At 72.3% G+C, this 57,105-nt stretch carries 53 protein-coding genes and 1 riboswitch (1 of these 54 only partly in view); of the genes, 20 read left to right on the top strand and 33 right to left on the bottom strand.

Translation table 11 applies throughout. The annotated features are described in order from the left end of the window. The 4 genes from EV371_RS17450 to EV371_RS17435 form a co-directional block, all read left to right on the top strand. A protein-coding gene (locus EV371_RS17450; RefSeq protein WP_130462976.1) for an excinuclease ABC subunit UvrA crosses the window boundary here: on the top strand, positions 1-2,118 show its 3' portion. The gene continues 258 nt to the left of window position 1, outside the view; only the last 2,118 of its 2,376 coding nucleotides appear in the window; the start codon falls outside the window, past its left edge; it ends in the stop codon at positions 2,116-2,118. Between the two features lie 624 nt (positions 2,119-2,742). Further along, positions 2,743-3,744 (top strand): tyrosine-type recombinase/integrase, encoded by a 1,002-nt coding sequence (locus tag EV371_RS17445; protein ID WP_130462975.1) that lies wholly within the window; start codon positions 2,743-2,745, stop codon positions 3,742-3,744. An 82-nt stretch (positions 3,745-3,826) separates the two neighbouring features. Continuing rightward, complete coding sequence (locus tag EV371_RS17440; RefSeq protein WP_486484663.1) at positions 3,827-5,029, top strand: sensor histidine kinase; 1,203 nt, start codon at positions 3,827-3,829, stop codon at positions 5,027-5,029. Beyond that, entirely contained in the window at positions 5,026-5,688 is a 663-nt protein-coding gene (locus EV371_RS17435; protein ID WP_130462974.1) for a response regulator, read from the top strand. The genes EV371_RS17440 and EV371_RS17435 overlap by 4 nt, the downstream gene beginning before the upstream one ends. Before the next feature lie 60 nt (positions 5,689-5,748). Here the strand turns inward: EV371_RS17435 and EV371_RS17430 are convergent, their stop codons facing one another. The 3 genes from EV371_RS17430 to def form a co-directional block, all read right to left on the bottom strand. After that, complete coding sequence (locus EV371_RS17430) at positions 5,749-6,168, bottom strand: DUF6223 family protein (protein ID WP_130462973.1); 420 nt, start codon at positions 6,166-6,168, stop codon at positions 5,749-5,751. A 261-nt stretch (positions 6,169-6,429) separates the two neighbouring features. Further along, positions 6,430-7,209, bottom strand: a complete 780-nt coding sequence (locus EV371_RS17425) for an endonuclease/exonuclease/phosphatase family protein (protein ID WP_130462972.1) — start codon at positions 7,207-7,209, stop codon at positions 6,430-6,432. A 145-nt stretch (positions 7,210-7,354) separates the two neighbouring features. Continuing rightward, entirely contained in the window at positions 7,355-7,858 is a 504-nt protein-coding gene (gene def / locus EV371_RS17420; protein ID WP_130462971.1) for a peptide deformylase, read from the bottom strand. Positions 7,859-8,089: 231 nt separating this feature from the next. On the opposite strand from def, the gene EV371_RS17415 reads away from it, so the two are divergent. The 3 genes from EV371_RS17415 (at position 8,090) to EV371_RS17405 (ending at position 13,514) form a co-directional block, all read left to right on the top strand. Then, a complete protein-coding gene (locus EV371_RS17415) occupies positions 8,090-10,951 on the top strand; it encodes a DEAD/DEAH box helicase (protein WP_486484662.1) in 2,862 nt (953 codons plus the stop codon). Between the two features lie 73 nt (positions 10,952-11,024). After that, positions 11,025-12,266 carry an SWIM zinc finger family protein gene (locus EV371_RS17410; RefSeq protein WP_130462969.1) on the top strand — a complete coding sequence of 414 codons (1,242 nt, stop codon included), beginning with the start codon at positions 11,025-11,027 and terminating at the stop codon, positions 12,264-12,266. 12 nt (positions 12,267-12,278) lie between these two features. Beyond that, on the top strand, positions 12,279-13,514 hold the full coding sequence (locus EV371_RS17405) for an MFS transporter (protein WP_207230524.1): 1,236 nt from the start codon (positions 12,279-12,281) through the stop codon (positions 13,512-13,514). Positions 13,515-13,607: 93 nt separating this feature from the next. Here EV371_RS17405 and EV371_RS17400 read toward each other — a convergent pair whose 3' ends face one another. Then, complete coding sequence (locus tag EV371_RS17400; protein WP_130462968.1) at positions 13,608-14,813, bottom strand: chorismate-binding protein; 1,206 nt, start codon at positions 14,811-14,813, stop codon at positions 13,608-13,610. Positions 14,814-14,935: 122 nt separating this feature from the next. On the opposite strand from EV371_RS17400, the gene EV371_RS17395 reads away from it, so the two are divergent. Further along, positions 14,936-15,136, top strand: coding sequence for a DUF5999 family protein (locus tag EV371_RS17395; protein ID WP_101365960.1), 201 nt, complete (start codon positions 14,936-14,938; stop codon positions 15,134-15,136). 55 nt (positions 15,137-15,191) lie between these two features. On the opposite strand, the gene gcvP is transcribed toward EV371_RS17395, so the two are convergent. Continuing rightward, positions 15,192-18,050, bottom strand: a complete 2,859-nt coding sequence (gene gcvP / locus EV371_RS17390) for an aminomethyl-transferring glycine dehydrogenase (RefSeq protein WP_130462967.1) — start codon at positions 18,048-18,050, stop codon at positions 15,192-15,194. Positions 18,051-18,130: 80 nt separating this feature from the next. Then, a riboswitch (glycine riboswitch) is annotated at positions 18,131-18,227 on the bottom strand. Between the two features lie 313 nt (positions 18,228-18,540). On the opposite strand from gcvP, the gene EV371_RS17385 reads away from it, so the two are divergent. The 5 genes from EV371_RS17385 to EV371_RS17365 are packed head-to-tail and all read left to right on the top strand — an operon-like array spanning position 18,541 to position 24,350. Next, positions 18,541-20,214 carry an ABC transporter substrate-binding protein gene (locus EV371_RS17385; RefSeq protein ID WP_130462966.1) on the top strand — a complete coding sequence of 558 codons (1,674 nt, stop codon included), beginning with the start codon at positions 18,541-18,543 and terminating at the stop codon, positions 20,212-20,214. An 8-nt stretch (positions 20,215-20,222) separates the two neighbouring features. Next, on the top strand, positions 20,223-21,206 hold the full coding sequence (locus tag EV371_RS17380; RefSeq protein WP_130462965.1) for an ABC transporter permease: 984 nt from the start codon (positions 20,223-20,225) through the stop codon (positions 21,204-21,206). After that, the gene (locus tag EV371_RS17375; protein WP_130462964.1) at positions 21,206-22,129 is read left to right on the top strand and encodes an ABC transporter permease subunit; all 924 of its coding nucleotides are present in this window, start codon (positions 21,206-21,208) and stop codon (positions 22,127-22,129) included. The genes EV371_RS17380 and EV371_RS17375 overlap by 1 nt, the downstream gene beginning before the upstream one ends. Then, a complete protein-coding gene (locus EV371_RS17370) occupies positions 22,126-23,388 on the top strand; it encodes an oligopeptide/dipeptide ABC transporter ATP-binding protein (RefSeq protein WP_207230523.1) in 1,263 nt (420 codons plus the stop codon). The genes EV371_RS17375 and EV371_RS17370 overlap by 4 nt, the downstream gene beginning before the upstream one ends. After that, on the top strand, positions 23,385-24,350 hold the full coding sequence (locus EV371_RS17365; RefSeq protein ID WP_130462963.1) for an ABC transporter ATP-binding protein: 966 nt from the start codon (positions 23,385-23,387) through the stop codon (positions 24,348-24,350). The genes EV371_RS17370 and EV371_RS17365 overlap by 4 nt, the downstream gene beginning before the upstream one ends. On the opposite strand, the gene EV371_RS17360 is transcribed toward EV371_RS17365, so the two are convergent. Beyond that, positions 24,336-25,019 (bottom strand): carbonic anhydrase, encoded by a 684-nt coding sequence (locus tag EV371_RS17360; RefSeq protein ID WP_130462962.1) that lies wholly within the window; start codon positions 25,017-25,019, stop codon positions 24,336-24,338. The two genes, EV371_RS17365 and EV371_RS17360, sit on opposite strands and share 15 nt — an antisense overlap. A gap of 322 nt (positions 25,020-25,341) precedes the next feature. Between EV371_RS17360 and mgrA the strand changes: the two genes are divergently transcribed. Further along, positions 25,342-26,337 carry an L-glyceraldehyde 3-phosphate reductase gene (gene mgrA / locus EV371_RS17355; protein WP_130462961.1) on the top strand — a complete coding sequence of 332 codons (996 nt, stop codon included), beginning with the start codon at positions 25,342-25,344 and terminating at the stop codon, positions 26,335-26,337. 81 nt (positions 26,338-26,418) lie between these two features. On the opposite strand, the gene EV371_RS17350 is transcribed toward mgrA, so the two are convergent. The 16 genes from EV371_RS17350 to EV371_RS17275 all read right to left on the bottom strand — a co-directional run bounded on the left by EV371_RS17350 (position 26,419) and on the right by EV371_RS17275 (position 39,010). Then, on the bottom strand, positions 26,419-27,138 hold the full coding sequence (locus EV371_RS17350) for a DivIVA domain-containing protein (RefSeq protein ID WP_130462960.1): 720 nt from the start codon (positions 27,136-27,138) through the stop codon (positions 26,419-26,421). Then, the gene (locus tag EV371_RS17345; RefSeq protein WP_130462959.1) at positions 27,135-28,313 is read right to left on the bottom strand and encodes a globin domain-containing protein; all 1,179 of its coding nucleotides are present in this window, start codon (positions 28,311-28,313) and stop codon (positions 27,135-27,137) included. The genes EV371_RS17350 and EV371_RS17345 overlap by 4 nt, the downstream gene beginning before the upstream one ends. 2 nt (positions 28,314-28,315) lie before the next feature. Next, entirely contained in the window at positions 28,316-28,765 is a 450-nt protein-coding gene (locus EV371_RS17340; RefSeq protein WP_349337549.1) for a group I truncated hemoglobin, read from the bottom strand. Positions 28,766-28,967: 202 nt separating this feature from the next. Continuing rightward, the gene (locus tag EV371_RS17335; RefSeq protein WP_130462957.1) at positions 28,968-29,192 is read right to left on the bottom strand and encodes a hypothetical protein; all 225 of its coding nucleotides are present in this window, start codon (positions 29,190-29,192) and stop codon (positions 28,968-28,970) included. Between the two features lie 102 nt (positions 29,193-29,294). Next, entirely contained in the window at positions 29,295-29,933 is a 639-nt protein-coding gene (locus tag EV371_RS17330) for a MerR family transcriptional regulator (RefSeq protein ID WP_486484661.1), read from the bottom strand. Positions 29,934-30,147: 214 nt separating this feature from the next. Next, a complete protein-coding gene (locus tag EV371_RS17325) occupies positions 30,148-30,612 on the bottom strand; it encodes a bifunctional nuclease domain-containing protein (protein ID WP_130462956.1) in 465 nt (154 codons plus the stop codon). 269 nt (positions 30,613-30,881) lie between these two features. Further along, entirely contained in the window at positions 30,882-31,589 is a 708-nt protein-coding gene (ftsR, locus tag EV371_RS17320; protein ID WP_130462955.1) for a transcriptional regulator FtsR, read from the bottom strand. Between the two features lie 152 nt (positions 31,590-31,741). Continuing rightward, positions 31,742-32,194, bottom strand: coding sequence for an oxoglutarate dehydrogenase inhibitor Odhl (odhI, locus tag EV371_RS17315; protein WP_130462954.1), 453 nt, complete (start codon positions 32,192-32,194; stop codon positions 31,742-31,744). Between the two features lie 213 nt (positions 32,195-32,407). Continuing rightward, a complete protein-coding gene (gene gcvH / locus EV371_RS17310) occupies positions 32,408-32,788 on the bottom strand; it encodes a glycine cleavage system protein GcvH (protein ID WP_130462953.1) in 381 nt (126 codons plus the stop codon). A gap of 68 nt (positions 32,789-32,856) precedes the next feature. Continuing rightward, positions 32,857-33,792 (bottom strand): DUF881 domain-containing protein, encoded by a 936-nt coding sequence (locus EV371_RS17305; protein WP_486484947.1) that lies wholly within the window; start codon positions 33,790-33,792, stop codon positions 32,857-32,859. Positions 33,793-33,848: 56 nt separating this feature from the next. After that, positions 33,849-34,181 carry a small basic family protein gene (locus EV371_RS17300; protein WP_107255823.1) on the bottom strand — a complete coding sequence of 111 codons (333 nt, stop codon included), beginning with the start codon at positions 34,179-34,181 and terminating at the stop codon, positions 33,849-33,851. After that, entirely contained in the window at positions 34,178-35,080 is a 903-nt protein-coding gene (locus EV371_RS17295) for a DUF881 domain-containing protein (RefSeq protein ID WP_130462952.1), read from the bottom strand. The genes EV371_RS17300 and EV371_RS17295 overlap by 4 nt, the downstream gene beginning before the upstream one ends. Next, on the bottom strand, positions 35,077-35,718 hold the full coding sequence (gene clsA, locus EV371_RS17290) for a cardiolipin synthase ClsA (RefSeq protein ID WP_130462951.1): 642 nt from the start codon (positions 35,716-35,718) through the stop codon (positions 35,077-35,079). Before clsA ends, EV371_RS17295 begins: the two co-directional genes overlap by 4 nt. A gap of 376 nt (positions 35,719-36,094) precedes the next feature. Continuing rightward, complete coding sequence (locus EV371_RS17285; protein ID WP_130462950.1) at positions 36,095-36,487, bottom strand: DUF2267 domain-containing protein; 393 nt, start codon at positions 36,485-36,487, stop codon at positions 36,095-36,097. Positions 36,488-36,583: 96 nt separating this feature from the next. Further along, on the bottom strand, positions 36,584-37,699 hold the full coding sequence (locus tag EV371_RS17280; protein WP_165436720.1) for a golvesin C-terminal-like domain-containing protein: 1,116 nt from the start codon (positions 37,697-37,699) through the stop codon (positions 36,584-36,586). A 153-nt stretch (positions 37,700-37,852) separates the two neighbouring features. After that, a complete protein-coding gene (locus EV371_RS17275) occupies positions 37,853-39,010 on the bottom strand; it encodes an XdhC family protein (RefSeq protein WP_130462949.1) in 1,158 nt (385 codons plus the stop codon). Positions 39,011-39,264: 254 nt separating this feature from the next. Here EV371_RS17275 and EV371_RS17270 point away from each other — a divergent pair, with 254 nt between their 5' ends. Together EV371_RS17270 and EV371_RS17265 are read left to right on the top strand one after the other, a co-directional pair. After that, complete coding sequence (locus tag EV371_RS17270; protein WP_130462948.1) at positions 39,265-39,474, top strand: phosphatidylethanolamine-binding protein; 210 nt, start codon at positions 39,265-39,267, stop codon at positions 39,472-39,474. Then, a complete protein-coding gene (locus EV371_RS17265) occupies positions 39,471-39,974 on the top strand; it encodes a hypothetical protein (RefSeq protein WP_486484660.1) in 504 nt (167 codons plus the stop codon). The genes EV371_RS17270 and EV371_RS17265 overlap by 4 nt, the downstream gene beginning before the upstream one ends. 39 nt (positions 39,975-40,013) lie before the next feature. Here EV371_RS17265 and EV371_RS17260 read toward each other — a convergent pair whose 3' ends face one another. Beyond that, positions 40,014-40,235, bottom strand: a complete 222-nt coding sequence (locus tag EV371_RS17260) for a hypothetical protein (RefSeq protein ID WP_130462947.1) — start codon at positions 40,233-40,235, stop codon at positions 40,014-40,016. A gap of 211 nt (positions 40,236-40,446) precedes the next feature. Between EV371_RS17260 and EV371_RS17255 the strand changes: the two genes are divergently transcribed. Beyond that, positions 40,447-41,100 carry a hypothetical protein gene (locus EV371_RS17255; protein ID WP_130462946.1) on the top strand — a complete coding sequence of 218 codons (654 nt, stop codon included), beginning with the start codon at positions 40,447-40,449 and terminating at the stop codon, positions 41,098-41,100. A 7-nt stretch (positions 41,101-41,107) separates the two neighbouring features. On the opposite strand, the gene EV371_RS17250 is transcribed toward EV371_RS17255, so the two are convergent. Beyond that, a complete protein-coding gene (locus EV371_RS17250; RefSeq protein WP_130465998.1) occupies positions 41,108-41,272 on the bottom strand; it encodes an amidophosphoribosyltransferase in 165 nt (54 codons plus the stop codon). Positions 41,273-41,517: 245 nt separating this feature from the next. Between EV371_RS17250 and EV371_RS17245 the strand changes: the two genes are divergently transcribed. Then, positions 41,518-42,606 (top strand): SRPBCC domain-containing protein, encoded by a 1,089-nt coding sequence (locus EV371_RS17245; protein WP_130462945.1) that lies wholly within the window; start codon positions 41,518-41,520, stop codon positions 42,604-42,606. A gap of 4 nt (positions 42,607-42,610) precedes the next feature. On the opposite strand, the gene EV371_RS17240 is transcribed toward EV371_RS17245, so the two are convergent. Next, complete coding sequence (locus EV371_RS17240; RefSeq protein WP_130462944.1) at positions 42,611-43,969, bottom strand: DUF1343 domain-containing protein; 1,359 nt, start codon at positions 43,967-43,969, stop codon at positions 42,611-42,613. Between the two features lie 97 nt (positions 43,970-44,066). After that, positions 44,067-44,270, bottom strand: coding sequence for a hypothetical protein (locus EV371_RS17235; RefSeq protein WP_130462943.1), 204 nt, complete (start codon positions 44,268-44,270; stop codon positions 44,067-44,069). Between the two features lie 97 nt (positions 44,271-44,367). Between EV371_RS17235 and EV371_RS17230 the strand changes: the two genes are divergently transcribed. Further along, positions 44,368-46,650, top strand: coding sequence for an excinuclease ABC subunit UvrA (locus tag EV371_RS17230; RefSeq protein WP_130462942.1), 2,283 nt, complete (start codon positions 44,368-44,370; stop codon positions 46,648-46,650). A gap of 160 nt (positions 46,651-46,810) precedes the next feature. Continuing rightward, positions 46,811-47,986 (top strand): low temperature requirement protein A, encoded by a 1,176-nt coding sequence (locus tag EV371_RS17225; protein WP_130462941.1) that lies wholly within the window; start codon positions 46,811-46,813, stop codon positions 47,984-47,986. A 106-nt stretch (positions 47,987-48,092) separates the two neighbouring features. Here EV371_RS17225 and EV371_RS17220 read toward each other — a convergent pair whose 3' ends face one another. Genes EV371_RS17220 through EV371_RS17190 form a run of 7 tightly spaced genes read right to left on the bottom strand, consistent with a single transcriptional unit; the run spans position 48,093 to position 57,075 of the window. Continuing rightward, positions 48,093-49,358 (bottom strand): sensor histidine kinase, encoded by a 1,266-nt coding sequence (locus tag EV371_RS17220; protein WP_486484659.1) that lies wholly within the window; start codon positions 49,356-49,358, stop codon positions 48,093-48,095. Further along, a complete protein-coding gene (locus tag EV371_RS17215; RefSeq protein ID WP_349337537.1) occupies positions 49,355-50,041 on the bottom strand; it encodes a response regulator transcription factor in 687 nt (228 codons plus the stop codon). The genes EV371_RS17220 and EV371_RS17215 overlap by 4 nt, the downstream gene beginning before the upstream one ends. Positions 50,042-50,091: 50 nt before the next feature. Beyond that, positions 50,092-51,378 (bottom strand): cation:proton antiporter domain-containing protein, encoded by a 1,287-nt coding sequence (locus EV371_RS17210; protein ID WP_130462940.1) that lies wholly within the window; start codon positions 51,376-51,378, stop codon positions 50,092-50,094. 46 nt (positions 51,379-51,424) lie between these two features. Then, a complete protein-coding gene (locus EV371_RS17205) occupies positions 51,425-52,801 on the bottom strand; it encodes a cytochrome P450 (protein ID WP_130462939.1) in 1,377 nt (458 codons plus the stop codon). Continuing rightward, positions 52,798-53,919 carry an alpha-hydroxy-acid oxidizing protein gene (locus tag EV371_RS17200; protein ID WP_130462938.1) on the bottom strand — a complete coding sequence of 374 codons (1,122 nt, stop codon included), beginning with the start codon at positions 53,917-53,919 and terminating at the stop codon, positions 52,798-52,800. Before EV371_RS17200 ends, EV371_RS17205 begins: the two co-directional genes overlap by 4 nt. 5 nt (positions 53,920-53,924) lie before the next feature. Beyond that, positions 53,925-55,505, bottom strand: coding sequence for an NAD(P)-binding domain-containing protein (locus tag EV371_RS17195; protein WP_486484658.1), 1,581 nt, complete (start codon positions 55,503-55,505; stop codon positions 53,925-53,927). Between the two features lie 34 nt (positions 55,506-55,539). Next, positions 55,540-57,075 (bottom strand): aromatic amino acid ammonia-lyase, encoded by a 1,536-nt coding sequence (locus tag EV371_RS17190; RefSeq protein ID WP_130462937.1) that lies wholly within the window; start codon positions 57,073-57,075, stop codon positions 55,540-55,542. Positions 57,076-57,105 lie beyond the last annotated feature (30 nt).

Here is a 57,105-nt window from a genome sequence, read left to right as displayed (position 1 = left end):
CGGCCCGAGGTCGACGTACTCGAAGGGCTCACGACCGCGATCATCGTCGACCAGGAACGGATGGGCGCCGACCCCCGCTCCACGGTCGGCACCGCCACCGACGCCAACGCCATGCTCCGGATCCTCTTCAGCCGGCTCGGCGAACCACACATCGGCCCACCCAGCGCGTTCGCCTTCAACGTCGCCTCGGTCCGCGCCAGCGGCGCGATCACGGTCGCCGGCAAAACCACCAAACAGACCTTCACCCGCACCGGCGGCATGTGCCCGCGCTGCGAGGGCCGCGGCAAGGTCTCCGACATCGACCTCACCCAGCTCTACGACGACTCGAAGTCGATCGCCGAGGGCGCCTTCACCATCCCCGGCTGGAAGTCGGACAGCTGGTGGACCGTGCGCACCTACGCCGAGTCCGGCTTCCTCGACCCCAACAAGCCGATCCGCGACTTCACCAAGCAGGAGATGCGCGACTTCCTCTACCGGGAGCCGACCAAGGTCAAGGTCGAGGGCGCCAACCTCACCTACGAGGGACTGATCCCCAAAATCCAGAAATCGTTCCTCTCCAAGGACCGGGAGGCGATGCAGCCGCACATCCGCGCCTTCGTCGACCGGGCCGTCACCTTCACCACCTGCCCCGAATGCGGCGGCAGCCGGCTGAGCGAAGCCGCCCGCTCGTCCCGGGTCAAGGGCGTCAACATCGCCGAGGCATGCGCGATGCAGATCAGCGACCTGGCCGAATGGGTACGCGACCTCGACGAACCGTCGGTCGCACCGCTGCTCGCCGCACTCCAGCAGACCCTCGAATCGTTCGTGGAGATCGGCCTCGGCTACCTCTCGCTCGACCGCCCGTCCGGCACCCTGTCCGGCGGCGAGGCCCAGCGCACCAAGATGATCCGCCACCTCGGCTCCTCACTCACCGACGTCACCTACGTCTTCGACGAGCCCACCATCGGCCTGCACCCACACGACATCCAGCGGATGAACGAACTGCTGCTACGGCTGCGCGACAAGGGCAACACCGTACTCGTCGTGGAACACAAACCCGAGACGATCGCCATCGCCGACCACGTCGTCGACCTCGGCCCCGGCGCCGGCACCGCCGGCGGCACCGTCTGCTTCGAGGGCACCGTCGAAGGACTGCGGACCAGCGGCACCGTCACCGGCCGCCATCTCGACGACCGGGCCGACCTCAAGAAGACGGTACGCAAGCCCACCGGAAAACTTCCGATCCGCGGTGCGGCCGCGAACAACCTGCGCGAGGTCGACGTCGACATCCCACTCGGGGTACTGGTCGTCGTCACCGGCGTCGCCGGCTCCGGCAAGAGCAGCCTCGTACACGGATCCATCCCCGCCAAAGCCGGCGTCGTCTCCATCGACCAGGCCGCGATCCGCGGCTCCCGACGAAGCAACCCGGCGACCTACACCGGACTGCTCGACCCGATCCGCAAGGCGTTCGCGAAGGCCAACGGGGTGAAGCCCGCCCTGTTCAGCGCCAACTCCGAAGGCGCCTGCCCCAACTGCAACGGCGCCGGCGTCATCTACACCGACCTGGCGCTGATGGCCAGCGTCGCCACCACCTGCGAGGAGTGCGAAGGCAAGCGGTTCGAGGCCTCCGTACTGGAGTACCACCTCGGTGGCCGCGACATCAGCGAGGTACTCGCGATGCCGGTGACCGAGGCCGAGGAGTTCTTCGACACCGGCGAGGCCCGCACCCCGGCCGCGCACGCCATCCTGCGCCGGCTCGCCGACGTCGGACTCGGCTACCTCAGCCTCGGCCAGCCGCTCACCACGCTCTCCGGCGGCGAGCGGCAGCGACTCAAGCTGGCCACCCACATGGCGGAGAAGGGCGGCATCTACGTCCTCGACGAGCCAACCGCCGGCCTGCACCTCGCCGACGTCGAGCAACTGCTCGGCCTGCTCGACCGGCTCGTCGACTCCGGCAAGTCGGTCATCGTCGTCGAGCACCACCAGGCGGTGATGGCGCACGCCGACTGGATCATCGATCTCGGGCCCGGCGCCGGGCACGACGGCGGACGGGTCGTCTACCAGGGCACCCCTGCCGATCTCGTGGCCGGCCGCTCCACCCTCACCGGCCAGCACCTCGCCGCCTACGTCGGCCGCTGACCAGCACAATCCTTCTAAAAGATCATCGTCGATGGCTTCGGTCGTATCCGGGTGGACTCGGCCACCGTATCGATCTCGCAGGGGGAGGAGCCGGGATGCTTCGGCGGTGAGCCGGACCGGGCATCGGACTGGTCGCGGTGCCGGTCGGGCCCGGCCGGGGGTCGCAGTGTGCTGTCGCCGCTTGGCAGCGAGGATGCTGGCCGGCACGGCCCGCCGGGGCGCATGCGGGTATTTCTCGCGGCCGGCAGGATCGGGCTCGGCTTTCGGCCCACCTCAGCGCAAGTCGATAATGTACATTATGTCAAGTAGTCGACCTTCGGCCCCTCATCGGTCGGCAGGACCGACGCCCTCCGGGGCGCGGAGACTTCCACCGTCGACCCGGCACCCAACCCGACCTGACACCGCCGGCCGCGACGAACAGGCGGACGGCCGCCGGCACGCACCCGGCGCCCCGGTCGCGGTTCCACAGCGGCGACGAAGACCTCCCGATGACGTCCCCAGGGGCCGATCCGGCCCGGCCCCGGTCGACCCCTCTCCCCGTTCGTGGCCGAGACCCGCCGCCCGACCGCCGACTCCAAGATCTCTTCGTTGACCAAATCACTCCAATCATGCATAATATTCGTTATGCAGGACAAAGAGGACTTTCTGCTACTCCCCCTGATCGAGCAGTTCCTGACCTCTCGTGCCACCCGCAAGCCCTCCCCGCACACGCTGGCGGCGTACCGGCGAGATCTGCTGGCGGTCGCCCGGTTGGTCGCCGACGACCCGACCACTCCCCTCCCCCTGTCGGCGCTGCCGATTCGTGCCCTGACCACCCGATCACTGCGAGCGGCCTTCGCCCGGTTCGCCGCTCCTCGGGCCGCCGCCTCGATCTACCGAGCCTGGTCCACCTGGAACGGATTCTTCGACTTCCTCGTCGCCGAGCAGGTGGTGACCGGCAACCCGATGCCCGCCGTGGACAAGCCCAGGGTGCCCCCTTCCCCGCCGAAGCCGCTGCGCGGCGACCGCACGCCGGAGCAACTGCTCACCGGGGTCGTCGAATCGGACCGGCGTCAGCGTGATCCGTGGCCGGAGCGGGACCTCGCGGTGCTGGCCCTGGCGCTCTGCGCGGGGCTGCGCCTGGCCGAGTTGCTGGCGTTGCGCACGGGGTCGCTGGTCGGTCGCGACGGTGAGCGCCGGGTCGAGGTGACCGGGAAGGGCAGCCGCTCCCGGTTGATTCCGGTGGAGCCGGAGCTCGACCGGGTGATCGCGGACTATCTGGAGAGCCGGCGTCGCCGGTTCGGCTCCCGGACCGTCGGGCCGGACTCGGCACTGCTGGTCGACCGGGAGGGTGCGCCGCTGCGTCGGGGTGGTCTGCAGTATCTGGTGGAGTCCTGCTATCGGCGGGCCGGGATCACCGACCGGGTGCCGGCGGGGGCGCGGCTGCACGCGCTGCGGCACACCTTCGCGACCCGGTTGGCCGAGGACGGGGCGAGCGCTCCGGAGATCATGCGGCTGCTGGGGCACGCGAGTCTGGCGACGAGTCAGGGCTACATCGAGGTCACCGCCGATCAGGAGCGGGCGGCGGTGCGGGCGAACCGGACGAACCGGTCGCTGGGCCGGCTGTTGTCGGGTAGGTCCGGTTAGCGGGGTGCGGCGCTGAGGGCTGGAGGCGGGGCGTACCAGGTGCGAGACGCGAGGTAACCGGGCCGAGGGCTAGGCTTCTCGCATGCCGAGGTGGCGTATGCCGAGGTGGCGATGGCGCGGCCGGGCGGCGGATGCGGTTCTGGTGTTGGTCGTCGCCGTGGTCGGGTTGGTCGGTCTGGTGGTGCAGTCCGCCGGTGTCGACACTCCCGCCGAGTGGGTGGCGCTGCTGGCGGTGCTGGTCTCCTCCGCTGCGCTGTACGTCCGTCGCCGGCATCCGGTGCCGGTGGGTGTGCTGGCGTTGTGCGCGGTCGGCGGGTACGGGTTGTTGCTGCACCGGCCCGGTCCGATCATGCTGGTGTTCGTCGTGGCCCTCTACACCGTTGTCGACGAGGGTTATCTCGCGGTGGCGATCGGCCTCGGTCTGGCCTCGGTGGTCGCCTTCGCGGTCGCGGACGGTTCCGGCCGGGCGGCCGGTGGCGGGAACGGGGCGACGCTGTTGCACGCCGGTTGGCTCGTTGCGGTGATCGTCGGTGTCACCCGGAATCGTCGGGCCTATCTGGCGGAGGCGCGGGCCCGGGTGCTGGCCGCGGAGCAGGGTAGGGAGGAGGAGGCGCGGCGGCGGGCGACCGAGGAGCGATTGCGGATCGCTCGGGAGTTGCATGACGTGCTCGGTCACCATCTTTCGCTGATCAATGTGCAGGCGAGTGCGGCGTTGCATCGTCCGGATCCGGTCCGGTCCGCGGAGGCGCTGGTCGCGGTCAAGCAGGCGAGCAAGGAGATGCTGGGTGAGTTGCGTACGGCGTTGGGGGTGCTGCGGCAGGAAGGTGGGCCGGGGCTGGGTCGCCTCGGTGATCTGGTGTTGACGGCCGGGCGGTCCGGGGTGGAGGTCCGTACGGAGGTGGCGGGGATCGGGGTGTTGCCTGCGGAGGTCGATCTGGCGGCGTACCGGATCGTTCAGGAGGCGCTCACCAATGTGACCCGGCATGCGGGGGCGAGGGTGGCGGTGGTGCGGGTGCGGTCCGATGGTGGGTGTGTGGTGGTGGAGGTCGAGGACGACGGTTGCGGTGTGCCGGGGGTGCCGGGTAACGGGATTCTCGGGATGGGTGAGCGGGCCCGGGCGTTGGGTGGTTCGCTGACCGCGGGTCCCGGGCCGGGGGGTGGGTTCCGGGTCTGTGCCCGGCTGCCGTTGCGGTCGGGTCCGGTGTCGGCGGGGTTGCGGTCGGGCGTGCCGGCTGTTCCCGGGTCGGGGTCGGTCGGGCGGGGCGAGTCGGGGGGCGCGGAGTGATCCGGTTGCTGCTCGCCGACGACCAGACGCTGGTCCGGGCCGGGTTCAGGTCCATTTTAGAGGGCGAGGACGGCTTCGAGGTGGTCGGTGAGGCCGCCGAGGGTGCCGAGGCGGTGCGGCTGGCCCGGCGGTTGCGGCCGGATGTCGTACTCATGGACATCCGGATGCCCGGGTTGGACGGCCTGGCGGCGACCGGGGAGATCGTCGCGAGTTCCGACGTCCGGGTGATCATCTTGACCACGTTCGATCTGGACGATTATGTCTACGGTGCGTTGCGGGCGGGCGCGAGCGGGTTCCTGGTCAAGGACACCGAGCCGGCGGAGTTGATCCACGGGGTGCGGGTGGTGGCGCGTGGTGACGCGCTGATCGCGCCGTCGATCACTCGCCGGCTGATCGCCGAGTTCGCGGCTCGGGTGCGGCATCCGGATCCGGGGCCGCGGTTGCGGGCGCTCACCGAGCGGGAGCGGGAGGTGTTGGCGCTGGTCGCCGCCGGGTTGTCCAATGACGAGATCGCGGCGCGGCTGGTGTTGAGCCCGGCCACCGCCAAGACGCATGTCAGCCGGATTCTGACGAAGACCGGGGTCCGGGACCGGGCCCAGTTGGTGATCCTCGCCTACGAGTCGGGGCTGACCGTGCCCGGGTGGTTGGCTCGTTCCTGACCACGTTCTTCGCGGCGTCGACCCGGCGCGAGGGCCGGGTCGACGCGGGTCGGGTGCGGGTCAGCCGGTGCGGCGGGTGCGGGTCAGCGTCAGCGCGCCGAGCGCCGTGCTGAGTAGGCCCAGTGCCAGGGCGACGAAGGCGCCGCCGAGCCCGTTGCCGGTGCCGATGCCCCCGTCGGAGGTGGCCACCACCACCGCGCCGATGACCATGGCGAGCGGGCCCAGGATCAGGGCCGCGACTGCTCCGTGTCGGCGGGAGCCGGTGCCGGTTCGTCCGGCGGCGCGGAAGCGGGCCAGTCCGCCGGCGACGATGCCGGCCAGTCCCAGCAGCCCGGCCACGATGGAGCCGATTCGTCCGGGGCTCATGGTGTAGGCGCTGGCGGCGGTTGGCTGGCTGGCGGCGTGCGCGGCGGCCGGTGCGGCGAGCCAGAGCCCTCCGAGCAGGGCGGTGGTGGCGGCAAGCAGGTGACGGACGGACATCGGGGTTCCTTCCCTTGCATGACGGGTGGCTGCCGGCAGCGTATGGACCGGTGTGGTCGTGGGTCGTCATGCCGGGGTTGTGGGTTGGCCTACCGCCGGGGTCGTACGTGCGGCGGGTGCCGTGCCGCCACGGGGGTGTCCGTCGTGGCGCCGCGTCGCGTCGGGGTGGGAGGTGGGCGCGTGCTCCCGGGGCGGTCCGGGGACGGGTCGTGCTGACTCTTGTGCCGGTCGCCGGGCCGTCCGGGCGGGGTGGGCTGGCGGTCAGGCGAGGTCGACGACGAGCGGGCGGTGGTCGGAGATGGTGGCGATCGGGGCGTCGGCGGCGGTGACCGCGGGCAGTGGGTGTCCGTCGCGTGGGTCGGCGAGGATGTGGTCGAGTTGGACCCGGGGTTGCCTGGCCGGGTAGGTGGGGCGGCGGGCCAGGGAGCGCCAGCCGGAGACGAGGGTGGCGAGTCCGGCGGGCAGGTTGAGGTCGCCGAGCAGGATCCGGGGTGGGGGCAGGGTGCGCAGGGCGCGGACGACCTGGCGTAGTTGTCGGATGTTCCAGCCGGGTACGAAGGACAGGTGGGTGGCGGCGGCGGTGATCGGCCCGTAGGGGGTGTCGACGATGGCGGCGAGGACGACCCGGGGTTCGTCGCGGAGCAGGATGAGGCCGCCGTGTGGGCCGGGGTCGAGCACCGGGGAGCGTACGGGTGCGGAGGCGAGCCGGGTGACCTGCCAGGAGCGGACCGGGTAGCGGCTGATCAGGCCGATGCCGTAGAGGGGTTCGCCGTGGCCGTCGTCGTCGTGGGTCAGTGGCCGGAACCGTTCGCCGGGGGTGCCGACGACGGCGGCGGCGAAGCGGTGTTCGGGGGCGTTCATCGCCTGGGCGGCGATGGTGGTCAGGTCGAGGTGGTTGCTGCGGGACTGGTCCCGGTCGACCTCCTGCAGGGCCAGGATGTCGGCGTCGAGGGTGGCGACCGCGGTGGCGAGCCGGGTCTCGTTGACGAGGCCGTCGTGCGGGGATCTGCCGTGCAGCAGGTTGAAGGTTGCCAGGCGCACCTGCACACCTTACGGCGGGATGTGCGACAGTTTCGGCGTGGTTGTCAAAGCGCTGTGTTGTTCCGCGTTGCTGTTCGTGGGGCTGGGTGGGGTCGGCGTCTGGTTGCGGCGTCGGCGGGGTCGCTGAGCCGGGGGCGGGTCGGGGTCATCGGTCGGGGGTGGCGAACCGTCCGGCGCGGATCTCTCGGAGGGCGCGGCGTCGGGTGTCGCCGCGCAGGGTGTCGACGTAGAGGCGGCCGGCGAGGTGGTCGGTCTCGTGTTGGAGGGCGCGGGCGAGGAAGCCGCTGCCGGTGATGGTGAGGGGTTCGCCGTACTGGTCGAAGCCGTGTGCGGTGGCGTGCATGGCGCGTGGGGTCGGGAAGTAGAGGCCGGGGACGGAGAGGCAGCCTTCGTCGTCGTCCTGCCCTTCGGCGGAGAGTTCGAGGGTGGGGTTGATCAGGTGGCCGCGGTTTCCGTCGGCGTCGTAGACGAAGACCTGGGCGCTGATGCCGATCTGGGGTGCGGCGACTCCGGCTCGGCCGGGTGCGCCGAGGAGGGTGTCCATGAGGTCGGTGACCAGGTCGCGTAGTTCGGCGTCGAAGCTGGTGACCGGTTCGCACGGGGTGCGGAGCACGGGGTCGCCGATGATCCGGATTGGCCGCATCGTCATGGCCGGAACCTTATCGGTTCGTTACCGGGGTGGTTGGGCCGGCGCGCGGTGGTGGGTGGTGGCCTGCGGGTCGTGCTCCGGGGCGGGGTCGGCCGGGACTCCTCGTACGTCGGAGATTTCCGTACGCCATACGGTATAATGGCCGCCGGGGTGGCGCCCGGCGGAGGGCGGTTCGCGGGGGCGGGCGAGGGGGCAAGGGCGGAGATGACGTCGGACGCCGGGAGACTGTCCGTGGACGGGCGCGCGGGTGCCCCGGACCAGCGGTGGCTGGCCGGCTGCGCGGTGGTGTTCGAGCCGGCCGATCCGCCCCGCGCCGGTGTGCTGGCGTTCTGGCGCCCCGACGGCGGCGGGCTGCCCGACGACGGGCCGGGCCGGGGTGGCGAGTTGACGGTCGCCGTACCGGACGGGGCCGGCGTGCGGACCACGGTGGTGCCGGCGCTCCGGCTGGCGGTCGGCGACGCACTGCCACTGCTGCTGGCCGACCCGGGCCCGCCGGTCGATCCGGCGCTGGCGTACTGGGCGGCGGCGGCGCGGCTGGCCCTGCACCTGGTGGCCCGGCGCCGGATCCTGCCGACGGTCTCCCCCGCCGGCTTCGACGCCTGGACGGTCGGGGCGTTGGACGCGGCCGACGCGGGCCGGATCCGGGACCTCACGGCGGCGATGCCGGCCCGGGCCCGGGCGAACCCGGTCGCGGCGGCCGGGCCGGCGCCGTCCGACCCGAGGCTGCCGGACGCGGCCGGCCTGCTCCGCGGTTTCCTCGACGCGGTCGCCGACACCCTGCCCCGGTCCCCCGCCGCCCGGCACGCCGCCGGCACCGACGCGTTCGCCGCGGCGGCGCCGCAGTCGGTACCGCGGCTGCGCGGCTGGGCCGATGAGGTCCGGGCCGGTCTCGACTCCGGCGTGCGGGTCTCGGTGCGGCTGGAACCGGTCGACGGCGACCTCACCCGGCCCGGCCTGCGGGCGGTGGCGCAGGTGCACAGCCTCGTCGACCCGGCGCTGGTGGTCGACGCCGCCGCGCTGTGGGACGGCGATGTCACCGGGTTCGGGCCCCGGGCCCGGCTCGACACCACGCTGGCGATCCGCCGCGCCGCCGACGTCTGGCCACCGCTGCGGCACCTGCTCGACGCCGCCGCCCCGGGCGACCTTCTGCTGACCGACGAGGAGGTCACCGAGCTGGTCACCGGGGCGGCCGGCCGGCTCGACGCGGCCGGGGTGGCGGTGCACTGGCCCCGGGAGCTGGTCACCGGGCTCTCCTCCCGGGCGGTGCTCGGCGCCGGGCAGGCGGCGCCGTCGGATCTCGCCACCTTCTTCGACGGTGACGGGCTGCTCCGCGTCGACTGGCAGCTCGCGCTCGGCGGGCGGCCGCTGACCGCCGCCGAACTGGACCTGCTCGCCGAGGCGCACCGGCCGGTGGTCCGGCTGCGCGACCAGTGGGTCCTGGTCGACCCGAAGCTGGCCGCCCGGGCCCGTAAGCCGGCGCTGCCGCCGGTCGGCGCGATCGAGGCGCTCGGCGCCGCGCTGACCGGGACGGTCGAGGTCGACGGGCGGCCGGTCGAGGTCGACGTCACCGGTTGGCTGGAGGGGCTGCGGCGGCGGATCACCGACCAGCGGCGGGACGCCGCCGCGGACTCGGAGCCGCCGGACGCCGGCGTCGACCCGGAGCGGGTCGGGGTGCCGGCCGGGCTGACCGCCACGCTCCGGGACTACCAGCTGCGCGGGCTGCGTTGGCTGGCCCGGATGACGGCGCTCGGGCTGGGCGGCTGCCTCGCCGACGACATGGGGCTCGGCAAGACCGTGACGCTGATCGCGCTGCACCTGCACCGGCAGGCGGACCCGGTGACGGCCGGCCCGACCCTGGTGGTCTGCCCCGCCTCGCTGCTGGGCAACTGGGAGCGCGAGATCGGTCGGTTCGCCCCCGGTACCCCGGTGCGCCGGTTCCACGGCGGCCGGCGCAGCCTCGACGCGCTGGCCGGCGGCTTCCTGCTGACCACGTACGGAACGATGCGCTCCGATGCCGACCGGCTCGCCGCCGTACGGTGGGGCCTGGTCGTCGCCGACGAGGCGCAGCATGTGAAGAACCGCGCCTCGGGTACCGCCCGGGCGCTGCGCCGGATCCCGGCCGCCGCCCGGGTCGCCCTCACCGGCACCCCGGTGGAGAACAACCTGACCGAGCTGTGGGCGATCCTGGACTGGACCACGCCCGGGCTGCTCGGCCCGCTGCCCCGGTTCCGGGCGAGGTGGGCGGCGCCGATCGAGTCCGGGCGGGATCCGGCGGCGGCGCAACGGCTGGCCCGGCTGATCGCGCCGTTCCTGCTGCGCCGTCGCAAGTCGGATCCGGGGATCGCGCCGGAGCTGCCGCCGAAGACCGAGACCGACCATCCGGTCGGGCTGACGAGCGAACAGGCCGGCCTGTACGAGGCGGTGGTCCGCCAGGCGCTGGCGCGGATCCGGGACAGCACCGGGATGGCCCGCCGTGGTCTGGTGTTGGAACTGCTGACCTCGTTGAAGCAGGTCTGCAACCATCCGGCGCACTACCTGCGGGAGACGCGGCCCCGGCTGGCCGGCCGTTCCGGCAAGCTGGAGCTGCTCGACGAGCTGGTCGACACGATCCTTGCCGAACACGGCGCGGTGCTGGTCTTCACCCAGTACGTCGCGATGGCCCGGTTGCTCGAACGGCACCTCGGCGACCGGGGCGTACCGGCCCAGCTGCTGCACGGCGGCACCCCGGTGGCCCGCCGCGACGAGCAGGTACGCCGGTTCCAGGCCGGTGAGGTGCCGGTGTTCCTGCTGTCGCTGCGGGCGGCCGGGACGGGGCTGAACCTGACCCGGGCCGACCATGTGGTGCACTACGACCGGTGGTGGAACCCGGCCGTGGAGGAACAGGCCACCGACCGGGCGTACCGAATCGGGCAGGCCCGGCCGGTGCAGGTGCACCGGCTGGTCACCGAGGGGACGGTCGAGGACCGGATCGCCGCGCTGCTGTCGGTCAAGCGGGACCTGGCCGACGCGGTGCTGGCCGGCGGCGAGGCCGCGCTGACCGAACTCTCCGACGCCGATCTGGCGTCCCTGGTCGAGTTGCGGGGGTCGGCATGACCGGGGCCGTCGGCCGGCTGCGGTGCTCCGAACCCGCCGGTGGGCCCGGACCGGATGTGGAGGGTGGTGGCGAATGAGCGGCGACGACCGGATCCGGGGCTTCCCGGCGTTCCCGCCGGGGCGGCGTGCCCGGAGCAGCCGCTCCTGGTGGGGTGAGGCCTGGATCCGTGCCCTGGAGGAGACCTCGCTGGACCAGACCCTGCTGCGCCGGGGGCGGCGGTCGGCGTCGGCCGGGCACGTCGGCTCGATCACCGTCAGCCCGGGCCGGATCGCGGCCGAGGTGCACGACGGGGTGCCGGACCTGCCGCACCGGACCCGGGTCTTCGTGGAGCCGATGACCGACGCGCAGTGGTCCCGGTTCCTGGACCAGGTGGCGTCGAGGGCCGGGCACATCGCCGCGCTGCTGGACGGGGAGATGCCGCGCGAGCTGGCGTCGTCGGCCGACGACGCCGGCATCGCCCTGCTGCCGGGGCTCGGCGACCTGCAGCCGGAGTGCGACTGCCCCGAGTGGGCCGCGGCGGCGTGCCGGCACGCGGCGGCGCTCTGCTACCAGGTGGCCTGGCTGCTCGACGCCGATCCGCTCCTGCTGCTGCTGATCCGGGGCCGGGGCGCCCGGGAGGTCCTCGCCGAGCTGCGTCGCCGGGCCGGGCGGCCGGTGGCCGCACCGCCGGAGGTGCCGACCGGTCGCCCCGGCGGCGGGGTGCCGGCCGGGCCGGTGTACGCCCGACCGGATCCGCCGCTGCCGGATCCGCCGCCACCGGTGGAGCCGGTGCTGCCGGGTCCGGTGTTGCCGGACGCGCCGGGGATCGCGGCGGAGGTGCTGCGCGGGCTGGTCGACAACGCCGCCGTCCGGGCCGCCGCGCTGCTCGGCGCCGCCCCGGACGGCGACGGGCCGCCGCTGGTGCTGCCGGAGCGGGTGGACGCGGTCCGGCTCGCCGTCGGGGCCGGCGGCCCGGTGCTGGCCCGGCTGCGGCAGGCCGCCGGCCGTACCGGTCGGGAGTTCGGCCGGGCGGTACGGGCCTGGGAGTACGGCGGGCACACCGGCCTGGCGGTGCTGGACGAGCCGTGGTCCCCGCCGCCGGTACGGCTGGCCCGGGCCCGGGCCGAGTTGGCTGCCGGCTGGGCCGGTGACGATCCGCCGCAGCCGCAGGTGTGGCGTAACCGGTGGACGTTTCCCCGGCATCGGCTCCAGTTGCGGTACGGACCCGACGGCCGCTGGTACCCGTACCGGGAGCTGACCGACGGGGACTGGTGGCCGGCCGGGGTTCCCCGGGTCGACCCGGCCGACGCGCTGGCCGACCTGCTCGGCGACTGACCGGAGAGCATCTTGTCCGCCGCAACCGCCGCTGTGCCGGCCCGTCGGGTACGACTGGCGCGCGTCGCGGTCGCCGCGCTGTTCCTGTGCAACGGCGCCGTCTTCTTCAACGTCGTGCCCCGCTATCCGCAGATCAAGGCCGATCTGGGGCTGAGCAACGCGGTGCTCGGCGTCGCCCTGGCCGGCTATCCGGTCGGGGCGCTGCTGGCCGGGCTGTTCGCCGGCGCTGCCATCCGCCGCTTCCGGTCCGCGCGGGTGGCCGTGTTCGGTGTCGTCGCGACCACCGCCGCGGCTCTGGCGATTTCCGTGGCGCCGACCTGGATCGTGTTCGGTGCCGTGCTGTTCGTCGTTGGCGCGCTCGACGCCGTCGTCGACGTCGCGCAGAACGCGCACGGCCTGCGGGTGCAGCGCCGCTACGGCCGGTCGATCCTCAACTCGCTGCACGGGGTGTGGAGCATCGGCGCGGTCATCGGCGCGCTGATGGGTTCGGCCGCCGCCGGCCTGCGGCTTGCACTGGCGGTCCATCTGGGCATCTCCGCGGCACTGTTCAGCATCGTCGCCCTCGTCGCCTACCGGTTCCTGCTGCCCGGCCCGGAGGACACCGAACGCGAGACCGAGGCTCGCACCAGCGCCGCCGCCGAAGGTCATCCCGCCGGCCCACCGGGTGAGCGCCGCGCCCGGCGCTTCCTGCCGGGTGCGGCGGCGCGGGCGCTGGCCGTGCTCGGTGTGCTCGCCGCGTGCGGCTCACTCGTCGAGGACGCCGGCACCTCGTGGGGGGCGATCTTCCTCCGGGACGACCTGCACAGCGGGGCGGCCACCGCCGGGATGGCGGTGGTGGCCTTCCAGAGCGCGATGACCATCGGCCGGCTCGCCGGGGACCGGGTGGTGGACCGCCTCGGCCAGCGCACCGTCGCCCGGGCCGGCGGTGTCCTCGCCGCCGTCGGCATGGGCGCGGCGCTCGCCGTGCCCACCGTCGGTACCGCGCTGGCCGGGTTCGGCCTCGCCGGGTTGGGCTTCGCCACCCTGGTGCCGGCGGCCATGCACACCGCCGACGAACTGCCCGGGCTGCCCGCCGGTACCGGTCTGACCGTCGTCAGCTGGCTGCTGCGGGTCGGGTTCCTGGTCTCGCCACCGCTGGTCGGGTTCGTCGCCGACCTCACCAGCCTGCGCGTCGGTCTGCTCACCGTCGTCGCCGCCGGTGTCACCGCCGTCGGACTGGCCGGGGTGCTGCTCGACCGCACCCGCTGACCGGCTGCGCGACCGGGGTCGCCGCCGCGGTGGAACCGCTGCGGGCCGGTGACGGTCAGTCGCACGCACCGGAGCTGCCGCGGGTCGGCGACGTCAGCGGCTCCGGTGCGGGTCGGCGAGGATGGCCCGGACCGGGCCGGACTTGGCGGCCGCCTCGGCGACCTCCGCCGCCGGGTCGCTGCCCCAGGTGATGCCGCCGCCGGCCCAGACGTGCACCCGGTCGGCGTCGACCGCGGCGGTCCGGATGGTCAGCCCCAGGTCGATCCGGTCCGGGCCGATCCAGCCGAGCCCGCCCATGCTGGCGCCCCGGCCGACGGGTTCCAGGACGGCGATCTGGGCCAGCGCGGCGAGCTTGGGTGCTCCGGTGACCGACCCGCCGGGGCACACCGCGCGGAGCAGGTCGGCCAGCCCTCGTCCGTCGGCGATGGTGGCCGAGACGGTCGACTCGGCCTGCCACAGGTCGGACCAGCGCCGGATGGTGTAGAGCCGGTCGACCCGGACGGTGCCGGTACGGGCGATCCGGGCCAGGTCGTTGCGTTCCAGGTCGACGATCATCACGTGTTCGGCGCGTTCCTTGGCGGACTCCAGCAGCTCCCGCCGGCCGGGACCGGTCGCCGGTCGGGTGCCCTTGATCGGCCTGGTGTAGACGCGGCCGTCGGCGACCTCGACCAGAGTCTCCGGGGAGGCGCAGCCGATCGCCCAGCCGGCGCCGGTGAGCACGCCGCCGTACCGGGCGCCGGGTAGCCGGGCCAGTCGGCGCAGCGCCGGCAGCGGGTCCCCGGTGTACCGGGCGCAGCCGTGGCCGACGACGTTGACCTGGTAGATGTCGCCGGCGGCGATGGCGTCCCGGGCCCGCCGGACCGCGTCGGCGTGCCGACGTGGCGTCCAGCTCTCAGTCCAGGGGCCGAGTTCCCAGCCGTCGGTGCGGTGCCGGGGGTGGCCGGTCGCCGGGGCGGTGCCGTGCCGGTAGACCACCGCGACGAGGTCGGGGACGGCCGGTGCCGGGCTGGCCGGGCCGGGGGCCGCGCCGACCATCCGGGCGCCGGCGGCGGCGGAGACGAAGACGGCGGCGCCGCAGACGGTGTCCGTCGGGCGGTGCACGCCGGGGCGGGTCAGGTCGCGTACCGGCAGGCCGTGGCCGGCGAGAAACTCCTCCAGCAGCGTGGCCGGGTCGTCCGGGCCGTCGGCCCGGCACTGCAGCCGGTCGTGTTCGACGAGTCGGGGTACGCAGCCGGCGGGCGCTCCCGGCGGCGACGCGAATGGGAGCGCTTCCACGACGTACGGCTCGATCTGCCTCATCCGAAAAGTGGATTCTTCCGGTCAGAGACGGATACCCGCTCGTCATTACTGGGCGTGAAGGGGTACCGTCCGTCACTGGTCATGTGAACCATGCCACACCGCCCCATAGTCCGGAGACCCCGATGTGCCAGCACGAACCGACCTGCCCCTCCGCCGAAGCGACCGACCGGGAGGCGGCCCGCGTCCTCGCCTGCTTTCGTGAGCAGGGGTGGAGCCTGCTCTGCAATGGCGTCATCCTCTTCGAGGACACCGGCGAGCTGCTGCCCGACGGCAGCACCATAGCGCCGCACCGCGGTCCGGCCCGGCACGCCCTGGTCGGCTGATTCATCACTCAATGTGACCGGCCGGCGCATGGTGTGCCGGCCGGTCGGTCGTTTGTCAGTTCTCGAACGCCTCCGGGGGTGGGCAGGCGCAGACCAGGTTCCGGTCGCCGTACGCGCCGTCGACGCGGCGCACCGGCGGCCAGTACTTCGTCCGCCGGTCGACCCCGCCCGGATGGCCGCCCAGCGACCGTGGGTACGGGTGCGGCCACTCGTCGCCGGTCACCATCGCCGCGGTGTGCGGCGCGTTGGCCAGCGGGTTGTCCCCGCTCGGCCACTCACCCGAGCCGACCTTGTCGATCTCCGCACGGATCGCGATCATGGCGTCGCAGAATCGGTCGAGTTCGGCGAGGTCCTCACTCTCGGTCGGCTCCACCATCAGGGTGCCGGCGACCGGGAACGACATCGTCGGGGCGTGGAAGCCGTAGTCGATCAGCCGCTTCGCCACGTCGTCGACGCTGACCCCGGTCGCCTTGGTCAGCGGCCGCAGGTCGAGGATGCACTCGTGCGCGACCAGGCCCTTGTTGCCGGCGTAGAGCACCGGATAGTGGCCGCGCAGCCGGGCCGCGACGTAGTTGGCGGCCAGTACCGCCACCCCGGTCGCCCGGCGCAGCCCGTCCGGCCCCATCAGCCGCAGGTACGCCCACGGGATCGGCAGGATCCCGGCCGAGCCGTATCGGGCCGCCGAGATCGCCGGCCGGTCCGACCCGAACGGGTCGCCGGGCAGGTAGCGCGCCAGGTGGGCGCGGACCGCCACCGGGCCGACCCCGGGCCCACCGCCGCCGTGCGGGATGCAGAACGTCTTGTGCAGGTTCAGGTGCGACACGTCGGCGCCGAAGCGGCCCGGCTTGGCGTATCCGAGCAGGGCGTTGAGGTTGGCGCCGTCGACGTACACCTGGCCGCCGGCGTCGTGCACCCGGGCGCAGAGCGTGGCGATACCGCCCTCGTACACCCCGTGCGTGGACGGGTAGGTGACCATGATCGCGGCGAGGGTGTCCCGGTGCGCCTCGATCTTGCGGTCGAGGTCGGCCAGGTCGACGTCGCCGTCGGCGTCGCAGCCGACCACCACCACCCGCATCCCGGCCATCGCCGCGCTGGCCGCGTTGGTGCCGTGCGCCGAGGACGGGATCAGGCAGACGTTCCGGTGCCCCTCACCCCGGTCGCGGTGGTAGGCGCGGATCGCCAGCAGGCCGGCGAGTTCGCCCTGCGAGCCGGCGTTCGGCTGCACGCTGACCGCGTCGTAGCCGGTCACCTCGGCGAGCCAGCCCTCCAGGGTGGCGACGAGGTCGCGGTAGCCGGCGGTCTGCTCCTTCGGAGCGAGCGGGTGCACGTCGGCGAACTCGGGCCAGCTGATCGGCTCCATCTCGCTGGTGGCGTTCAGCTTCATGGTGCAGGAGCCGAGCGGGATCATGCCCCGGTCCAGGGCGTAGTCGAGGTCGGCGAGCCGGCGCAGGTAGCGCAGCATCGCGGTTTCGCAGTGGTGTGACCGGAAGACCGGGTGGGTCAGGTAGTCGCTGGTCCGGGCGAGGTCGGCCGGCAGCGCGGACGACGGCGCCGCGGCCGGCGGGGTCACGACCTGTCCGGCGACGGCGCCGAAGGCGTCCCGGACCACCGCCAGGTGCGCCTCGGTGGTGGTCTCGTCGCAGGCGATCCCGACCTGGTCGGCGTCGACCAGCCGCAGGTTGATCCCGCGCCGTCCGGCCTGCGCGACCACCTCGGCGGCCCGACCGGGGATCCGGGCCAGCACGGTGTCGAAGAACGCCTCGTGCACCACCTCGACGCCGTCGACGGTGCGCAGCCCGGCGGCGAGGCCGACCGCCCGCCGGTGGGTCTGTTCGGCGATCGCCCGCAGCCCGGCCGGGCCGTGGTAGACGGCGTACATGCTGGCCATCACGGCGAGCAGGACCTGGGCGGTGCAGATGTTGCTGGTCGCCTTCTCCCGGCGGATGTGCTGTTCCCGGGTCTGCAACGCCAGCCGGTAGGCGGGGTCGCCGGCCGCGTCCCGGGAGACCCCGACCAGCCGGCCGGGCAGCATCCGCTCCAGGCCGGCCCGGACCGCCAGGTAGCCGGCGTGCGGGCCGCCGAAGCCCATCGGTACGCCGAACCGCTGGGTGGTGCCGGCGGCGATGTCGGCGCCGATCTCGCCGGGTGGGCGCAGCAGGGTCAGCGCGAGCAGGTCGGCGGCGACCGTCACCAGCGCCCCGGTGGCGTGCGCGACCCCGACCAGCGGGGCGTGGTCGCGGACCGCGCCGGAGGCGCCCGGATACTGCAGGTGCAGGCCGAAGAACTCCTCCGGCAGCGGCTCGGTGCGCAGGTCGAGGACCCGGACCTCGATGCCGAGCGGTTCGGCCCGGGTGCGGAGTACGGCGAGGGTCTGCGGCAGGGTGTCGGCGTCGACGACGTACACGCTGCTCTTGTTCCGGGCGGCGCGACGGGCCAGCGTCATCGCCTCGGCCGCGGCGGTGCCCTCGTCGAGCATGGAGGCGTTCGCGGTGGCCAGCCCGGTCAGGTCGGTGACCATGGTCTGGAAGTTCAGCAGCGCCTCCAGCCGACCCTGGCTGATCTCCGGCTGGTACGGCGTGTAGGCGGTGTACCAGGCCGGGTTCTCCAGGACGTTGCGGCGGATCACCGCCGGGGTGTGGGTGCCGAAGTAGCCGAGTCCGATCATCGAGACGGCGACGGTGTTCCGGGCGGCCAGTGCGCGCAGTTCGGCGGCCACCTCCTGCTCGGTGGCGGCCGGCGGCAGGTCGAGGCTGCCGGTCCAGCGGATCGCCTCGGGGATCGCGGCGTCCATCAGGTCGTCGATCGAGTGGTAGCCGACGGTCTCCAGCATCCGGCGCATCGCGTCGGCGTCGGGACCGATGTGCCGGTCGGCGAACTGCCCGCCGTCGCGGGTGGGGTACTGCGCTGTGGTCATGGGGGACACTCCCGGGCGAGGTCGACGCTGCAACCTCCCCCTCTGTCACGCTCCGCACCGTTGCGGGCGCTCCACAGTCGCCTGCCCGCGGGCTCCTTTTGCCTGAGAGGTTCCGGGGAGGATTTGCCCCTTCGGCGCCGCCCGGGCGGCCCGGACGATCTCTCGCTCGCGAGTGTTGTCGGCGTTGGCAACGGTACCAGTGCCCGGGTTTCCGCCGGGTTTCGACCACACCTCGTTGATCGCCATGAGTCTCCCCGGCCAGCCGGAGAGGCGCTCGACCGGCGGCAGCGGCGGAACCGGTTAAGCGCCCGCAGCCGCGACCGCCCCGCGCCGGCTGCCTGATCGACTGCCGCTCTCAGCCCGCCACGGTGGGTCGACAGCAATCGTTTGTTGTCTATTGACTCTGAACCGGTTCGGTGTTGTCATCGATCTCACCCGACCCGGACACCCGGTGCCAACCCGTCCGACATCCCCCGACCCGGGAGGCAAGATGCGCCCCACCCTCGCCCGCCGGCTGCTCGCGACGCTGGCCACGGCGACGCTGGCCGTCGGTGTGACCGCCGGCTGCGGCGACGACGGCGACCGGTCCACCGGCGCCGAGGGAAAGATCATCAACGTCTTCTCGGGGGCGAACGCCGGGTTCGTGCCGAACTTCAACCCGTTCTCCCAGAACAGCGTCGCCGGCACGATGAGCGTGCTCTACGAGACGCTGCTCTACTTCAACGCCGCCCGGGCCGACGACGTGCAGCCGCAGCTCGCCACCGCCTACGAGTTCGCCGACGACGGCCGGCGGCTGAACTTCACCATCCGGGAGGGGGTGAGGTGGAGTGACGGAAAGCCGTTCTCGGCCGAGGACGTGGCGTTCACCTTCAACCTGATCCGGGACAACCCGAAGGTGAACCAGAACGGCCTGCCGATCGTCGAGGCGGTCGCCGCCGACCCCACGCACGTCTCGGTCACCTTCAGCCAGGGCGTCTACACCCGGCTGAACCTGATCGCCGGCCGGACCTGGATCGTGCCCGAACACATCTGGTCGGCCATCGCCGACCCGTCCGCCTTCACCAACGAGAAACCGGTCGGTACCGGCGCGTTCACGCTGGCCTCGTTCAGCCAGCAGAACTACGTCTTCGAGCGCAACCCGAACTACTGGGAGGCGGGCAAGCCGAAGATCAAGGGGATGAGGTTCCACCAGTTCGCCAGCGCGGACAGCGCGATCGCGGCGCTCGCCGCCGGCCAGCTCGACTGGGCCGGCTCGTTCATCGCCGACATCGACAAGCAGTACGTCAGCAAGGATCCCGAGCACAACAAGTACATCAACGAGTCCCAGCTCTATCTGACCAACCTGATCCCGAACCTCGACCGGGCGCCGTTCGACAGCGCCGCGGTGCGCAGGGCGATCAGCCTCGCCCTGGACCGTGAGCAGATCATCCGGCTGGCCTTCTCCGGATACGGCAAGCAGGCCAGCCCGGCGCAGCTGCCCCGACCGCTCTGGGACGACTACATCAAGCCGGAGTACCGGGACCGCAAGCTGGAGTTCGACCCGGGCCGAGCCGAGCAGACCCTGCGTCAGGACGGCTGGGCCAAGGGCGCCGACGGGATCTACGCCAAGGCCGGCCGGCGGCTCTCCTTCACCGTCAAGGTGGTGCAGGGCTACAACGACTACATCTCCGCGCTCCAGATCATGACCCAGTCGCTGAAGTCGGTCGGAATCGAACTGAAGACCCAGGAGGTCTCCTTCACCGCCTTCTCCACCGACCAGCAGACCGGCGACTTCGACATGATCATCACCAACCTGTACAGCGAGGGCACCGCGTACTCCTGGTACAGCCGGGCGTTCTCCAGCAAGCGGACCGCACCCCTGGGCCAGCAGGCCGGCTCCAACTACGGCCGCTTCCGCAACGCCGCCGTCGACGCGGCACTGCTGGCGATGGAAACCACCCCGCCGCAGCAGCGGGACGCGATCAGGGAACAACTGTTCAAGATCCAGGACGTGATCGTCGAGGAGCTGCCCTACATCCCGATCCAGCAGTCCGCCTCGCTGATCGAGTACCGCACCGAGAACCTCGGCAACTTCCCGACCGAGGAGAACCACTACGCGCTGACCACCCCGTACAACGGGCCGGACATGGGGATCGTGGCCAAGAACCTCACCCCGGCCGGCTGAGCGACCCGATGCGCTACCTGCGGCGCAAGACGCTGTTCTACCTGGTCGCGGTCTGGGCGGCGGTCACCGGAAACTTCCTCATCCCCCGGCTGATCAAGGGCAACCCGGTCGACGCCGTACTGGCCAAGACCCAGAACATGACGCCGATGGCGCCGGAGGCCCGCCGCGCCCTCGAACTCCAGTTCGGGGTCTCCGACGACCCGCTGTGGCAGCAGTACCTCGGCTATCTCGGCAACCTGCTGCGCGGCGAGTTCGGGCTCTCCGTCGCCTACTATCCGACTCCGGTGTCGAAGGTGCTCAGCCAGAGCCTGCCGTGGACGGTGGTGATGGTCGGCATCGCCACCGTACTCAGCGTGCTGCTCGGGATCACCCTGGGCACCCTCGCCGGCTGGCGCCGCGGCACCTGGCTGGACGCGCTGGTGCCGACCACCACCTTCCTGGCCGCCATCCCGTACTTCTGGCTCGCCCTGGTGCTGCTCTACCTGCTCGGCGGGGTGCTCGGCTGGTTCCCGCTCAACAGCGGCTACAGCTACGAGACCACCATCGGGTTCAACTGGCCGTTCATACGCAGCGCGATCTACCACGGAATCCTTCCGGCGGCCTCGATCGTGCTCGCCTCGGTCGCCGGCTGGCTGCTCGGGATGCGCAACATGATGGTCTCCACGATGGCCGAGGACTACGTACTGACCGCCGAGGCCAAGGGGCTACGGCCACGCCGCATCATGATCCAGTACGCGGCACGCAACGCCGTACTGCCCAGCGTCGCCGGATTCGCCATCACCCTCGGCTTCGTGGTCAGCGGCTCCATCGCCACCGAGATCGTCTTCTCCTATCCGGGCGTCGGGATGAGCCTGGTCGCCGCGGTCGCCAACGCCGACTACCCGCTGCTGCAGGGCATCTTCCTGGTCATCTCGCTGGCCGTGCTCGGCGCCAACTTCGTCGTCGACCTGCTCTACGCGGTGATCGACCCCCGTACCCGGCAGGCCGGCTGATGGCGACCATCGAGATTCCGCGCGACGTCACCGGCGAGGTCGTACCCGGGGTGGTGGTGCCGACCCGCCGGCCTCGCTGGCGGGGCCTGCTGCGCTCCCGCAAACTCGTCGCCGGGCTGGCCGTCGTCGGGTTCTTCGCCCTGGTCGCCGTGCTCGGCCCGCCGCTGGTCGGCGACCCGAACCTGGTCAGCGACGACCGGCTGCTCGGCCCCTCCGCCGACCATCTGCTCGGCACCACCACCACCGGCCAGGACGTGTTCCGGCAGCTCGTCGCCGCGACCCGCGGCTCGATGCTGGTCGGCCTGGTCGTCGGGGTGCTCGCCACCGTCGCCTCGGTGCTGGTCGGCGTCCTCGGCGGCTACGCCGGCGGACCCGCCGACGAGAGCCTCTCCCTGGTCAGCAACGTCTTCCTGGTACTGCCCGGCCTGCCGCTGGTGGTCCTGATCACCGACTACGTGCAGACCCGGGGCGCGCTGGCGATCGCCCTGATCGTCTCGATCACCGCGTGGGCCGGTTCCGCCCGGGTACTGCGGGCCCAGACCCTGTCGCTGCGCTCCCGCGACTACGTCGACGCCGCCCGGGTCAGCGGCGAACCCGGCTGGCGGATCGTCACCTTCGAGATCCTGCCGAACCTGCTGCCGCTGATCGCCGCCCAGTTCGTCTTCGCGGTCATCGGCGGCATCCTCACCGAGGCCGCGCTGGCCTTCCTCGGCCTCGGCGGCTCCGGCTCGTGGGGCACGATGCTGTACTTCGCGCAGAACTCCCAGGCGCTGTCCCAGGGTGCCTGGTGGTGGTTCGTACCACCCGGGCTCTGCATCGCGCTGGTCGGCGCCGGACTCGCACTGATCAACTTCAGTCTGGACGAGCTGATTAACCCGAGGCTGCGGGTCCCCCGCCGCCCCCGACGGACCGGACCGGCATGACCCTCGACACCACACCCCCACCGGCGAGCACCGACACCGACGTGGTGCTGTCGGTCCGCGACCTGAGCGTCGTCTACGACGGCGCCGACCCGGTCCACGCGGTCCGCGACGTCAGCTTCGACCTGGCCCGGGCCGAGGTGCTCGGCATCGCCGGCGAGAGCGGCTGCGGCAAGTCCACCCTCGCCTACGCGATCACCCGGCTGCTCAAGCCCCCCGGCCGGGTCACCTCCGGCGACGTCGTCTTCCACCCCGCCGACGGCCCGTCGCTCGACCTGTCGACACTGCACGGCGAGGCGCTGCGCCGGTTCCGGTGGAACCGGGTCGCGATGGTCTTCCAGGGAGCGATGAACGCCCTCAACCCGGTGCTGTCGGTCCGCCGGCAACTCGCCGACGTCTTCACCGCGCACCGCCCCGACCTGCGCCGCACCGAACGGGCGCAGCGCTGCCGGGAACTGCTCGACCTGGTCGGAATCGGCCCGGAACGGCTCTCGGCGTACCCGCACGAACTCTCCGGCGGGATGCGCCAGCGGGTGCTGATCGCCATGGCGATGGCGCTGCGCCCCGACGTGGTGGTGATGGACGAGCCGACCACCGCGCTGGACGTGGTGGTGCAGCGCGACATCCTGAGCGAGATCGACCGGCTCCGGGCCCGGTTCGGCTTCGCGGTCGTCTTCATCACCCACGACCTGTCCCTGCTGCTGGAGATCAGCGACCGGCTCGCCGTCATGTACGGCGGCCGGATCGTCGAGTACGGCCCCGCCGCCGAGCTGCACGCCGCGCCGGCCCACCCGTACACGGTCGGGCTGCTGCGCTCCTTCCCGAGCCTGCGCGGCGAACGGACCGTACTGCACGGTATTCCCGGCAGCCCACCGGACCTGTCCCGGCCGCTGACCGGCTGCGCGTTCGCGGCCCGCTGCCCGTACGTCTTCGACGCCTGCCACCGCGCCGACCCGCCGCTGCGGGCCGCCGGCAGCACCCGGGCCGCCTGCCTGCACTACGACCCGGCACTGCGCCCGGACGGTCCACCGGCCGCGCTGCGGGCCGGCCGGTTCGGCCCGAACGACCCGGCACCGCCGCCCGCGGGGCACCGCATCGGGGCGGCGCAACCCGGCGTCCCGGCCCCACGCGGCACCGCCCCGCCCCCGGCCGGCGACGCCGGTGCGCCGGCCGACGGCGACCCGCGGCCGGCCGGCAGCGACCCGGCCCGGGTCGGCGACGACGCGGCGCCGCAGCCGCCGACCGGAGGTGGCGACCGGTGACCACGCTGACAGTCAGTCACCTGAGCAAACACTTCCCGCTGCGGGACGGGCGGCACCGCCGCACCCTGCGGGCGGTCGACGACGTCTCCTTCGAACTACGTTCCGGCCAGACGGTGGCGCTGGTCGGCGAGAGCGGCAGCGGCAAGTCGACGATCGCCCGGATGCTGGTCCGGCTGACCCGGCCGACCGGCGGCGAGATCCGGCTCGACGGCACCCCGGTGGCCGCCGACCGCCGGGCGGTCCGCCGCTACCGCCGGGACGTGCAGATGGTCTTCCAGGACCCGTTCGGGTCGCTGAACCCGGCACACACCGTCGAATACCACCTGCGGCGGCCGCTGCGCCTGCACCGGGTCGCCCGGACCGCCCCCGACGTGCGGGCGGCCGTACACGACCTGCTGGCCCGGGTCAACCTCACCCCGGCCGACCAGGTCGCCGGCCGGCTGCCGCATGAGCTGTCCGGCGGGCAGCGGCAGCGGGTCGCGATCGCCCGCGCCCTGGCGCCCCGCCCCCGGATCCTCCTCGCCGACGAGCCGGTGTCGATGCTCGACGTGTCGATCCGGCTGGAGATCCTCAACCTGATCGACCGGCTCAAACGGGAAGAGGAACTCGCCGTCCTGTACGTCACCCACGACCTCGCCACCGCCCGCTACTTCGCCTCGTCGATCATGGTGTTGTACCGGGGTCAGATCGTCGAGTCCGGTCCCAGCGACGAGGTGATCCTGCGACCCGCACACCCGTACACCCAACTGCTGGCGTCGGCGGCCCCGGATCCCGGCCGGCCGCGCACCGCCGCCCCGGGCGGGTTGCGGGCGCTGCGCGGCGGGCAGCAGCCGACCACCGACACCGGCGGCTGCCTGTTCCGGGACCGCTGCCCGGCCGCGATGGAGGTCTGCCGCACCGACGTGCCGGAGTTCCCGGTCGCCGCCGGGCACATGGCCCGGTGCTGGCTACGAAAGCCCTGACGCGGCCCGCTGCGCACCCTGACTCGGCGCGGTCGGCGGCAGCGCCTCGGCCGGCTCGGCGTCCAGCACGCTGACACGGCCGTCCGCCAGCCGGTAGAACATGCCGACCACGTCACACCGGCCGGCGGCCACCGCGTCGGCCAGCTCGGTGCCCGGCCGGGTGAGCATCTCGACGGTCCGCCGCACGTGGATGGCGCCGATCTCGTCGGCGTCGGTGATCTGCCGGGCGGACGCCTGCCAGATGCTCGGCGTGACCCGCTCGGCGATCGTCCCCAGCTCCCGCCCCGGCAACCGGGTGCCGGCCATCGCGGCCCGGGTCGCCTGGATCGCACCGCAGGAGTCGTGCCCCAACACCACGACCAACGGCGTACCGAGCACCGCGACCCCGTACTCCAGGCTCGCGGCCACCTCCACGCCGACGATATGTCCCGCCGTGCGAACCACGAACAGGTCACCGAGCCCCCGATCGAAAATGATCTCGGCGGCGAGGCGCGAATCGGAACAGCCGAACACCACCGCGAACGGCCGCTGTGCCGCCGCCACCACCGCCCGGTGCTCGGCGTTCTGGTGCGGGTGGATCCGGGTACCGGCGACGAACCGCTCGTTACCCGCCAACAGTTCGTCGAGCGCCTCGCTGGGAGTGGCGGGCCGGTGGTCCTGGTATGCCATGACGTCCCCTTTCGACGGCACCACCACAGGTGGTGAAGCGAGGCCGACGTCGTCGGCGACCTGACGCGTACGGATCAGATAACCACGAAACAACCCGCCACCCCAGCCGGATGCGGCCGGCCGTGATCGACGGAACATCGGCGGCGACCCCTCGGCCGCGACACCCGCGTTACGGACAGGCTACGGCCCGCCGCCCACCCCCGACCGGCCGCCACGCGGCGGACCGGATCCCGACCGCCGCCAGGTCCAGCGCGGCGGCGGTGCCCCGAGATCCCACGTGACGCGGTCCATCCGGCAGACCGGCTCCAATAGGGTGGCGACCGTGACCTACCTTGCCGCTGAGCACCGCTACGACTCGATGACCTACCGCCGGGCCGGCCGCAGCGGCCTGCGGCTGCCCGCCATCTCACTCGGCCTGTGGCACAACTTCGGCGACGAACGGCCGTGGCAGTCGCAACGCGAGATCTGCCGCCGGGCGTTCGACCTCGGAGTGACCCACTTCGACCTGGCCAACAACTACGGCCCACCGCCCGGCTCCGCGGAGGAGAACTTCGGCCGGACCCTCGCCGCCGACCTCGGCCCGTACCGCGACGAACTGATCATCTCGACCAAGGCCGGCTACCACATGTGGTCCGGGCCGTACGGCGAATGGGGCTCCCGCAAGTACCTGGTCTCGTCGCTGGACCAGTCGCTGCGCCGGATGGGCCTCGACTACGTCGACATCTTCTACCATCACCGCCCCGACCCCGACACTCCGCTGGAGGAGACGATGGCGGCCCTGGACGCGGTCGTCCGGGCCGGCAAGGCCCTCTACGTCGGGCTGTCGAACTACACCTCCGAACAGACCCGGAAGGCCGCGACGATCCTGCAGCGGCTCGGTACGCCACTGCTGATCTCCCAGCCGTCGTACTCGATGCTCAACCGGTGGATCGAGGCGGACCGGCTGCTCGACACCCTCGAAGAGGTCGGCGCCGGCTGCATCGCCTACAGCCCGCTCGCCCAGGGCCTGCTCACCAACCGCTACCTGGCCGGCATCCCGGCCGACTCACGGGTCCGCACCAGCGTCTTCCTCAACGAGGGCGACCTCGACGAGGCCACCATGGCCACCGTACGGGCGCTGCACGCCATTGCCGAGCGACGCGGCCAGTCGCTGGCCCAGCTCGCGCTCGCCTGGGCGCTGCGGGACCCCCGGATGACCAGCCTGATCATCGGCGCGAGCAGCGTCACCCAGCTGGAGACGAACGTCGCCGCGCTGGACAACCTCACCCTCACCGACGGCGAACTCGCCGAGATCGGCGACCAGCTGACCGCCGGCTGACCGCCGCACCGGGCCGGACCGCACCCGGTCACCGGCCCGCCCCACCCGGCACACCGACGGGCCGGGTGGGGCGGGCAACACCTACACCTGCCGCAGCGGTTCCGTACGCGGCGTCAGGGCCGGCCGGGCGCCCCTCGGTGGCGTCGCCTCGCCGACCCCCGGACCCGCCTCCCGGACAATCCGGTCCATGGTGCGGGCCAGATGCTCACAGCCGTCGTCGAGCTGCCGGGCCGCCGCCTGCATGTGCGAGATCATCATCTCGCCGAAAATCCGCAGCGCCTCCCGGGTCGCGACCGTGTCGTCGAAACGCGACCCGGCCGACGCCCGATAGTCCTGCACCGCCCGCTCCGCCTCGTTACGGGCGTCCTCGGCCGCCGCCCGCAGATAGTTCTCGTACTGCACCCGCGCGTACTCGGCGACCCGGCGAGCGTAGTCGTGCGCCTGGGCGATGATCTGCTCCGCCTCCCGCTGCGCCGCCGACAGCAGGTTGACCTCCTTCGCCCCCGGCAACTGCGGCCGCTTGTCGGCGCTCGGCAGCACCCCGTGGCGGTGCAGCTCCACATGGTCGTGCAGCCGCTGGTTCTCCGCCCGCAGATCCGCCAACTGGGTCGCCAACAGGTCCAACTCGTCGGCAACCTGATGCCGGAACCGGTCGACCTCCCGGTCGTCGTAGCCGCGCCGGGTGAACGACGAGGTGCTGAAATCCCACCGCCGCACCCGGTCCGCCGTGATCCGGGCCCGGGGACGCGGACCCGGCGACGCCGTGGCACGGTCGTACTCGCTGATCGGGCTGGCACTCACTGCATACCTCCGTCTGCCGGCCGATGCTCCTGCGCCCCGCCGATCCGCCGCCCGGGCGAATACCACTGCCCACCCAGCGCCTCGTAGTGCAGCTGCCCGGCCTGGTAACCCGCCTGCGTCAGCCCGGCGACCGCACCCGACACCATCGGATCGGAGCCGCAGACGAAGACGTGCCGGTCACGCCAGTCGCCGTCGGCGAGGGCGCGGTCCACCACCTGGATGAACTCTCCGGGCCGAGACGGGTCGGCATTGACCACGTACGTCACCCGCAACCATGGGTACGACGCCACCAGCTTCTCGGTCGCGTCCACGTCGTAGAACTCGACACGGGACCGGGCGCCGACGTACGCGTCGACCCGCCGGCCACCGCCCTCGGCCGCCACCTGCTCCACCAGCGCCTTCAACGGCGCCCAGCCGGTGCCGTTCGCCAACAGCAGCAGATCAGCCCCGCCGGACGCCCGGCGCAACGTCAGCCGCTCCCCCACCGGGGCCGCCAGATGCACCTGATCACCGACGCTCGTGCCATACACCAGCCGGGAACTGACCGCCCCACCGGGCGCCGCCCGCACGTGCAACTCGATCGTGCCGTCCGGCCGCGGCGCGTTCCCGGGCGAGTAGTACCGCCACGCCCGGGCCGCCGGACTCGACACCCCGAGCGACTGGCCAGCCTCGAACGGCAGCAGGTACTGCGGACGCAACGTCAGCACCGCGATGTCGAACGACCGCGGCTCGTGCGCGACGACCTCACCCACCCACCACGGCGGGCTGACGTTCTCCGCCGCCGCCGCACCATCGGTCATCACCTTCGCGACCAGCCCGTACGCCGCCGCCCACTCCTGGGCCAACTCCTCGGTCCAGTGTTCGCCGAGGAAGTGCGCCAGGGTCGCCAGCAGCGCCTCCCCGACCGCCGGATAATGCTCCGGCCGGACCGCGAACTTCCGGTGGTCGGCGCCGAGCGAGGAGAGGAACCCGACGAGCTGGTCCACCTCGTCCACATGGGAGACGATGTGGCCGAGCGCGGTCACCAACCGATCCCGCTGGCCCGCCATGTTCGTCGGAAACATCTGCCGCACGTCGGGATGGGCCAGGAACAGCGTCGAGTAGAAGTAGAGCGGCACCTGGTCGCCGTGTCCGGAGACCAGGTGCCAGCTCTGCCTGAGACGAGCGACATCCACGGTCAGACGCCTGCGGAGGTGCCGCTCGACACCACCTGGTCGCGCACCGAACCCAACGTCGCCCGCACGTCGTCCAGGATGTCGTCCGGCACACCGAGCCCGGTCAGGGTGTCGACCAGATGCGCACCGACCCTGGCGTAGTGCTCGTCCGGGATGTTCAACGGCTGGTGCGCCTCCGCCAGGCCCCGCCCGGCGTAGTTGTTCGGCCCGCCGAGCACCACGGTCAGCATCAGCACCATGTGCCGCCGCTGCTCCTCCATGTTCACCGAGGTGAAGTAGCCGGCCAACTCCGGGTCGGCGAGCACCCGGTCGTAGAACAGCCGCACGGCCGCCCTGACCGACTCCGCCCCGCCGATCCGCTCGTAGTGCGTCGGGCCGGCCGCCGCAGCGTCACCGGCGGTCGTGGCGCCGTCCACAGGGGACGACACGGCGCTGTCACGTGGATCCGTCACTGTCTTCCTTCCAGCGCGACGAGAATCGCGCGGCATGTGGGGGTCTAGCACCGACAGTGCCGGCCCGGCGGGCGGATGGCCGGCGGGCGACACCGGGTGGGAACCCTACCGCGCCCACCCGTACCGTGTCATCCAACTCGAATCGGTGTCATCCAGACCCAAACCGGCTCGGCAGTTATCGAGCTCGATTCGATCGGGACCATCATCCCCATCGGACGCCAACCCGGCCACCCCGGTCACGGAGAGCGACGAACGCCGGCCCGGTGGCCCGCCAGCCGGTGAACGCGTCCCGGACCCCCGGCTCGGCCGGCCCCAGGAACACCGTGACCGTCCGCTCGATGTGGAAGCTCCGGTCACCAGACCCGTCCGGATCCACCTGCGCAGCCAGCACCAGCGCAGACCGACGCCGCCGGGAAGCAGACGACATACCGTCGATTATCCGATAACGATCAACACGACCCCGGCCGCCGCGACCGCGCTGCCGCGCCCGCTTCGACCCCGACCGGACCGTCGGAGCCGGACCCGCGGATCAACCCGCCCGACGCCGGGCCCGCCGGGCGGCCAACTCGTCACCGGCCTCCACCGCCACGGACTCCGCCGACTCCCCGGCCAACGGCATCCCCCCGGCCGGCTCCGCCGGCAGATGCGACAGCGAGCCCTGAACCTCCTTGAAGGCGCCACCGATCGCGATCCCGAACACCCCCTGCCCACCCTGCAGCAGATCGACGACCTCCTCCGGAGACCGGCACTCGTAGACCGTCGTCCCATCCGAGATCAGCGTGATGCCGGCCAGATCCGCCACCCCACGCGACCGCAGCGCGTCGATCGCCCGCCGGATGTTCTGCAGCGACACCCCCGCGTCCAGCAGCCGCTTGACCACCTTCAGCACCACCAGGTCCCGGAACGAGTAGAGCCGCTGCGTCCCCGACCCCGAAGCGTCCCGCACACTCGGCACCACCAGCGCCGTCCGCGCCCAGTAGTCCAACTGCCGGTAGCTGATCCCGACTGCGTGGCACGCCGTCACACCCCGATAGCCGACCGCGCCGTCCTCCACCGACGACCCGGCGACCGGGTGATCCTCCGCTACCCGGGGAGGCCCGTCGACGTGCCGCTGATCCATGCCCTGAGAGTTCGACCTACCCGGATCAGGGTCCTGTGGCTCATGCATCGGACAACCTCCCCGCCCGTGCGGTGACACGTCGTTTCCGGGACGTGCACCCCTCGACAGGCCAACCCTATAGGCCGACTGGAGGGTTCCCCCGCAGGAAATGCCGCGACACGCCGCACACAAGGATCACCGCAGGGTTACCCCACGGCGAATCGATCGTTACCCCAGGTCAGAGACCGCACCGCCTGCGGCGGCCCCCAGCAGCGGCAGCCGGTCAGCCGGCGAAGTCCTCCGGCCGGACCTGCTCCAGGAACTCCCGGAACTTCTCCACCTCGTCCTCCTGCTCGTCCGGGATGATGATCCCGGCCTCGGTGAGCACCTGCTCCGCACAGCGAATCGGCGCGCCCACCCGCAACGCCAACGCGATCGAGTCCGACGGCCGGGCCGACACCCGCAGACCATCCCCGATCAGCAGATCGGCATAGAAGACGTTCTCCTTCAACTCCACGATCTCCACCGCCCGCAGCGGTGCCTTCAACGCGGCAAGGATGTCCCGAAGCAGATCATGGGTCAGCGGACGGGCCGGCTTGACCCCCTGCTGCTCATAGGCGATCGCGGTAGCCTCCACCGCACCGATCCAGATCGGCAGATAACGGTCGCCCTCGACCTCTCTGAGCAGGACGATCGGCTGGTTGGTGGGTAGCTCCACCCGAACCCCGACCACGCTCAGCTCGCGCACCGCCGCCTCCGTGTCGCCGTCGTGTCTTCCCCACCACCGTCCTGCGGCGGCCGATGCTACCCGCCGCCGGGGCCGGTATGCCCCTTCCCTGCACGGTACACGGGCTCGGATAACACCGCCCCACCCGCGCCGCCCGCAGCCGCCGCACCACACGGGATACCCCGGGAAGCGTACGCCACGCCCACCGCCGCAGATCTTTCCTGCCGGCCGAGTGGGCCAGGCCACCCCCGGATCCCCGCCGACGGCCACCCCCGCACCGACCCGCACGGTCACCGACCCAACGTCCCCCGCAACCCCACCCGGACCAGCGCCGCGTGCAGCCGCTGCGACAGCCCCACCAGCTCCCGCGCCGCCTCCGCCGCCCGCGCCCGCGCCGCCGGATCGCTCTGCCGCGCCAACGGCGCCACCAACTGGGCGAACAACCCCACCTCGCGATCCGCCGCCGTCCGGTAACCCCGCAGATGCCGCGGCTCCAGCCCGTACGCCGCCAACCCCGCCACCGCCTGCGCGATCACCACGGCATCCGCGTCGTACCAGCCCGGCGGCTGCGACACCACCAGCCCCATCCGCTCCAACTCGGCCAGCAACGTCTCGCCCAGCCCACTGCGGGACAACAACTCGGCCCGGTCCAGCCGGGTCTCCGACGACTCACCGACCCCGACGGCCGGCTCCCGACCCGGCACCTCACCGTCCGGCCCCACCGCCACCAACGACGGCCGATGCCGATCCGCCCCCGGCAACCCGTCCCGACCCGCCTCAGCGAGCTGTTCCCGGATCACCCGCAACGGCAGGTACTGATCCCGCTGAGCGGTCAACACGAACCGCAGCCGCGCCACATCGTCCCAGCTGTACTTCCGGTAACCGGCCGGCGTGCGTTGCGGCTCGACCAGCCCTTCAGACTCAAGAAAGCGCAGCTTGGAAATGGTCGTATCGGGAAACTCCACCCGAAGCTGCGCCAGCACCTCGCCGATACTCATCAGCGAACCCTTTTCCGCCTCCCCCTGCGGTCCGTCATGACCACGGGCGGAGGTCGAAGGACGCGCGCCGCGCGATTCAGGTGGGAAAAGGTTCGGTGGCTGGCCCCGCGCGACCGCCCCCGGCCCGGGAACAGCCGCCGCCGCACGCTCACTCACCCCCGGACGGCCCCCTCCTCCGCGCGCGGGCCGGCGATGAAGACCAGCCGGAACTTCCCGACCTGGACCTCGTCACCGCTGCTCAGCGTCGCTGCCTCGACCCGCTCCCGGTTCACGTACGTCCCGTTCAGGCTGCCCACGTCCCGGACGGTGAACGTGCCACCATCCCGGTGGAACTCGGCATGCCGACGGGACACCGTGACGTCATCCAGGAAAATGTCACTGTCCGGATGCCGGCCACTCGTCGTCACATCGTGGTCCAGCAGGAACCGGGCGCCGGCATTCGGACCACGCCGAACCACCAGCAACGCCATGCCGGGAGGCAGCGAACCTGACATCCGGCTCGGCACGACGTCCGTCTCCGGCCCCTCCAACATCTCGTCGAGAGAACCGAGGTTCAGCGTCGATGTGACGTCGAGTGGGGGGAACTCGTCGTCTGGGCGCGTCATTGGGACCACCTCACGGATCTGTTCGGTCGGCGTCGGGTGTGACGGGTCTGGCCGCCGGGCCCTTCCCAGGCCCAGCGGCTGGCTCCCCGTGCCAGGGAAGGCATTTCCGCAACGCGCAACTAATGGTTCTCGGTCGACTGGGCGAGCCTAGCCAGCGCCGAAATACAGGGCAACCAGACGCGCGGACACAACCACGCGACGGCGTCACCACGATCAGCTCTCGGTCAGCTCCCGATAAGCCTCGGCCGTGAGCAAACCGGCCACCACCGACCCGTCATCGGGCGCGATCTCGACCAGCCACCCCGAGCCGTACGGGTCGGTGTTGATCACCTCGGGAGTGTCCGTGAGCTGCTCGTTGCGCGCCACGACCGTACCGGTCAACGGGGCGTACAGCTCCGAGACACTCTTGGTCGACTCGACCTCGCCGAACGATTCGCCGGCCTGCACCGTCGCACCCTCGTCGGGAAGCTGGACATACACGATGTCGCCCAGCGCGTCCTGGGCGAAGTGGGTGATGCCCACCCGCACCGGTCCGCTGCCGTCGCCAGCCACCCACTCGTGCTCGACGGTGTACCGCAGGTCCTCAGGAATCACCAGACGCGTCCTTCTTCATCGCACCAGCCAATGTCCGGGACGCCGCTCGCCGCCCCGACCGCGCCCGGTCAGGAGACCGGCCGCGCATGTTGCAGATCCTTCGGCAGGCTGACAGCCGACACGTCGACCATCTCCCGCTCCTGGATCGCCACGTTACCGCCGTCCCCACTGACCGATGCCACCACCCCGCCCGGGATGTTCAGTGCGGTTTGCATCGTCTTCGGATCGCCGATCACCGTGATCATGTACGGTCCGGTCAACCGCCGTCCACTCACCGAAATGCCACCCTGCGAGTCGAGGAAGTACGTCGACGCCACGATCCGCACCGTCGCACCGTCACCGCCGGAAATCTGCATCGCCTCCGCCCCCGCGCCCCGCAGCTCCTGCACCGCGTCCAACAGCCGCGACGCCGCGATCGGCTTGCTCACCGGCATGAAACTGACCGTCAACCCCGGCCCCCGCGCCGGCAACGTCCCCGCCAGGATGCCCAACTCGTCGGCCCGCCGGGTCGCCTCGTCCAACGCCGCCTGCCGCCCCTGCGCACCGGAGTTCAACTGCCGCTGGCTCTCCTCCAGCCCCGCGATGTCCTGCCGGACCCGCTCCTCCTGCGCCTCCAGATCCGACAGAATCCGCACCAGGTCCTCCTGGCGAGCCGTCGCCAACGACGCATCCGTGGAATTCATCCGCAACTGCACCGCCAGACTGAACCCCAACAGCGCCAGCAGCACCCCGATCATCAGGTTCGCCGTGGTCAGCCGGGGCAGCAACCGGCGCACCGGCGACATCGGCCCGGCCGGCTCCGGCGCCGGGATCGGCACCGTCTCCTCCTCGGACGGCAACGGCACCGTCGGCCCGTCCTCGGACGGCACCGTCGGCACCCCGACGGGCCCGAACGCCTCCTCGGTCGGCCCCGCCGAACCAGGCTCCGAATCCGGCTGCTCCGGCACACCGTCGGGCAGATCCGGCGTACCCGAGGCCGACCCTGCCGGCGACGCACCCGGCACCGGCTGCCCCGCCTCGTCCCGCTCGCTCGCTCCTGCTCCTGTCATCGCCGTCGAACCTACGCCCGGAACAGGTGCCGGCGAATAGCCGCCACGTTGCCGAAGATCCGGACACCGAGCACCACCACGACACCGGTGGACAACTGCCCACCCACGCCGAGCTGGTCACCCAGGTAGACGATGATCCCGGCCACCAGCACGTTCGAGATGAACGAAATCACGAACTGCTTGTCGTCGAATATGCCGTCGAGCTTGGCCCGCACCCCGCCGAACACCGCGTCCAAGGCCGCCACCACGGCGATCGGCAGATACGGCTGGAGCGCCGAGGGCACCGTCGGATCCAGCCAGACGCCGAGCAGCACCCCGGCGAGCAATGCGAGCACAGCGATCATCGGCCGCCTCCCAGCGGGCTCGGGGACCCCCCACGGCCCGTCGACGACCCGGACGGCGCCGCGGTCGGCTCGGGCGAGGGTGTGGCAAAGCGCAACTGCGGCTCCGTCGCCGCCGGCAGAGTCAGGTCGTCAACCTTACGAAACTCGAACGACATCCCATGCTTCTCGGAGACGCTGTCCAGCAACCGGGCCGCCGCACTGTCCCGGAAACGTCGCTCCAACTGGCCCGGACCGATCGCGGACACCTCGTACGGACCGATCACCGGCTTGAAGTCGACCAGGATCGCACCCCCCGCCGCCCGGATCGTCGAGGTCGCGGTCAGCCGCTGCCCGTTGATCGAAACCGCCTCCGCCCCACCGCTCCACAACGCGTTCGCGATGTCCTGCAGGTCCCGGTCGAGCACCCGGCCGAGGTTCGTCCCACCGACACCCGTGACCCCGTCCGACTTCTCCGGCGCATCCGCCACCCGCACCACCAGACCGTCACCGCGCACCCGGCCCAATCCGGTCGCCGCCTCCAGGTTCCGCAGGTTCGCGGCCGCACTGCCGGACAGCGCGGCGTCCCGCTGCCGGAGCACCTCGGCACGCAGCCGATCGGCCTGCTCGGTCAGCGCGGCGTTCTCGGCCTCCCGCTGCTTGATCTGCGCCACCAGGCCGGCCCGCGCCTTACTGCGACTCGGCTCCGCCGCCACCGTCTCCCGATAGGCCATCGCGAGCAGCAGCCCCAGCAGGACCAGCGTCACCAGGGTCACCGCCCGGGGCGCGGACCGCCGCCATCCGGTCGCCGGGACAGCGCGGCGCCGCCGCTCGGCCGCGTCGGCATACCCGGGATCGAGGGGGTTGTGGAACAGCTCGGTGAGGAAGTCGGCGGCGTACGTCCGCCTGTCCTGCCCGGTCATCCCACCTCCGCCCGCGCCGCCCGGACGAGCCGACCCGCCTGGATCACGTAGAGCCCGCCGGCCAACCAGTAGAGGCCGAGCCCCCACAGCGCCAGCCCCCAGCCGATCGCCCCGGCAGCGACCGCCGCCCCCGGCACCGTAGCGGCGAGCAGCAGCACCGGAAAAGCGGCCAGCAGGACGAACGTCGCCGTCTTGCCCAGATAGTGCACCGGCGGCGGCCGGTAACCGAAGCGGCGCAGCACGCCGAGGTTGGCGGTCAGCACGACATCCCGGGCCAGCAGGGCGACGGTGAACTGCCACGGGACCACGTCACGCACGGTCAGCGCGATCAGGGTGGCCAGGATGTACAGCCGGTCGGCCACCGGATCGAGCAGCTCGCCGAGCCGGCTGACCTGGCTCAGCCGGCGGGCGACGAAGCCGTCGACCCAGTCGCTCATGCCGCCGACGGCGAGCACGACCACGGCGGCCACATCCGCCTCGACGACCAGGAAGAGGTAGAGGAAGAGAGGTACGCCGAGCAGACGTACGAAGCTGATCAGGTTGGGGAGGGTGAGGATGCGCCCCGCCGAGCCGGCGGGGCTGGCGGTCACGTCATCGGTTGGCTGGGCGTCATTCGCCCGCGCCGGCCGACGCGACACCGAACCTCCCTCCGCGCCACGGTCCGGCGTCCGCACGATGGCGGAGGACGGTCCAGAAACCGGTGCGCGCTCCGACCGACATCTCCCCCGGGCGGCGCCTGACGCATCCCGGACGAGTGACGGCACCTGACGCAGCCCGGTTGCGGCGGATTCGGCTCCCGTGGCTGCTCAATTGCCGTGCCACTATATCCGGCCCGGTTTTGGCACGGCCGTCCGTGTCCGGTGTCTGGGGGTTTCCAGAGTCGCGGTGTGACCGGAGGCACTCCGCGTAGCGCATCCTAGGATGCTAGTTCGAAGCTCTGCCGGCGTCCTGGGGCGGGCTGGTTCGGATCGGGCGCGGTGGAATGGGCGCGGTGGAATGGGGCGAACGGGCTGGTCAGCCGCTCAGGCCGGCCCGTCCGAAGAGTACGGCGTACCCGGACGGCAGCTGGGTCAGCACGTCGTTCAGCTCACCGCCGGAGATCGCCTCGGCGACGGTGCACAGCACCGCGCTGGCGTCCCACTCGGCGGTCCGGGCGGACGCGCCCGCCCCGGTGGCGACCCGGGCCAGGAACTCCCGCGAGCCGAAGGCGCCCGCGGCGCCCTGACCCGCCGAGATCAGGGTCGCGGCCAGCGGCCCCGGCAACTGCGCGGCCAGGTCCTCGGCCTCGTCCGGATGCAACCGTTGGGCGAGGATGCCGAGCACCAGATGGGTCACCCGCTCCGCCTCCGCCGGATCGGCGTACTCGCCGCGGTCGCGCACCTTGGCGACGAACTCGTCGTACCGCACTCCCCCACCCCCGTATCCGGCCTCCGGTACGCCGATACCCGCCGGCAGGCCGATAATGCGCCTCCGGCGGGTATCCGGACAGTCGGTCAGGACCGGTCAGACCCGGGTTACCCGGACGGCGTCGGCGATCACGTACCCGGCGGCGCCGCTCCACCGGCTCACCCCGACCACGTCCTTGTCCCCGGCGGTCAGCACGAAGGTGCCCAGCGACCGCCACGTCCCGCCGCCGGTGCTCTGGTCCACCATCACCGTCTGGTTACCGCCCTTGGCCAGCACGATGTACGGGGTAGCGGTGTTGTAGCCGGCGATGCCCGGGTACCAGGCGTCGATCCGGTACGTTCCCTCCTCCGGGATGTTCACCTTGTAGTAGGCCGCGTCGCTGATCGCGGCCGGGTCGGCGTACCGGTAGTCGGCACCGTACCGCTCGGCGGCGTACGAGGAGGTACGCCAGTTGTCGCTGGCGGTGAACCGGTCGCTGGTGGTGTTGTCCACGATCGCGCTGAACGCCGGCGGGGTGGGGGTGCCCCCGTCGAGCGCGTCCGCGACGTCGGCACGCAGCTGCGGAAGCATGCCGTAGAGCACGTTGCCCGGACAGGCGGTGGCGTAGTAGTCCCGGTGCCCGTAGATCCGGGACGCGGCGATGCCGTACTGGTCGCAGATGTACGCGCAGAACTGCACCAGGCTGTCGTAGAGCGCGCCCGGCGGGGTGGCACTGGTGTAGGTGCCCTCGTTCTCGATCCCGATGCCCTTGTCGTTCTGGCCGGGGCAGTGCGCGCCGACCACCATGCCGCTGCCGGCGCGCAGCCGGGAGAGGCTGTTGTGCCGGCCCTCCATGATGTAGCCGCCCCGGCTGATGGTGAAGTGCTGCCCGGAGTCGGACCAGCCGTTGCCGTCCATGTGGAAGTTCTGGATGCTGCGGGCCATCGCGTACGCGTGTGACTGGGTGTAGTTGGTGCTGTTCGGTCCGGCGGTGTGATGGATCACGATCTTGTCCGGCGAGGACGAGATCACGCTGAGCGAGCCCGGCGATCGGGCGCCCCAGGTGGCGCAGCTGGCAATGGTGGGGACGGGTACCGCGAGCGCCGCGGCCTCGTCGGGAGCGGCCAGCGCCGGGGCTGCCTCGGCGATCGACAGGCCTGCGGTGGCGGCGCCGACGCCGAGGAAGACGGCGCCGCGTACGACGTCGCGGCGGGACAGGGGGTTGCCGGTCACGGTTGGGCCTCCAGGGGGACGGGGGGCAGGAGTGAAGGTTTCTTTGATGACGTCGATCAAGATTGAAGGAATTCTTACCAGAGGATCGACGTCCGCCGCTAGAGGCTGACGCTCTTCGGATGCCGACCGCTTGTCGCGTGTCGACGGACGGGGTCAGTTGCGCGGTGCGGCCTCGCCGGGGGCGGGCACCTCGTGGTGGATCCGTCCGGAGACCGCCGACAGCGGTCGGCCGGTACCGCCCCAGCGGCCTGCGACCACCTCGGCTGCGATGCTCACCGCGGTCTCCTCCGGGGTACGCGCGCCCAGGTCCAGCCCGAGCGGAGAGCAGAGCCGCCCCAACTCCTCCGCGCGCAGACCGGCCGCACGAAGTCGGGCCAACCGGTCCTCGTGGGTACGCCGGGAACCCATCGCGCCGACATAGCCGAGCGGCAGCCGCAGCGCCACCTCCAGCACCGGCACGTCGAACTTGGGATCGTGGGTCAGCACGCAGACCACCGTGCGCCCGTCCACCCGCCCGGCCGCCGCCTCGGCCCGCAGGTAGCGGTGCGGCCAGTCGACCACCACCTCGTGCGCGTCCGGCAGCCGGCGCGCGGTGGCGAAGACCGGGCGGGCGTCACAGACGGTCACCCGGTAGCCGAGGAAGGCGCCGATCCGGGACAGTGCGGCGGCGAAGTCGATCGCGCCGAAGACGATCATCCGGGGCGGGGCGGCGTACGCCGCGACGAAGAGCAGCAGGTCGTCGCCACGGCGCTGTCCGTCGTATCCGTACCGGAGGGTGCCGGTCCGCCCGGCGGCGAGCATGCCCCGGCTGTCGTCGGTGGCCGCCGCGTCCAGTCGTGCGGTGCCCAGTGAACCGGCGGTGCGGTCCGGCCAGACCACCAGCCGCCGACCGAGCCTGCCCGACGGATCGGTCTCGCCGGCCGAGACGCAGGTCACCACGGCGACCGGCTCTCCGGCCCGGATCGAGGCGGCCACGTCGGCGAACTCAGCGAACCCGGCCGGATCGACCCGCTCAACGAAGACGTCGAGCATGCCTCCGCAGGTCAGACCGACCGCGAACGCGTCGTCGTCGGTGACGCCGTACCGTTGCAGGGCCGGCTGTCCGGTGGCCGTGACCTGCCGGGCCAGCTCGTAGACCGCACCCTCCACGCAACCGCCCGAGACGCTGCCCACCGCGGCGCCGTCCGGGCCGACCAGCATGGTCGCCCCGGCCTGGCGGGGCGCGGAACGCCAGGTCGCGACGACCGTCGCCATCCCGACCGGCTCGCCCGCCCGCCACCACCGGTCCAGTTCGTCCAGCACGTCACGCATGACCCGCTCACCCGTACCCGTTCCGCATGCCGTTCGACCGGCAACGCCCCGCCGTGGCTGCCCGCGCGCGGTTGCCGGCAACCTCGGCGCCGTCCGACGATGGTCCCATATGCCCGAATAACCCGTACCGGGTCACCCGGCCACACGGCGACACTACGCGGCGGACCGGCGAGGCACCCTCCGGGGACGTCACGCTCCGTGAATGGCCCGGACGCGGGCGGGTAGACCAGCCGGGACACGACGGGAGGCAACCCATGCCAGGACCACGACCGGGCAGCAACGCATACGACGTGGAGCGCGCCCGGCTGCGCAAGCGCATCGACAACTCCGGCCGCCGGGCCAACGACAGCAAGGCCGACGACGCCGCCAACCGGCATCTCCAGGAGGACGGCCGCCGCGGTTTCGTCCGGGGCGAACGAGGGCTCGGCCCGAAGGCCGAGCGCGGCCCGGGTGAGCCGAAGTGACCGGCACCGGCGTACTGTCCCGGCCCGGTCACCCGGTCGCCGACGCGGTGGACGGGGCGATCGCGGGTGCGGTCGGCAGCGTGGCGCTGAACATGGTCACCTACCTCGACATGGCCCTACGGGCCCGACCGGCCAGCAGCACCCCGGAGGAGAGCGCCCAGCGGCTGGCCGAGATGCTGCACATCGGTCTGGGGCCCGAGGACCGGGCGGCGAACCGCCGCTCGGGCCTCGGGCCCCTGCTCGGCTACGCGACCGGGATACTCTCCGGAGCCGCGCTCACCGTGATCGGGCTGCCCCGCCTCCCCGGGCCGGTGGCAGCCGGGCTCTTCGGTGCCGGCGTGATGCTGACCTCCGACGGCACCCTCACGGCGCTCGGCCTCACCGACCCGCGCCGCTGGAGCCGCACGGACTGGCTCGCCGACATCGTGCCGCACCTGGCGTACGGGTTGGTCGCCGTCGCGACGCTCGGACAGCTACGTCGCGCCCGTGGTGGCCGGTAACGTCCCCGCATCGGACGGCACACCGTGCCCGCCGTCCGGTCAGCCGGCCCGCCGCGCCTCGCTGCGCCCCGCCGCCTTCCGGTCGGGGTCCTCGGCAACCGGCCGGGCCGACGGGCCGTACGGGGAGACCTGCTCGGGCGGAACCCGCCGGCCGTCACCGCCCCGGACCCGGGTCGGGTCACCGGGACGCGGGCCCTTGCTGTCCTGCACCGTCGGGTTCAGTTCGTTGCGGCGCATCTCCGGCTGCTGCACGTTCGTCATCGCCGTCCCCTTCCGCCGTCGTACCGCTCGATGGTGGGCGCCGGCCGACGGTGCTCCGCCGGCCGGCGGGTGCCCCGGGGGTCCGCAACCGTCCGGTTCGCCGAGCGGGTCACGCACACCCGGGTACCCGGCGTGGGATTACCCGGTGCGGGTGGCGCCATTCGGCCGGCCGCGCCGGTGCGTCCAGTGGCTGGGTGGGTAACCGGACGGAATGAACCGTGACCGCGCAATGGTTCGGGTGCTGCTGGAGCGGCAGGGCCGGACGTACGCCGAGGAGGCGGGGATCCGGCTGGCCGACCGACCCGGCCCGCTCTACCAGTTGCTGGTGCTGACCACGCTGCTCAGCACGCGGATTCGCGCGGGTGTCGCGGTGGCCGCCGCTCGGGAACTCTTCGCCGCCGGTTGCCGCACCCCGCAGGGAACCGAGGCGCGCAGCTGGCAGGACCGGGTGGACGCGCTGGGTCGAGGGCATTATCGGCGCTACGACGAGCGGACCGCGACGATGCTGGGCAACGGAGCGCGGCTGTGCCTGGACCGCTGGAACGGCGACCTGCGCCGGTTGCACCGTCAGGCCGGTAGCGACCCCGGTGCACTCCGCCGGGAACTGACCCGGTTTCCCGGGATCGGACCGACCGGGGCGGACATCTTCCTCCGCGAGGTTCAGGCGGTCTGGCCGGACGTCCGCCCGTACGCCGATCGTCGGGCGGTGAACGCGGCCGGCCGGCTCGGTCTGCCGTCCACACCGGAGAAGCTGGCCGGACTCGTCGGCGGCGCCGACTTCCCGCGGCTGGCGTCGGCGCTGGTCCGGGTATCCCTCGGCCAGCAGTCGATCGGCGAGCTGACCAGGGCGGCCGCGGCCCGCTGACGGAGGGTCAACTCACCGGCTTGCCCGAGGTGGGTCTGGTCAAATACCACACGGTCAGGCCGGCGGCGACCGCCAGCAGCAGCACGGTGTTGGTCACCCCACCTCCCTCCTGGCCGGTGCTGCCGAAGTAGATCACGGCGAGCGCGGCGCCGAACGACAACAGGGTCCGCAGTCCCTTGTTTTTCACGCGAATCAGATTAATCGCGACAGAGCATTCGTATTTCGGAATCACCGGATAATCCCTCACTCGGGTCGCGGTGGCCGGGGCGCGCACCGCCGCTGAGCAGGGCCGCCGGGGCCACGGCGCCGCCGGGCGGCGCCCCGGGGCCAACACCGCCGCCGGGCGGCGCCATCGCCGGCACGACGGTCGGACGGGGTCGGGACATCCGAGCCGGCCGATGGACGTACAGTCTCGCCGTGACCGAAATCCGGACCACCGTCGAGCTGCGGCACCCTCCGGAGCGGGTCTGGCGGGCCCTGACCGACCGCGACCTGCTGCCGAAGTGGTTCGGTTCGGTCGAACCACGACCCACCTCGATCAGCCGGTTCGAGCTGCGCCCCGCGGACCTGCCCGAGCTCGACGAGCTGATCGTGATCGAACTGGTCGAGGTCGACCGGCCACACCGGATGGTGCTGCGCTGGCCAGAGGAGGGCCAGCCGACCCGGCTGGAGTGCGAGCTGACGCCCACCCCGGAGGGCTGCCGGCTGACCGTCGTGCAGAGCGACGACGAGCAGCCCTGGCTGCCGGCCGATCCGAGCGGGCGCGAGGAGCGCTACCGGGCGCTGCTCGACACCCGGCTGCCCGCCGTACTCGACTGGATGGCGTTCCGGGAGGTGGACCTCCCCGCACCGACCCAGATCATCCCCGCCGTGCCGGCCGGGCGGACCTGGCCGGGCCGGCGGTCCCGGCGCCGACTCGGTGCCGCGCTGGCCGTACTGGCCCTGGCGGCCGGCGCGGTGGTGGTGGCCGCCGGCCTGGCCCGGGGGCGGGACGACGGCGGGCCGTCCACAGCGGGGGCCGCCGCCAGCGCCCGGCCGAGCGCGTCGGCGGGGGCGACCGCTCCGGTCAGCCCGACCCCGAGCGGCGGGGTCACCCCGGTCCGGCCCAGCCGGCCGGCCCGCACGGGCGCGACGCCGCGCCGGACGACGTCGCCGGAGAGCGCCGCCAACCCGACGACGCCCGGCCGGCCGAGGTTGACCGCCCGGTACAGCACGCTCAGCAGCCGGCTCCTCGGCTACCAGGGCGAGGTGGTGGTGACCAACGACGGGGACGCGACCGCGACCCGGTGGACACTGGTGGTCACCCTGGCCGGCGGCGCCCAGGTGGCGAGCGCCACCGGAGCGGAGAGCTACCGGCAGGAGGAGCAGCAAGTGACCTTCACCGGCGCCCCGCTCCGGGCGAACCGGTCGGCGACGATCCGGTTCGAGGTGGCCCGCGACACCACGCTCACCCAGAAGCGGCCGACAAGCTGCGCGGTCGACGGCCAGCCGTGCGCGGGGCTGTGACGAGTCAGTAGAGCAGGTACGGACGGCGTCGGCGGTTGAACTCCGCCAGCTCGGCCGACCAGGCCCCGACGACGTCCGGCACGTCCGCCCCGGCGTCGATCATCGTACGCAGCCGGGTAGAGCCGGTGAGCTTGTCGATCCAGTACGGCCGGGCAGTGTCCCAGGTGTCCGCCCGCCAGGCGAACGCCGGGTACCTGCGGGACTCGACCAGCATCGCCACCCCGGTACGCACCGGGTCGAACCGGGCCGGGTTGGTGACCTTCACCTCCACCCCCGCGCAGAGCTTGTTGAGCAGGGCCGGCTTCTGCCCGGCGGCGGTCGGTGAGAAGTACGCCTCCCGGAACTCGACACCGGGCAGGTCCCGGGCGACGAGCCGGTCGACCAGGTGGTAGTCGAAGTCGGTGGCGAGACCGCCGATCAGCTCGAACGGCCGGGTGGTGCCCCGACCCTCGGTCATCGACGCCACCCCCTCGAACATGCAGGTGCCGGGATAGACCAGCGCGGTGTCCGGGGTCGGCATGTTCGGGCTGGGCAGTACCCACGGCACGCCGGTGTCGACGGCGAAGTCGCCACGCCGCCAGCCCCGGCACTCGATCACCGTCAGGTCGACCGGCCGGCCCGCCTCGGCCGGCAGGAACTCGCCGTTGTAGAACCGGGCCAGCTCGCCGACGGTCATGCCGTGCTGCTGCACGATCTCCTTCTTGCCGACTCCGGAGGTGAACGGCGTGGTCATCATCGGCCCGTACGCCCGTCCTCCGATCGGGTTGGGCCGGTCGAGCACGACGTACCGGCGGCCGAGCCGCGCGGCGGCGACCATCGAGTCGTAGAGCGTCCAGATGTAGGTGTAGAAGCGGGCGCCGACGTCCTGGATGTCGAAGACCACGGTGTCGACCCCGGCCTGGGTGATCAGTTCACCCCACTTCGCCTGCGAGGCACCGTACGCGTCGTAGACGGTGACGCCGGTGCGGGCGTCGATCCCGGTCCCCTCGCTGCCACCGGCCTGTGCGGAGCCCCGGAACCCGTGCTCCGGCCCGAATGCGGCGGTGAGCCGCACCCGGCCGGAGGCGTGCATCAGGTCGACCAGATGGCGGTAGCGGGCGTCCACTCCGGTCGGGTTGGACAGCACCCCGACCCGCTGGCCGGCGAGGGCGGCGAACCGGGAGTCGACAAGCACGTCCAGGCCGGTGCTGACCCGGCGACCGCGTCCGCCGCCACCATGGCCGCCGCCACCGTGTCCGTCCGGTCCGGAACGCTCCGCACCGGTGTCCGGGGCGGCCGAGGCGGTGGTGCCGCCGAGGGTGCCGGCCGTCGCGCCCAGGGCGCTCGCGGCGGCGGTGCTGGCGAGGAACCTTCTGCGTTGCACGACGGCCTCCCGGGGCGGGGCTGCGGGCAGGGGAACGTGTCTCGCAAGTTACCTACGCCACATAGGTTGGTCAAGAAGGAAAACTACGAACCGGCACTCAGAGCTCCTCGGCTTCCAGGTCGCCGAGCTCGATGTTCTGGATCATCAGCCACCGGGCCAGCGCCGGCATGCCGTAGAGCCACAGCGGGGCGGACTCGGTCGTGCCGTTGGTCGCGTAGATGGCGAACCGCAGGTCCGGGGCGTGGATCGCCTCGATCCGCCAGCGGTGGTTCTTGTCCCGCCAGATGGCGGATGGGTCCATGCCCCTCACCATAGTGTCGCCCCGGCCACCGCACCCGGCCAGCGTCGGACCCACCCCGCATCGTGTACGGTGCTCGTTGTCGTACACTGTACGGGAAATGGGGGAAGGCGTGACGGCCGACGACATCGTCATCACCGGGGCCCGGGAGAACAACCTCAGGAACGTCTCGCTGCGGGTGCCGAAACGCCAACTGGTCGCCTTCACCGGCGTCTCCGGCTCCGGCAAGTCGTCCATCGTCTTCGACACCATCGCGGCGGAGGCGCAGCGTCAGCTCAACGAAACCTTCACCGCGTTCGCCCGGAACTTCCTCCCCCGTTACGGCCAGCCGGACGTGGACACCATCGAGAACCTCTCCGCCGCCATCGTCGTCGACCAGAAGCGACTTGGTGGCGGCTCGCGGTCGACGGTCGGCACCATCACCGACATCCACCCGCTGCTGCGGCTCCTCTACTCCCGCGTCGGCAAGCCGCACGTCGGCTACTCCAACGCCTTCTCTTTCAACGATCCGCAGGGGATGTGCCCCGAGTGCGATGGCCTGGGCAAGTCGGTCCAGCTCGACCTCGACGCCTTCCTGGACCGGTCCCGGTCGCTGAACGACGGCGCCCTGCTGCACCCCGACTTCGGCAGGACCGGCTGGTTCTGGAAGATGTACGCCGCCTCCGGCTTCTTCGACCTGGACAAACCCCTGGCGGACTACTCCGAGCAGGAGTGGCAGACCCTGCTGTACGGCGACGGCAAGGTCCCACTGGAGTGGCAGGGCACCACGATCAACTCGACCTACGAGGGCGCGGTCGCCAAGTTCACCCGCCTCTACATCCGCAAGGACGCGGCGGAGATGTCCGAACGCAACCGGGCTATCTTCCGGCGGTTCGTCACCGAGCAGACCTGCCCGCTCTGCCGGGGCGCCCGGCTCAACCAGGCGGCACTGGGCAGCGAGATCGACGGCTACAACATCGCCGAACTGGCCGCGATGGAGGCCACCGAGCTGATCGGGGTGCTGAGGAGCTTCACCGACCCGCTCGGCGCGACCGTGGTGGAGAGCCTGCTCGACCGGGTCGGCAACCTGGTCGAGATCGGCCTCGGCTACCTGAGCCTGGACCGGCCGACCGACACTCTCTCCGGCGGCGAGTCCCAGCGGATCAAGATGGTGCGGCACCTGAGCAGCAGCCTCACCGACATGATGTACATCTTCGACGAGCCGAGCGTCGGCCTGCACGCCCGGGACGTCGAGCGACTCAACCGGCTGCTGGTGAAGCTGCGCGACAAGGGCAACACCGTGCTGGTGGTCGAGCACGACCGGGACGTCATCGAGATCGCCGACCACGTGATCGACATCGGTCCGTCCGGTGGCGCGGGCGGCGGTCGGGTGCTGTTCGGCGGCACCGTCGACGAACTGCGCCGTGCGGACACCCCGACCGGCCGCCATCTCGAGCACCGGCTGCCGCTCAAGACCGCCTACCGACGGCCGACCGGACACCTGCGGGTCACCGCGGCCGACGTGCACAACCTCCGCGACGTCACCGTGGACATCCCCACCGGGGTGCTGGTGGTGGTCACCGGGGTGGCCGGGTCGGGCAAGAGCACCTTGATCAACAACGTCTTCGTCGGGCAGCACCCCGAGGCGATCGTGATCGACCAATCCGCCGTCGGCGCCTCGATCCGGTCCAGCCCGGCGACCTACACCGGGCTGCTCGACCCGATCCGGCAGCTCTTCGCCAAGGCCAACGGCGTACCGGCTTCGCTGTTCAGTTTCAACTCCAAGGGCGCCTGCCCGAACTGCCAGGGGCTCGGGGTGATCTACACCGACCTGGCCTTCATGGACGGGCTCCGGTCGGTCTGCGAGGTCTGCCAGGGGCGCCGGTTCAGCGAGGACGTACTCGAGCACAAACTGCGCGGCAAGTCGATCAGCGACGTACTGCGGATGCCGGCCTCGGAGGCCCTGGAGTTCTTCGCCGAGAAGAAGCTGCGGAGAATCCTCCAGGCGGTCAACGACGTCGGGCTCGGCTATCTCCAGCTCGGCCAGCCACTGAGCACTCTCTCCGGTGGCGAGTGCCAGCGGATCAAGCTCGCCACCGAGCTACACAAGGGCGGCACCATCTACGTGATGGACGAACCCACGACCGGGCTGCACATGTCCGACATCCAACACCTGCTCGCCATCGTCGAGCGGCTGGTCAGCGGCGGAAACTCGGTCGTCGTCATCGAACACAACCTCGACGTGATCAAGAACGCCGACTGGATCATCGATCTCGGACCGGAGGGTGGCAGCCAGGGCGGCACCGTGCTGTTCGAGGGCACACCGGCGCAGCTGCTGGAGGCTCGCAACTCCTACACCGCCGAGTACGTCCGGCGTGACATCGGGGCCGCGGTACCGGCCTGACCGCTCGGGGCCGGGCCGCGGCCACTCGAACGCGGTGAAGCCGGGAACAGGACCACCCCGCCGTGGTACGACTGCTTCGACAGCGTCTGCGAGGTGTCTGCGCAGCTCACGGCGTTGACCAGCGGCCCGCGAGGCGGCGGGGTGGGAGAACGGACAGCCGATGGCGACGAGCAGGCGTTCCACGCTGATCCGGGATCCGGACCATCCGCAGCGGGCCACCCCGGTGGAACTCTTCTACGATCTCGTCTTCGTCTTCATGCTGGCCCAGCTGTCCCAAGCGTTGATCATGAAGCTGGACCCGCTCGGCGCCTACCAGACGCTACTGCTGCTGCTGGCGATCTGGTGGGTCTGGTCGTACACCAACCTGACCACCGACACCCTTGACTCGCGGCGGCCCGCCGTGCAGCTGCTGGTCATCACGATAATGCTCGGCAGCCTGCTCATCTCGACCGCGCTTACCGAGGCGTTCGACGGCCGGGCCCTGCTCTTCGTCTCCGCGTACGTCGGGATCCACCTGTTCCGCAGCGTCACCCTCGCGGTGATCCTCCGGGGTCACCGCCTGCACAACCGCCCGCTGCGCGGGATCTTCTGGTTCAGCCTCTCCGGCGCGCTCTGGTTCGCCGGCGCCTTCGTCTCCGGCACGTCACGGCTGCTCTTCTGGACGGTCGCCCTGGCCATGGACTACCTGGGACCGGTGCTGCGCTGGCCCACACCGAGGATCGGGCGCTCGCCTACCTGGGAGTGGAACAGCGCCGGCGAGCACCTGGCCGAGCGGTACCGCCAGTTCATCATCATCGCCCTGGGCGAGAACGTGGTGATCACCGCGCGTACGGTGCGGACCACCAGCTACGACACGGCGGAGGCCGCCGCCGTGATCGTCTCGTTCGTCACCACGGTGCTGCTCTGGTGGATCTACTTCTACCGGGCCCGGGAGAAGCTCGGCAGCGCCATCGTCGGCTCGGCCGACCCGGCCCGGGAGACCACCTGGGCCGGGTACGCCCATCTGATCATGGTGGCCGGCGTCGTCCTGACCACCGTCGGCGACGAGCTGGTCATCCGGCACCCGACGGAGGGGACCCCGGGCGGCTGGGTCGCGGTGATCGTCGGTGGCCCGGCGCTCTTCCTCGCCGGCCGGATCCTGCTCGGGCACGAGGTCTTCGCCCGGGTGGCCCGCCCCTGGCTGATCGGAATCGGGGTGCTGATCGCGATGGCACCCGCGATGGTCCTGCTACCGCCCCTGGCCGTCTCCGCGGCCGTCATGCTCGTCCTGCTGGGCATCGTCGCCGCCGACGCCGTCACCGTACGCGAACCGCGCGGCACGCCCGGGATCACCTAGCGTGCCGGTAACGCGCGCCGCCCGCTCGGAGCGGCCGGCGGCAAGCCTGGGCCCCGGCGACGGGGCGACCGCGGCTCCCGGCCCGGGCGCTCGGGCGTCGGCCGGGTCACTCCGGACCGCGCTGCACCGGCAGCCGGACCACGAAGCGGGCACCGCGGCCGGGATTGCCACTGGCGTCGATGGTGCCGCCGTGGCCGGTGACGACCTCGCGGAGCAGCGCCAGCCCGAGGCCGGTGTGCCGCTTCTCGGTGCCCGTGCCCACCCCACGGTAGAACCGGTCGAATATCCGGTCGGCGGGATCGAAGCCGGTACCGGTGTCGACGACGGTCAGCTCGGCGACGGTGTCGCTCCGGCACACGGTCACGTCGATCCGCCCGGCGGCGGGCGTGTGCCGCAGGGCGTTCGTCAGCAGTTCGCTGACGACCCGGCGCAGTGCCGATTCCACCCCGGGGACCGGGACCGGCGCGTCGGGACGGCTGAGGGTGAGCGCCACACCCTGTTCGGCGGCCCGGTCGGTCTCGGCGACCACCGCCGCCTCGGCGAGCGCGGCCAGGTCCACCGGGGTGGTGACCGGCCGGTCGTCCGGCATCGCCGCCAGCCGGGCGGAGAGCAGCAGGTCGTTGACGACCTCGCCGAGCCGCCTGCTGGTGCCGACCAGCCGGTCCAGGTCCGACCGGTAGCTCGCCGGAACCTCGGTGGCGCCGGCCCGCCGGGCCAGCACCTGTGCCCGGGTGTGCAGCTGGGCGATGGGCGTACGCAGCTCGTGGCTGACGTCGGCGATGAACCGGCGCTGCCGGGCGAGTGCCTCGGCGAGCGGCGCGACGGTGAGCCGTCCGACGACCACCCCGCTGACCACGGCGGCGAGCAGTCCGACCAGTTCCGCGACGGCGAGGGCGAGCAGCAGGTGGCGGCGGTCGGCGAGCTGGTAACGGGCGTCGAAGACCGTCTGCACCACGTCCTCGCCCCGGGGTTCGGTGCGGACGAAGTAGACGGTGCCGTTGCGCTCGATCCGCTCCGTGGCCCGGGTCCTGGTCGCGGCGGTCGCGGCCATCGACGCCGCCCGGGGAAACCCGGGCGGCGCGGGCACGGCGCCGGAGACGAGCTCACCGTCGTGGAGCAGGAAGATCCAGGTGCAGCCGGGTGGCCCGGACGGATCGCCCCGGTCGGCGTTGTAGGCGAGTTCCCGCTGGATCTGGCGTTCCTGGCCGCGTACCAGCATGCCGTAGGAGACGGCGCCGACCAGCGAGACCAGGACGGTCACCGCGAGCCCGACCAGCAGGCCGACCCGCCGACGAGCCCGGGCCACCACCGCCCGCTCGGCCGCCATCCAGGAGAGCCCCGACGGGACGGTCGCCGCCCGCCGGAACCTCACAGCTCACCGAGCCGGTAGCCGAGGCCGTGCACGGTGCGCACCGCCGCCCGGCCGAGCTTGCGGCGCAGGTAGTACACGTAGGTGTCCACGATGGACGAGGCGGCCGCCTCGTCGAACACCCGGCGTCGCAGCTCCGTCCGGGAATGCACCGCCCTGGGGCGTGCCGCGAGCACCCGGAGCAGCTCGAACTCCCGGGCGGAGAGGGCCACCCGGGAGCCGTCGGCGAGCACCACGTCCCGCAGCCCGAGGTCGAGCCGACCGGCACCGATCGGCAGCGCCTCGGCACCGTCCGGGGTACGCCGGCAGAGCGCCCTGATCCGGGCGCTCAACTCGTCCAGGTCGAACGGCTTGATCAGGTAGTCGTCGGCGCCCGCGTCCAGGCCGGCGACCCGGTCGTCGACCGTGCCGAGCGCGGTGAGCAGCAACGCGCGGGCGCCGACCGCCCGGGAGCGCAGCCGGGCCAGCAGGTGCAGCCCGTCGAGCGCCGGCAGCAACCGGTCGATCACCATGACGTCGTAGCGCCGGGTGAGCCCGAGGTGCAGACCGCGCTGGCCGTCCCGGGCCACGTCGACCAGGTAGCCTTCGTCGACCAGAACCTCGGCGAGCATGTCCGCGAGTTCCGTGTCATCTTCGACCAGAAGCAGATGGTGTACGGTCGGTGACGCCCCGCTTGCCTGTAGCACAGGCCGAGAATCCCACACCAACCAGCTTACATAGACTGTGATAGATATCTCTATCTCCGATCGGTCCCCTGTTGAACCGTCGGTACCGGCTCCTTCGGGGCAACCGGGAGGGGGCGCTTCGCGTCCCGGCGGTCGATCCAGCTCAGCAGCGGTGTGGTCATCAGCGTGGTGACGAGCGCGACCAGCACCAGTGCGGTGAACAGGGTCGCGTTGACGATCCCCGCCGCCATGCCGACGTTGATCGCGATCAGCTGCATCAGGCCGCGGGCGTTCATCAGCGCGCCGACCCGCACCGCGACGGCCTTCGACTCGCCCCGGAGCCGGGCCGCCCCCCAGCAGGCACCGAACTTCCCGACGATGGCGACCGTGACACAGCCGAGCGCGAAGAGCAGCACCGACGGCTGGCCGAGCAGCCCGAACTCGGTGTGCAGCCCGGAGTAGGTGAAGAAGAGCGGCAGGAAGACGACCTGGCAGACCGGCGTGACGGTGGCGACCATCCGGTCCGTACGGGGTCGGTGCGGCATGACCGCGCCGAGCGAGAAGGCACCGAATACGGCGTACAGGCCGATCACGTCGGTGTACCAGGCCACCGCGAAGAGCAGTGCCACCAGGCCGAGCAGCCGGGACTGGTCACCGAGCCGGTCGCTGCCGACCAGCGCGGCGGCCAGCGGCCGGCCCACCCACCAGAGCAGCAGCCCGAACAGGATCGCCCCGCCGGCCGTGACGAACGCCGGGCCGGGCCGCCCGGAGGCGGTGGCCAGGACGGCGGCGAGCAGGATCCAGGCGACCGCGTCGTCCAGCGCACCGCTGGCCAGGGCGAGCGACCCGTGCCGGGTGCCCTCCTGCCCGCGCTCGGTGATGATCCGGGCCAGCATCGGGAAGGCGGTGATGGCGAGGGCCACCCCGACGAAGGCGGCGGAGACCCCGATGGAGGTGCCCTCGGCGAGTACCGGCGCGTGCCCCGCGGTGAGCAGCACCAGCAGCGCGCCGAGGCCGAGCGGCACGAGTACCCCGGCCAGCGACACCGCACCGGCGGTGCCGGCCAGCCCGGCCACCGGATGCGAGGTGAACGCGTAGCCGGTCTGGAACATGAAGATGACCAGGCCGACCTGACCGACGATGTAGAGCACGGGATAGAGCTGCTCCGGGAAGAGCGCGTCCTGTACGCCGGGGGCGAGCAGCCCGAGCAGCGACGGCCCGAGCAGCACACCGGCCAGCATCTCGCTGACCACCGGGGGCTGGCCGACCTTGCCGAGCAGCCAGGTCGTCACCCGGCAGCAGAGCAGGATGGCCGCGACGGCGATGAAGAACCGTGGCGCCAGCTCGACGGGATTCATGCCGCCTCGCCCTCCCTGGTGATGTCCGCAGTGGACGCGACCTCTGTCATGGCCGCACCTCCTCGAAGTAGGTGGAGCAGGGGCGTACCCGTCGGGCGTCGAGCACCATCCAGGTGCCCAGCGCCAGTTGGACCAGGCTGCGCCCCACGTCGGACCAGCGGTCCGTGCAGCGCATCAGCCATCGCCGCACGCCCCCGGGCGGCCGCGCCCCGGCCGGGACGAGGAGGCAGGGGCCACGGCTCGGCAGCGAGCGGGTGTGCCGCGCGGTGGAGACCAGGGCGTACCGCCGCAGTACCTCCCGGGTTACCGCGCGCATCATCACCGGGGCGACGCCGCGGGCCGGACAGGCCCGGTTGGCGGCGACACCGAACGGGACGAAGTGCGCCTCGCCCCGGCCCAGGGTCAGCCAGCGGCCGGGGTCGAAGGTGTCGTCGGCGGCCGGCCCGGTGCGCTGGTAGGTGAGGTAGTTGAAGAGCAGGACGGAGCCGGCCGGAAGGGTGACCCCCGGCTCGACCTCGATCGGGGCGGAGGTGATCCGGTGTGCCACCCCGAAGAGCGGATGGACCCGCAGCGTCTCATCGATCACCCGGTCCAGCGCCCGCTCCCCCTCGCCGTCGAGGTCGCCGAGGGCCGCGGTCAGGTCCCGCTGGACCGACGGGTGCTGCGCGAGGGCCAGCAGGAGGTGCGCCATCGCCTCGGACATCTGCACCACGGCGGTGTTGAAGAAGGTGCCCTGGAGATACCAGGTCGTCTCCTCGGCGGTGAACGGCGCCGGCAGGGTGACCGGTGCGGTCCGGGCATCGACCCGGGCCCGCAGGTAGCGGGTGAGCAGGTCCCGCCGGTCCAGGTGCCGCAACCCGCAGCACTTGAGCGCGGTGACCACGTCGTCGGCGTTGGCCACGATCAGCGCCCGGACGTCGGGCGGACACGCCTCGGCGAAGACGAGTTCGTGATAGACCTCCGCCCAGATCGGCATCATCAGGTCACGCAGCCGTACCTGGCTGGTCCGGTCGGTTGGCAGCGTGTCCAGGACGCGCCGGGCCGCCGCCCCGGCCAGCTCGGTCGACCGGCGGTGCGACACCGCCAGCACCCGCCGGGTCGTCCGGGCGACCACCCGGTAGCGCTCCCCCGGCTCCAGGTGCTCCTGGTGCATCTGCGGTCCGGGAGCCAGCCAGTACCAGAACAGGTCGGAGAGCCCGGCACCGTGGCTGCGCCCGTTCGCCGCCGGGTGCGAGTACACCCGCTCGAAGTGCTCGGGGCCGACCAGGGGGCCCGGCACCGGGATGCCCTCGACGCCGTTCACCCGGACGAAGATCCATTCCCGGAGCCGGACCACGGCCGGCGGCAACCATCGCGGAAGCGACCAGACCACCGCCACCACCAAGGCGCCGGCCGCGTACCATCCGGCGCCCGGGCCACTCATCGCGGCACCCGCGGCGCGATCATGTCCGGGGTGAGGTCGGTGGGGCGGACCGCGCCGGCCAGCGTCATGGCCCGGACGAGGTCGGCGCGGAGCAGGTCGAAGAGCTGGCGTACCCCGGCCTCGCCCCGGGCCGCGAGGCCCCAGACGACCGGCCGGCCGATCCCGACCGCGACCGCGCCGAGTGCCAGCGCCGTGAGCACGTCCGTGCCCCGGCGGATCCCGCCGTCCAGCAGTACCGGAATCCGCCCCTCGACCGCCTCGACGACCGCCCGCAGGGCGTCGATGCTCGCCGGTACGCCGTCCAGCTGGCGCCCGCCGTGGTTGGAGACCAGCACGCCGTCGACCCCGTGCGCCACGGCGAGCCGGGCGTCGGCCGGGTGCAGGACTCCCTTGAGCACCACGGGCAGCCGGGTCGTCTCGCGCAGCCAGTCGATCCGGGCCCAGTCGAGATCGGCGTCCATGGCGATGTTCCGGACCCGCCCGGTCTGCGGATCCCGCATGTTCTCGCAGTGGAGCCCGGGCGGCAAATCGAGGAAACCGTTGCGCAGGTCCCGCTCCCGGCGCCCGAGCACCGGCGAGTCGACGGTGACCACCAGGGCACGGCAGCCGGCCGCCTCCACCCGCCTGACCAGCGACTCGGTGAAGCCGAGGTCCGGTTGCGGGTAGAGCTGGAACCACAGCCGTACCGGCCGGCCCGCCGGGTCCGTCGCCCCGGCGACCGCCTCGATCGGCGTGGTCGCCGCCATGCTCAGCACCAGCACGGTGCCGGCCGCCGCGACCGCCCGGGCGCACGCCACCTCCCCCTCGGGATGGGCCAGCCGGTGGAACGCGGTCGGGGAGACCAGCACCGGCATCGCGAGCGTCTCGCCGAGCAGGTCGGTACGGAGGTCACGCTCGCCCCCGCCCCGCAGCACCCGGGGCAGGATCCGGTACCCGTCGAAGGCCGCCTCGTTGGCCCGCAGTGTGCGCTCGTCGCCGGATCCGCCGGCGAAGAAGTCCCGGTGCGCCCGGTCGAGCCGGCGGTGCGCCTCCGCCCGCAACTCGTCGATGGTGAGCAGGGGGCCCGCGCCGGCCGTGGGTGTGCGGCGCGGGCCCACCTGGTCCGTGACCGAGGGCATGACGGTCAGCCCACGGTGCCCGACAGGCAGCGGCCCAGGAAGGCGACGAGGGGCGCCCGGTGCACGTCCGGCCTGTTCCACTGGTTTTCCAGGTTCTCCGCCAGGTGGTGCACCGCCGCCACCCGGCCCCGGTGGTGGTGCCGGACCACCGGATGCAGGTACGCCGCGTCGTGTGCCTGGCCGGCCGCGTCCTGGGCGATCCGGCGCACCGAGATGTCGAACGGGTCGACCTGGTCGTGCTCGGGGCCGTACTCGAGCGTGACGACGAAGGCGTGTTCGACCGGATGGTCGGCGGTGCCGAGGCCGGCGGCGTCGAAGTACCCGACCGGCACCTCCTCGTGGTAGCGGGCCTCCGTACCGGCCACCGTCAGCACGTCGGCGAGCACCCCGAACTGCTGCCAGAGGCCGGAACTGCGGTTGACCCGCTCGATGATCGCGTCCGCGGTCGCCTCGGCGGTCGCCTCGACCTTCCCGGCCGGCCACGGGTTGTCGTGGTAGCGGCGTTCGAGGATGCGGTGCAGGGCCCGCACCGCATACCGGAAGCCGTGGATGAAGCCGGTGGTCGACCGCCGGAAGTCCCGCTCCTGGGAGAGGGTGCCGGCGAAGAAGAGGCCCGGGACGTTCACCGACTCCCACTCGGGGGTCTGGGCCGGAAAGCGGTCGTTGATGACCAGCGCCGGACGGCAGCCGTCGTCGAAGATCGACGGGTCGAACCGGAAGCCGGTGCAGGCCAGCACCCGGTCGTAGCGCAGTTCCTTGGTGACCTCGTTGGCCCGGGAGAAGCTGAAGGTGACCCGGTAGCCGTCCGCGTCCCGCTCGACGCCGCGCACGTGCCCGTCGAGGATCGCGTTCGCCGACTTGAGCTGGTAGCTGTCGAGGAAGTTGTTGTTCACCGCCCGCAGGTGCCCGACGTAGTGGGTGCGCCAGGCCATCCGCACCGGACTCGGCCCCGCCACATGGATCAGCGTGGTGGTCTCCATCAGGTTCTCCGCCGTCTCGAAGGCGGAGTTGCCCTTCCCGATGATCAGGACCCGCTGGTCGAGGAAGTCCCGCGGGTCGACCGACATCTCGTCGTACCGTTCGGCGTGCGCGATCCCGGGGATCGGCGCGACGTACGGCTGCGACACCCCGGTCGCCACGACGACCCGGCGGGCGTGGTACGTGCTGCCCGCCTGGTCGGTTACGGCGAAGCCGCCGTCCGCGCTCCGGGCGACCCGGACCACCCGGCTGCGGTACCGGACCCGGACCTCGGTGGCCGCGGCGAAGTCGGCCAGGTAGCGGAGCATCACCTCGGCGTCCGGAAAGTACCGCTCGGTGTACCGGGTGAACCGCAGCGCCGGATCGTCGCTGAGCAACGAGTTCCAGTCCAGCCGCAGATTCAGTTCCGGATCGTCGGACCCGGTGTGCGGCTTGTTGATGGAGATGAGCTGGCGGTGCCGTGGGTAGCGGGCGAAGAACGCGCCCGGGATGTCGGCGGCCTCCAGCACCAGGTAGTCCCGCCGGCCGTCCCGTTCGAGCAGGGCCGCGAGCTGCAGTCCGGCCGGCCCCGCCCCGATGATCAGATAGTCGAGCATCTCTGCGGTCACCCGGGAAACCTACGAAGCGGAACTCAGAGAAAAATCAGTTCACCGGCTCGGCCGGTGCCTCCGGCTGCTCGGTCAACAGGTCGAGCAGGTCGGCGGCGCGCACCACGTCGGCGTCGAGCGGCCGGTCCGGATCGATCGCCGGGACCACCTCGACGAGGCGGTCCAGCGCGGCCGCACAGCCGGGGGCGGTCGGCCTGCGCGCGCCGACGTGTGCGGCCTGGCGCAGCCCGACCGCGAGTGTTCCGCAGGCCAGGCGGAGCAGCCCGGCCTGGTCTGCGGCCCGGAGCGCGGCCTGGGTGCCGAACGGCACGACGTCCTGGTTGTGCAGGTTGGTCGGCAGGCTCTGCATGCTGGCCGGGGTGGCGGCCCGGCGGATCTCCGCGACCATCGCGGTCGCGGCGAGCTGCGCGCCCTGCAACCCGTGCTGCCGTCCTGGTCCGGCGGCCAGCATCGGCGGCAGTCCGCCGTTGCGGGCCGGGTCGACCAGCAGGTCGAGTTGGCGCTCGACGAGGTTGCCGAGCTGGGCGGCGACCGTCGCGAGCACGTCGGCGGCGAACGCGGCGGGTTGGCCGAAGAAGTTCCCGCCGTGCAGCACCAGGTCCTCGTCGGGGAAGAAGAGCGGGTTGTCGCTCACGCCGCGCAGGTCCGCCGCCACCACACCGTCGACGTAGCGCAACGCGTCCTCGGCCGCGCCGAGCAGTTGCGGGGTGCAGCGGATGCTGTACGCCTCCTGCAGCGGACGGTCGCCGGACGGCACCGCACCGGCGAGATGACCCCGCATCCGCCCGGCGACGTCGACCGCGCCCGGGTGCCCGTACGCGGCCAGCAGCCGGGGGTGCAGGAACTGGCCGGGCTCGCAGCCCAGCAGGTCGACGAGGAGACAGCTGAGCAGTTGGGCGGCCCGGTGTGCGCGGCGGATGCCGTCCAGCGCGACGGCGGTGGCGGCGGTGGTCAGCGAGGTGCCGTTGACCAGTGCCAGCGCGTCGCGCCCGTCGAGGACCAGCGGGGTCAGACCGGCCCTCTCCAGCGCCTGACCCGCCGGCGTCCGCCGGCCGTCCAGGTAGGCCCAGCCCCGGCCGCGCAGCGCCTGGGTGGCGTAGGCGAGCGGGATCAGGTCACCGCTGGCCCCGACCGAACCGAGCCGCGGCATCGCCGGCGCGAACGTCGTCGCCAGCATCGCGGCCAGCCCCTCGACGACCCGCACCGAGACCCCGGAGACGCCCTGGGCGAGCGACCAGACCCGGACCAGCATCGCGGCCCGGCTGACCGCCGGATCGACGTCCGGGCCCTGCCCCGCGCCGAGATGGGCCAGCGTGTTGTCGCACTGGTCGGCCTCGGCGTCCCGGCCGGCGAAGCCGACCAGCGCGCCGAAGCCGGTGGTGGCGCCGTACACCGGGCGGTCCTCGTCGCCGAGCACCCGCCGCAGGTGGTCGCGGGACCGGCGCAACCGGTCGCGTACCGGCCCGGAGATGTCGACCCGGATCTCGGCGGCGGCCCGGCGCAGGTCCGCCACCCGCAACGGCCTGGCCAGACTGATCGGCCGGGCCGCGCCGGCAGGCTCGAGCGTCATCGGGCCGACCGTAGCCGGACAATCTCAGAG

This window comes from Plantactinospora sp. CNZ321, assembly GCF_004217235.1.
Note: the sequence above shows the minus strand (reverse complement) of the source record. Positions and strands in the feature narration are given on the sequence as shown.

Bases quoted from the DNA above. Each gene is read 5' to 3' on its own strand.
- EV371_RS17255 (WP_130462946.1), top strand. From the start codon at position 40,447: ATGAACCGTGACCGCGCAATGGTTCGGGTGCTGCTGGAGCGGCAGGGC.
- EV371_RS17375 (WP_130462964.1), top strand. From the start codon at position 21,206: ATGGCGACCATCGAGATTCCGCGCGACGTCACCGGCGAGGTCGTACCC.
- EV371_RS17430 (WP_130462973.1), bottom strand. From the start codon at position 6,168: ATGTCCGTCCGTCACCTGCTTGCCGCCACCACCGCCCTGCTCGGAGGG.
- EV371_RS17190 (WP_130462937.1), bottom strand. From the start codon at position 57,075: ATGACGCTCGAGCCTGCCGGCGCGGCCCGGCCGATCAGTCTGGCCAGG.
- EV371_RS17440 (WP_486484663.1), top strand. From the start codon at position 3,827: ATGCCGAGGTGGCGTATGCCGAGGTGGCGATGGCGCGGCCGGGCGGCG.
- gcvP (WP_130462967.1), bottom strand. From the start codon at position 18,050: ATGACCACAGCGCAGTACCCCACCCGCGACGGCGGGCAGTTCGCCGAC.
- EV371_RS17445 (WP_130462975.1), top strand. From the start codon at position 2,743: ATGCAGGACAAAGAGGACTTTCTGCTACTCCCCCTGATCGAGCAGTTC.
- EV371_RS17410 (WP_130462969.1), top strand. From the start codon at position 11,025: ATGAGCGGCGACGACCGGATCCGGGGCTTCCCGGCGTTCCCGCCGGGG.
- EV371_RS17380 (WP_130462965.1), top strand. From the start codon at position 20,223: ATGCGCTACCTGCGGCGCAAGACGCTGTTCTACCTGGTCGCGGTCTGG.
- EV371_RS17330 (WP_486484661.1), bottom strand. From the start codon at position 29,933: ATGCATGAGCCACAGGACCCTGATCCGGGTAGGTCGAACTCTCAGGGC.
- EV371_RS17335 (WP_130462957.1), bottom strand. From the start codon at position 29,192: ATGTCGTCTGCTTCCCGGCGGCGTCGGTCTGCGCTGGTGCTGGCTGCG.
- EV371_RS17225 (WP_130462941.1), top strand. From the start codon at position 46,811: ATGGCGACGAGCAGGCGTTCCACGCTGATCCGGGATCCGGACCATCCG.
- def (WP_130462971.1), bottom strand. From the start codon at position 7,858: ATGACGATGCGGCCAATCCGGATCATCGGCGACCCCGTGCTCCGCACC.
- ftsR (WP_130462955.1), bottom strand. From the start codon at position 31,589: ATGAGTATCGGCGAGGTGCTGGCGCAGCTTCGGGTGGAGTTTCCCGAT.
- EV371_RS17260 (WP_130462947.1), bottom strand. From the start codon at position 40,235: ATGACGAACGTGCAGCAGCCGGAGATGCGCCGCAACGAACTGAACCCG.
- EV371_RS17385 (WP_130462966.1), top strand. From the start codon at position 18,541: ATGCGCCCCACCCTCGCCCGCCGGCTGCTCGCGACGCTGGCCACGGCG.
- EV371_RS17295 (WP_130462952.1), bottom strand. From the start codon at position 35,080: ATGACCGGGCAGGACAGGCGGACGTACGCCGCCGACTTCCTCACCGAG.
- odhI (WP_130462954.1), bottom strand. From the start codon at position 32,194: ATGACGCGCCCAGACGACGAGTTCCCCCCACTCGACGTCACATCGACG.
- EV371_RS17360 (WP_130462962.1), bottom strand. From the start codon at position 25,019: ATGGCATACCAGGACCACCGGCCCGCCACTCCCAGCGAGGCGCTCGAC.
- EV371_RS17275 (WP_130462949.1), bottom strand. From the start codon at position 39,010: ATGCGTGACGTGCTGGACGAACTGGACCGGTGGTGGCGGGCGGGCGAG.
- EV371_RS17400 (WP_130462968.1), bottom strand. From the start codon at position 14,813: ATGAGGCAGATCGAGCCGTACGTCGTGGAAGCGCTCCCATTCGCGTCG.
- EV371_RS17200 (WP_130462938.1), bottom strand. From the start codon at position 53,919: ATGCCCTCGGTCACGGACCAGGTGGGCCCGCGCCGCACACCCACGGCC.
- EV371_RS17210 (WP_130462940.1), bottom strand. From the start codon at position 51,378: ATGAATCCCGTCGAGCTGGCGCCACGGTTCTTCATCGCCGTCGCGGCC.
- EV371_RS17370 (WP_207230523.1), top strand. From the start codon at position 22,126: ATGACCCTCGACACCACACCCCCACCGGCGAGCACCGACACCGACGTG.
- EV371_RS17205 (WP_130462939.1), bottom strand. From the start codon at position 52,801: ATGAGTGGCCCGGGCGCCGGATGGTACGCGGCCGGCGCCTTGGTGGTG.
- EV371_RS17300 (WP_107255823.1), bottom strand. From the start codon at position 34,181: ATGATCGCTGTGCTCGCATTGCTCGCCGGGGTGCTGCTCGGCGTCTGG.
- EV371_RS17395 (WP_101365960.1), top strand. From the start codon at position 14,936: ATGTGCCAGCACGAACCGACCTGCCCCTCCGCCGAAGCGACCGACCGG.
- EV371_RS17230 (WP_130462942.1), top strand. From the start codon at position 44,368: ATGGGGGAAGGCGTGACGGCCGACGACATCGTCATCACCGGGGCCCGG.
- EV371_RS17235 (WP_130462943.1), bottom strand. From the start codon at position 44,270: ATGGACCCATCCGCCATCTGGCGGGACAAGAACCACCGCTGGCGGATC.
- EV371_RS17270 (WP_130462948.1), top strand. From the start codon at position 39,265: ATGCCAGGACCACGACCGGGCAGCAACGCATACGACGTGGAGCGCGCC.